This window comes from Tateyamaria sp. (assembly GCF_039945315.1).
GTDB lineage: Bacteria > Pseudomonadota > Alphaproteobacteria > Rhodobacterales > Rhodobacteraceae > Tateyamaria.
Genome location: NZ_JBDUXB010000026.1, coordinates 1 through 57,671, shown reverse-complemented (window position 1 = coordinate 57,671; position 57,671 = coordinate 1). Strand labels below are relative to the sequence as shown.

Below are 57,671 nucleotides of genomic sequence, written 5' to 3'. Positions count from 1 at the left end.
CCCATTCTGGATCTTCTGCCTGTCTTTACCGATGAGGCTGCCGCTGATGCAAGCCGCGGCGCGATCGAGGAAATGGGATATGAATGGATGGGAGCCTTTGGCCTCGACGGGCGGCGCTATTGCCGTCGCATTGATCCGGCCACTGGCGAGCGGCGGGTTCATGCCCATGCTTACGTGCAGGGGCACGCAGATATCCGCCGTCACCTGGCCTTTCGTGATGCGCTGCGCGCCAACGCCTCCTTGCGCGCGGCCTATGCCTCTGTCAAAGGCGCCTGTGCGGCGCGCCACCCGGACGGCGGTGCGGAATATGGAACATGTAAATCCACGTGGATCGCCAAGACCGAAGCCCGCGCATTGGAGCGTTATTTATGAGTGCCGCCCTCACCCTCGCCAACCCTGATCACTTTGATCGCCTGTTGCCACTGGTGGCGGCCTTCCACGACGAGGCGGGAATAGAAACATCAGAACAACAGCGCGCCGATGGCATTACGCCCTTGTTGGAAGGTAGCCCACATGGTGCCGCCTATCTTATCGGGCCACCCCGCGCGCCGATTGGCTATATCGTTGTGTCCTTTGGCTGGTCGCTTGAATTTGGCGGCATGGACGGGTTTGTCGACGAACTGTTTATCCGTCCGGGCGTGCGCGGGCGCGGTGTCGCCAGCGAAGTTCTAATCGCCCTGCCCCGCGCACTGGCTGACGTGGGCCTCAAGGCGCTGCATCTGGAGGTCGGCGAAGAGAACGCCGGTGCACAGCGTTTGTATACCCGCGCCGGGTTCGGTCTGCGGACCGGGTATCACCTGATGACACGCACCTTCTAGGCAAGGCTGGCGATCCGCCCTATGTGAAGAGGCATGAGCCTGCATATCCCCTTTGATAATTCTTACGCCGCCCTGCCGGATGCCTTTTACACCCGGCTGGACCCAACGCCTGTGTCCAAACCTCAGATGTTGGCTTGGAATGACGCCCTTGCAAGCGATCTCGGGATCGCCGGTTCGGATGCAGCAGTCTTTGCTGGAAACACTGTGCCCAAGGGTGCGGCACCGCTGGCTCAGCTTTATGCGGGGCACCAGTTTGGCAATTACAATCCGCAACTCGGGGATGGACGTGCAATTCTGTTGGGTGAGGTGATCGACCAAGCTGGCACCCGCCGGGACATCCAACTGAAAGGCTCCGGGCCGACGCCTTATTCGCGTATGGGTGACGGGCGCGCATGGCTCGGCCCAGTCCTGCGCGAATATGTGGTGAGCGAGGCAATGCATGCCATGGGCATCCCCACCAGCCGCGCATTGGCTGCCGTCGCCACAGGCGATCCGGTCTACCGCGAACAAGGCGCTTTGCCGGGCGCGGTGTTGACCCGTGTCGCCGCAAGCCACCTGCGTGTCGGCACATTTCAGATCTTTGCCCATCGCGGTCACATCGACGAATTGCGCACCCTCGCGGACTACGCCATTGCGCGCCACTGGCCGGACGCCGACGGTCCCATGGGCTTGCTGTCAGCAGTCTGCGCGGCGCAAGCCGAACTGATTGCGGCATGGATGTCTGTTGGTTTTATCCACGGGGTGATGAACACCGACAATTGCACCATCTCAGGTGAAACCATCGACTATGGCCCCTGCGCCTTTATGGACGCCTACACCGAGGGGCGCGTGTTCTCTTCTATCGACCAGATGGGCCGCTACGCTTATGGCAACCAACCGCGCATAGCGGTGTGGAACATGGCGCAACTGGCCACGGCCCTCATTCAACTGTTTGAGGACAAGGATCAGGCGGTCGAGGACGCCACGGCCATCGTGCACGCCATGCCCAATCAGTGGCAGGCCGCCTGGCTGCGCCGATTTGGGGCAAAGATTGGGTTAAATAACCCCACTGCCGACGACCAACCCTTGATCGAAGAATTACTTGCTTTGATGCAGACTGATGGCGCGGACTTTACAAATACTTTCGCCGCGCTTGGCACGGACAGCGCGCGGGATCAATTCAGCGATCGCGACGCCTTTGATACGTGGGCGCTCCGCTGGCAGGCGACGAACCCGGACATTGATCTAATGGCACGCACCAACCCGCAGGTCATTCCGCGCAATCACCGGATCGAGGCGATGATCGAGGCCGCCGTGGCTGGGGATATGGGTCCGTTCGAACGGTTGACCAAAGCACTCGCAACTCCGTTCCGAGCCACAGACCCAGACCTGCACCGCCCGCCAAACACAGACGAAATCGTACCGGCGACGTTCTGCGGCACTTAACGACGGTTGATCAGCACAAGTCCTGCAGCGACCAATCCGAGGGCCGCCCAGATGTTCAGCCCGATCTGTTCACCTAGGATCAACCATCCCAACAACACCGAAAAAACCGGTGAGAGAAAGCTGAACGACGCCACGCCAGAGGCTGGATATATCTTGAGCAGCCAGAACCAGAACAAAAACCCAAAGCTCGCGATTGCGATGATTTGATAGACAAGACCAGCCACATGCAGAGGCTGCAAATCGCGCACCAAGTCACCGAAAAACAGTGAAGCCACTAGCAAAAGGGGCGCCGAGATCAACAACTGCCATAGCAGTTGCTGAGCGGCGGGCACCGTACTCAGCGGCGTAATGCGCACGCACAACGCAATACCTGCCCAACACATGCCCGCACCAATCGCGAGCAAATCCCCTGTCAGGCTGGCCTGCCCGCCACCACGGTCAGACATGGCCAAAATAACTCCACCCATGGCAAGCGCCATGCCAAGGATACGCAGCGCTGACAACCGCTCGCCGGGTAACAATACGTGACTGGCCAGCGCCAGCCAGATCGGCATTGCGTAAAACAAGATCGAAGTGCGCGATACAGTTGTGAGGTCCAGCGCATTGAAAAGGAACGTAAATTCGATTGCGAACAAACAGCCTGCAATGACTGCGCCCATATGGGCAGGCTTTGGCAGGCTTAACGGAATCCCGCGCGCCCGCATCCAAATCACCAGCACCACCCCTGCCCCAGCTGATCGCAGCGCAGCCATGAACACAGGCTGAAATCCACCATTGGATACCTTTATCACCACCTGATTGAGCGCAAGATTGAGCGCAAAGGCGGTCAGGGCCACGGCACCTATCAGATCAATGTGGGACTTGCGGTTCATAGCGCGCACTTGGCCCGGTCTTTGTCAGCGATGTCAATTGCCCCAAAACATTCCCCGCTGACGAGGCGCGATTTTGTGCAAAGGTTTGTCAGGACGATTCTTTGCATTGATTAAAGGGAGAAAACCAAATGAGCTTGATGAAGACACTGGCCAAAGTGGCCATTGGTGTGGCGGTCGCTAAAGGCGCCAGTTCGATGATGAAAAGCCGAAGCGGTGCTCAGACAGCTGGGGCTGATGCTGGCCTTGGTGGCTTGCTGGGCGGCCTAGCAGGCGGAGCCCCGGGCGGCGGCGCAGGTTTGCAAGACATGCTCGGCGGCCTGATGGGCGGTACACAGGGAGGCGCCGGGGCTGCCGGATTACAAGACATGCTCGGAGGCCTCATGGGGGGCGCACAAGGCGGTAAAGGTGGACTTGGCGGCTTGCTGGAAAACCTCGGCGGCGCGGGTGGTTCCGGCGGAGGTTTGCAAGACATGCTGGGTGGTCTTGCCGGCAGCGCTGGTGCTGGAGGCTTGTTTGGCGCGCTGAGTGGCGCCGTCGCGCAACGCCCGGCAAGTAACAACGCCAGCTTTGGCGAGGTCCTGAACTCAGCCTTTGATCAGACACCACAGGAAGAAATCGAACCCTCCGCAGATCAGGAGGCCGCTGCCGCCCTGATGTTACGTGCAATGATCCAAGCCGCGAAATCCGACGGCAAGCTGGATGACGGCGAGCAGGAAAAACTGATGGGCCAACTAGGTGGGGATGTAGACGCTGAAGAAGCCGCATTTCTACGCGCCGAGATGCAGCGCCCGGTGGACGTCGATGCTCTGACCGCCGAGGTGCCAAAAGGAATGGGCCCGCAGGTCTATGCGATGTCACTGTTGGCCATCGATCTGGATAGTCAGGCCGAAGCGCAATACCTGCATTCACTGGCTCAAGGACTGGGCATGGATGCAGGCACGGTGAACGATGTGCATGCGCAACTTGGGGTGCCGTCGCTTTATACCTGACGATCGCAGGGTCGTCCGCGAACACTGAGTGATTGGGGGCGGGCCAAGCACCGCCCCTTGTCTTTGTAGTAACGTGACCGTGCGCCCGGTGCCAGTTTTGTAGGGCAGTGGTTGAGACCTCGAAGAGTCGGATCACGCAACGCTTGCTGCCCGTGGAGTGACGTTTTTGCGATTCGAGGGGTTAATGCCATAAAAGACGGGGCTTTGGGCCATGCAAACCCTGTGCACTTTTTGCCAAAATGGCGTGGCTAACGCGGCGTGCGATTCTGTTTGTTCAGAAAGGGTGAATGGCGGCTTGGAGGACAGAACCGCCGTTCACTTCTGCGCTAGCGACAGCTGCTTCCGGCCAAGAGCGCCCGCGAAGCCGTCTCAGTCATCGAATTCAGCTAAGAAGGAATCCAAAAAAATTTCCGCTAAAAACCCGATCCCACTCAATTCGCTCACCGGTACGCTTTCCATCAGGCAAAGCGGAACAGGTCGACGTCACATGGCCCTCTCGCTTCGCAACTTCCTATCCGGATATTGTGGCTTTGGTCATCGGCGTTTTTGAGAGCGGGCTGGCCACGCTGGGAGCGCACTTCTCAGAATAAATCGCCATTGTTCAAGGCCGACCTATTGCCTACCAGTTGGCAGACTAAAATCCGTTTACGAATGCCACGCCTCTGCAAGGAGAACGCATGTACACCAGCTACAAAAACCGCATCTTCGGCGTGGTGTGCGCGTGCTTGACGGCCACAAGCGCACCAGCGCTTACCTGCACACACAATGACGGTCACCGGTCCGCGCTTTTCTCCTTTGATGAGACAAGCGCATCATTGGAAATCCTTCTTGGCGACGCCGTGGTCGCAACTGCAGCGTTTCAATGTGGCTCGGCCGCCTGCACCTATTCCCAAGACCTGGGTGCGCGGGGTGGACCGCTGCACCATGCCTTGCGATACTTCGAGGCGCGTTCAGAGGTGATCTACGCTGTTAGCCACGAAGACTTCCCTGCCCGCAGCGCTATTCAGATTTATCCGGTGGTTTGCAAGGCGCCCTGACCAGATGCTAGCGCGCCTTAAAGGCCCAGCGTTGTGCGCGACGTCGTAAAAGTGCAAAGCCGCCCAAGCGGGCCCTTTTCTCACCACGCCAACACTTCGCATGCGCACCGGGCATAACGACGCACCTAGCTGCCCCATTCGTGAGAGTTGGGTGTCAAACAATTTGCCAAACAGGCACAATTAAATCCAGCACCTGCGTTTGGCCAGAAATCCAAGGCAATTGACCGAAGAACAAATGCGGCCGCGAATTCTATGTCCCAACTTATTGAGCGAGATACCCAACAGCCAATCATTATAGGAATAGACATGTTAGACCTTTTCAATCGCAGACCGTCCGACAAAGTCCAAGCCTTAGGTTCCTTGTTCGGCTCAGAACAAATACTGGAAGACGAGGCGCGACAGCAGGAGTGGGCGACTTCTGGTATGTCTGAAAGCCAGAAGAAAATAGTTCAAAACTTGGTAGTCACTAGCGAAATAAGTGTTACGAGGGCGGCAAAACTGGTTCGAAATAACCCTGGCAAAAACCTTGGCCAACTCATCGACATCGCGTGGGGTTGGTGAACTGGGTCATATGCCAAAGGTGTCGGCCGCCATTCGAAACGTGGATAACGCTGTTGAGTAGGTTGGACTCTGAGCATTTGTTCGCTGCGATTTGCATGAACGCCTTCAAAGGGCTCATACCCGCCCTTCGGGGACAGAACCGAACCGGCTCTTACGTCTTTGGTTTGGGTTTGCGCCGCCGCCGGTTGCCCGGTTTCGCGCCCCCCGGTGCGCCACCAGGGCGTCCACCACCGCCTGAACGACCGCGACCACGACCCCGGCCACCTGATGGCTTTTTGGCAGCCGGATCATCCATCGGTTCCCATGGGCGGCCAGAGGCGATCGGAATGGCGGTTTTCAAAACCTTCTGGATGTCCTTCAGTTGGTCCATCTCGTCCGGTGCGCAAAACGCAATCGCCGCCCCGTCCTTGCCCGCACGGGCGGTGCGTCCGATCCGATGCACATAAGCTTCGGGTACATTGGGCAGGTCAAAGTTGTAGACGTGTTTCACATCAGGGATATCAAGGCCCCGTGCAGCCACATCTGTGGCCACCAGCACTTTGACCTCGCTGGCCTTGAACGCAGCCAGTGCGCGGTCGCGCTGCCCCTGACGTTTGTCGCCATGAATGGCCGCTACAGCAAAGCCCTTCTTTTCCAACGCGCGCGCCAGCCTGTCGGCCCCGTGCTTGGTGCGGGTAAAGACCAGTGCGCGTTCTTCTTTGTGTTCGGACATCAGTTCGACCAGCAGCGCGGTCTTTTCGGCCTTGGCAATAAAGTGGATGGCCTGTGTCACCTTGTCGGCAGCCTTGCCAGGAGGAGAAACTTCGACCCGGATCGGACTGCGCAGGTAGGATCCCGCGATTTCTGCCATCTGTTTTGGCATCGTGGCCGAGAATAGCATGGTCTGGCGGTCTTCGCCCATCATCGACGCGATTTTGCGAAGATCGTGGACAAAGCCCAGATCAAGCATCTGGTCGGCCTCGTCCAGCACCAGAAATCCGGTCTGGTCCAACCGAACGGCGCGGCGATCCACCAGATCGAGCAAGCGTCCGGGGGTTGCGACCAGAATGTCGACACCTTTGGACAAGCGTTGGATCTGCGGGTTGATAGATACTCCACCCACGACAATCTGCACTTTCATGTCCGTCAGGTTGCGCAACACGGTCGCGATCTGCCCCGCTAACTCGCGCGTCGGCGCAAGGATCAGGCCACGCGCCGTTTTCGGGGCGGCACGCGCACCTTCTTCCATCAACCGCGCAATTAGCGGGATGCCAAATGCGGCGGTTTTACCGGTGCCGGTCTGGGCTAGCCCCATCACATCTCGCCCATTCATCGCATGCGGGATCGCCTGGGCCTGAATGGGGGTCGGGTCCGTCAGACCCATCTCTGCGACACGGGCGCGCAATACGTCCGGCAGGTTCATCATGTCAAAATCGCTCATGGCCCCCCTTGGACCCATCCCCGGATGGCGTCAACCGCAATCGGGGATAGCGAATTGTGCAAGCGGCAATCCTTCGCTACACCAAGGCTCATGAGCGCCAAACGTCCCACCATAACCCAACGTAGCGAAGCCAATGGTCTGCGCATGACCCACCCGCGCCGGGTGATTGCCGAAGTGTTGGAATCCTCTGACGACCATCCGGACGTCGAAGAGCTTTATAATCGCGCCAGCGCCGTGGATTCCGGCATCTCGATCGCCACGGTCTATCGTACGGTCAAGCTGTTTGAAGAGGCGGGTATTCTGGACAAGCTGGAATTTGGCGACGGGCGCGCGCGCTACGAAGATGCTGAGCGTGAGCACCACGATCACCTGATCGACATGAACTCGGGTGAAGTGATCGAGTTTGTGGATGCCGAGATCGAAGCTCTGCAAGAAAACATCGCCCAGAAACTGGGATATGAACTGCGCGGCCACCGCCTTGAGCTTTATGGCGTGCCGAAAAAGCGCTGAGTGCGCCCGACCGAAGGAAAACCTGTGAGCGACCGAAACCGCCCTCTGCTGGCTGTATTGATTGATGCCGACAATGTGCCTGCCAAGTTCGCTGACGCGATCCTGCGCGAAGTGACATCAATTGGCGAACCTGCCCTGCGCCGCGTGTATGGTGACTGGACCTCGGGACGACTGAACGCTTGGTCAGCCCGCATTCTGGAACTAGGGCTGGTCGCCCATCAGGATACGTCTAACACCACGGGCAAGAATGCCAGCGACATTGGCCTCGTGATCGACGCCATGGACATCCTGCACGGGCGGCGCTTTGACGGATTTGTCATCGTCTCGTCAGACAGTGATTTCACGGCCCTTGCCAACCGCCTGCGAGAAGACGGGCTGACCGTGATCGGCATCGGTGAGGCCAAGGCGCCCGAAGCGCTGCGCAATGTCTGCAACCGTTTTATCCTCATTGAAAACCTTCTTGACGAACCTCAGGCGACAACCAGTCGCGAAGCCCCCAAGTCCGCCCTGCCCCTGATAGAGGCCGCCATGGACAAGATCGACCAGGACGATGATTGGTATGCGTTGGGTCAGATTGGTCAAGCCATTCAGAACGCGCATCCCGATTTTGATACGCGCACTTATGGACATCGAAAACTGTCAGCTCTTGTGGACTCGCTCAAAGGGGTAGAGACGCGCAAGCAGGGCAATCAGTTGATGCTCCGGTTGGCGCAGTAAAGGCAGAACATGGACAATTTGCGCGGCGCAGCGATCATGGTGCTGGCCATGCTTGGTTTTGCGATAGAAGACGCTTTGATCAAGCTGCTGTCCGACGCTTTGCCTGTTGGTCAAATCATCGGCTTGCTTGGGATCGGCGGGGCCACTGTCTTTGCTGTTCTGTGTCGTGTGCAGCGCCAGTCTCTTTGGCAGGCGAACTTTTTGGCGCGCCCCGTGCTTTTGCGAAATCTGGCCGAATTGCTGGGCACTTTGGGCTTTGTCACCGCCCTTGCGCTGATCCCTTTGTCGACTGCCTCGGCCATTTTACAAGCCGCCCCCTTGCTCGTAACGCTTGGGGCCGCTGTGTTTTTTCGTGAACCAGTGGGCTGGCGGCGCTGGGGCGCGATCCTGGTCGGGTTTGGTGGTGTGTTGATGATCATTCGGCCTGGCACTGAAGGGTTTGACTGGCTGTCGCTTTTTGCCGTGCTTGGTGTGCTGGGACTGGCGGTTCGGGATCTCGCTACGCGACGAGTGACCTTTGCAATCAGTTCGATGCAATTGAGCTTTCTCGCGTTTCTGACGCTCATCCCTGCCTCAGTCATCCTGCTCACCTTTGGTGGGGTCGCTCCGGTCATGCCAAATGGGCTGCAATCCGGACTTCTTGGTGCCGCCGTCCTGATTGGGGCCATCAGCTATTTTGCGATCACTTACGCCATGCGAATTGGCGACATTGGGTTCGTCACGCCCTTTCGCTATTCACGTATGGTCTTTGCATTGATCATCGCCATGGCGCTGTTTGGTGAGAACCCGGACGCGCTGACCCTGATTGGGGCGGCGATTATCGTTGCTTCCGGCCTGTATACCCTATGGCGCGAACAGGTGTTAAAATCACAGGCCAGCGCCTGACCCCCCTTTTGCTAGCGCTCACATCGCGCTAGACGCTAATCAAATTTACGCCAACCCTCCCGGAGACGTCATCCATGAGCACCATCATCGACATTTACGCCCGCGAAATCCTCGACAGCCGGGGCAACCCCACTGTCGAAGTCGACGTTACCCTCGAAGACGGCACAATGGGCCGCGCAGCTGTCCCGTCGGGTGCCTCTACCGGTGCGCATGAAGCGGTGGAAAAGCGCGACGGCGACAAAAGCCGCTACATGGGCAAAGGCGTGCTTGAGGCGGTCGCTGCCGTAAACGGCGAGATCGCAGAGGCACTGGTGGGGATTGACGCCACCGAACAGGTCGAGATCGACCACGTCATGATCGAATTGGACGGCACACCGAACAAGGCGCGACTGGGCGCAAACGCCATTCTTGGCGTCTCGCTGGCCGTGGCCAAGGCCGCTGCGGACTACACACAGCAGCCGCTGTTCCGCTATGTTGGCGGCACATCCGCCCGCGTTTTGCCCGTGCCGATGATGAACATCATCAACGGCGGCGAACACGCTGATAACCCCATCGACATTCAGGAATTCATGATCATGCCGGTGGCTGCGGACAATATCCGCGAGGCCATTCGCATGGGATCAGAAGTATTCCACACACTGAAAAAAGAACTGACTGCGGCCGGATATGCGACCGGCATCGGAGATGAAGGTGGCTTTGCTCCAGCAATCAACTCCACCCGCGACGCGCTTGATTTCATTATGAAATCAATTAAAAAGGCCGGGTATACACCGGGTGAGGAAATCTACCTCGCGCTCGATTGCGCTGCCACTGAATACTACAAAGACGGCGCCTACGTCATGGCCGGCGAAGGAAAGACACTGACCTCGGCAGAAAACGCGGCCTACCTTGCAGCACTGGCGGACGACTACCCAATCATCTCGATTGAGGATGGTATGGGCGAAGACGACTGGGATGGTTGGAAGCTGTTGACGGACACCATCGGTGATCGCGTGCAGTTGGTCGGGGATGATCTTTTTGTCACCAATCCAGAGCGTCTGGCGACAGGCATCGAAAAAGGTTCTGCCAACTCCATGTTGGTAAAAGTCAACCAGATCGGTACGTTGACCGAAACTCTTAAAGCAGTCGACATGGCGCACCGCGCCCGGTTTACCAATGTAATGAGCCACCGTTCCGGTGAAACGGAAGATGCGACCATCGCCGATCTCGCCGTCGCAACCAACTGTGGGCAAATCAAAACTGGATCGCTGTCGCGTTCGGACCGTTTGGCCAAGTACAATCAGTTGATCCGGATCGAAGAGACGCTGGGCGAAAGCGCGGAATATGCAGGCCGCTCGATCCTGAAGTAACGCCCGGTCGGTGACTGATCTTACCATAAGCAGCGCGACATTAGCGGATAATGCTGATGTCGCGCGATTGTGCTGGGCCTATCGGGATCTGTTGCTTGAGCGGTCGCATGCCTTTCCTCACGTCCTCGCTTCATATCTTGATCAACCCACTTACCGTGACTTGATCCAAGACCTACCGCGCATCCATGCACGCCCCACTGGCGACATCCTGTTGGCGTCTGTTGGAAACGAAGTCGTCGGGTGCGCGATGTATTACCCTCTTGCCACACCCGGCGTGACGGAAATCAAACGCGTTTACGTTGATACGAAAATCCGTGGCAGTGGCGCCGGGCGCACGCTTGTGGAGGCGACCATCGCGGCGGCGCGCAAAGATGGATATTCACGCATGGTGTTGGACACCATAACGCCGCTGACCCAAGCAATCGCGCTCTATGTTCGGATGGGGTTCGCCCCTTGTGAGCCGTTCTACGAGGTTGATCCGACCCATGCCCGATATCTTAGGTTTTACGACTACCCGCTTTGAAATCGGTCCGGGGCAAATGGCGCAGCCAATGCGCTCTGTGCATTACTCAGCGTCGCATTCATGACTTGTGGGGCCAACAGTTCAGCAGTGATTGCCGCTAGCGTCACCCCCGAATGCATCACGGCCGCAAACAGACCCGCGGGCCCGCAGGCCCCTATGACCGGTAATCCGTCTTGCGGCACAGGACGCGCGGCCAACATCACGCGGTCCCTAACCAGCGGGTGATCGGGCAGCATGGATTGAAGCCGGACCAATGCCGCATCCGCGAGTAAGTCAGGACGCGTTGTAATTTCTTCGGTATTGTCGCTTTGGTGGTTGGCGGCAGTGGGTGCCCAGATATGGCCCTGCGCGTCCTGCCGCACTTCCTGCCCCGGCGTGACAAGGATGTGCTGCATCAGTGGGCGAACAGGCGCTGTGCGCAGCATCAGACCGGGACGCTCCAGCATCGGCAAGTTCACACCCACTGTGCTCAAAATCGACGGACTGCCAGTCCCGGCGGCCACGACGACCCGGTCGGCTGGGATCAGACCCTGAGCCGTTTCGACGCCAGTGACGGTATCCCCGGACGTTGCGATGCCTTTCACATGCACGCCAGTGATCCGACGTACACCCGACAACAACGCTTCGACCACTTGGGCGGGCGCGGCCACCCCTTCCTGCGCAAAACGCAATGCACGTTCGGGTGTTTGGATGTTTGGTTCGAGTGCAGCAAACCCTTGTGCGTCGACCTCCTCAACATCGTAACCCATCGTGGCAAGCCTATCCCGTTGGGCGTCAAAGGCGTCCCCCGTCTCTTCCCAGCAAAGACACCCTGACCACGTGACATGCCCGCCCAATCGCTTCCACGCATCAAGGCCAGCCGCGCGCAAGACAAAGTGGTCGTCGTTCAGATAGAAGCTGGCGTTGATCCACCCAAATGAGGCCGGCGTTGCCCCTGGTCCGCCCTCGATCACCGTAACGCGCGCCCCAGCTTGGCCCAATCGATGCGCAAGCGTTGCCCCGATGATGCCTCCGCCGATGATCACCACTTGCATGGCACTTGTCCTCCGTTTGCGCCCACCCTACCGTTGCCCCATGACGGCACAAGAGATCATCGACCACCTTGGCCTTTCGCCTCACCCGGAGGGCGGTCACTACCGCCAGACATGGGTAGGATCAGGCGAAGGGCGACCCTGCGGTACCTGCATCTACTTCCTGTTGGCCGAGGGCGAATCCAGCCACTGGCATAAGGTTGATGCAACCGAGATCTGGTTGTTCCATTCCGGCGCTCCTTTGGTTTTATCGCTCAGCGCTACCGATGAAGGCCCAGCGGTGGATCATATCCTGACCCCGGATCTGAGCGCGGGCGCACCGCAGATCATTGTGCCTGAAGGGCATTGGCAGGCGGCGCGCAGCACCGGGGCATATACTCTTGTCTCTTGCACAGTTTCGCCAGGTTTCCAGTTCGAAGGTTTCACGCTGGCTCCGCCCGGTTTCGATATACCGCAATGACCCATCAGACGGTCCTGTATGCCCTGACCTCTGAAACCAAGGCGGCGCTAACGGAAATGCGTGTGCTTTAGATCAACGCGTTCTTGGTCGTCGGCGCACCTCAATTTCCCACCCGAAGGCACAGCGCCATACGAAGTTTACCGCAGGCTTCGCACGCGGTTTGGAGCGCTGAGCGTGCCGCCACCTACAGCCGCACGCACGCCGGTTGTCCCGGGACAGGACGTTGGCATTCCGCGCGCCACGCGGACCGCCAGATAGGCAAAGGCTTGCGCTTCGAGCATATCCCCATCAAGGCCAACCGCCTCAACCGGTTTCACAGGGCAATCAAGCGACACCTCAAGCATCTTCATCAAAACCGGGTTTTGACGCCCGCCACCGGTCACCAGAACGGATGTGGGCGGATTGGGGCAATGCTGCATCGCTTCGGCGACCCCTGCGGCGCACATAGCCGTCAGGGTGGCAGCGGCATCAGGATCACTCAGTTCTCGCACGAGCCCAACCATCTCGGCAAAGTCATTTCGATCCAAAGACTTGGGCGGCATACGGGCAAAGAACGGTTCTGCCAAAAACAACTCAAGCGCGCCTGCTTCAACGGTGCCACTGGAAGCCAGTGCACCGTCCTTGTCATAGGGCTGACCCATGCGCGTCAGCATAAGATCGTTGAGCGGTGCGTTGGCAGGTCCCGTGTCAAAGGCGAGCAGAGCGCCCGCCTCTTCGGGCGCACCACATGTCGGATCTACCCACGTGATATTACCCACACCGCCTAGGTTCAAAAAGGCGATTGGCGCCTCGGCGCCCATCCATTTAGCGCAGGCAAAGTGAAAGAACGGAGCAAGGGGTGCGCCCTCGCCGCCCAGTTCCACGTCTGCCGTGCGAAAATCCCAAACAACCGGAGTTTGAAGCGCTTCCGCCAGTGCAGCTCCGTCTCCGAGCTGCAACGTGCCCTGAAGGCGCGGAGCATGCGCGACCGTCTGACCATGAAAGCCGACCAGATCGATATCTTCAAAGTCGGACAACAGCCCGACATGCGCGGACATCACGACCTCTCGCGCCGGCACCAATGTCGGCCCAGCCCATTGGCCCAACGCGGCGCGCAAAACGTCCTGTTCGACCGCGTCATAAGTGCGGTAGCCGCTGGGTCCAAAGCCAGAAATGCTAACGCCGTCCGTCTCAAGAACCGCCGCATCCACGCCGTCAAGCGACGTCCCTGACATTGCCCCCAAGGCACGGATAACCGTCCCTTTGTCTTTGACCCTTTCCATGGCCTTTTCCTTTGCTCTCCTGCCCCTTATAGACAGCGCCACGCCCGCTGACGTGCTTGCAGAGTGGGCCAGCACCGCCGCAAGGACAAGCTATGACATACACGCCCCGATCCGATTTCCTGCACGTGATGCAATCGCGTGGGTTTCTGGCCGACTGCACTGACCTGCAGGGCCTTGATGAAACTCTGCTGAAAGGATCACACCCGGCCTATATCGGCTTTGATGCGACGGCCAAGTCGTTGCACGTGGGATCATTGATTCAAATAATGATGCTGCGCTGGTTCCAGAAGACGGGGCACAAGCCGATCACCCTGATGGGCGGTGGGACGACCAAGGTGGGCGATCCGTCTTTCCGTGCCGACGAACGCCCGCTACTGGGCCCCGAGCAGATCGACGCCAACATCGCAGGCATCAAGCAGGTTTTCTCTGCCTATATTGATTATGATGCAGGCGCGCAGATGCTCAACAATGCAGAGTGGCTGGACGACCTGAACTACCTCGATTTCCTGCGCGACATTGGGCGGCATTTTTCGATCAACCGGATGCTGAGCTTTGAAAGCGTCAAGTCCCGGCTGGACCGCGAACAATCCCTGTCCTTCCTCGAATTCAACTACATGATCCTGCAAGCCTATGATTTCATGGAGCTTCACCGCCGGTACGGCTGCATCCTGCAAATGGGCGGCAGCGATCAATGGGGCAACATTGTCAACGGCATCGACCTGACCCGCCGCGTGATCGAAGGCGAAGTGTTTGGCCTGACTTCCCCGCTGCTGACTACGTCGGACGGAAAAAAGATGGGCAAATCGCAGTCGGGCGCTGTCTGGCTGAATGCAGACATGCTGTCGCCTTACGAATTCTGGCAATTCTGGCGCAACACTACGGATGCGGATGTAGGACGGTTTCTGAAACTCTACACCGAGTTGCCCCTGGACGAGTGTGAGAAACTGGGCGCGCTTGAGGGGTCAGAGATCAACGAGGCCAAGGTGCGGCTTGCGACCGAAGTCACCAGCCTTTTGCACGGAGAACAAGCGGCGCAGGCGGCGGCAGACACTGCGCGCGATGTGTTCGAAAAGGGTGGCGTCGGGGACGATCTTCCAACGCTCACATTGAACACGGCGGAGGTCGGCGATGGTATTTCCATTGTGCAACTCATCGTCAAATCAGGCCTCGCTGGGTCCGGCAAAGAGGCCAAGCGCCTGATCTCGGAAGGTGGCGCCCGGTTGAACGACGCACCACTGAGCAACGCAGGCTTGATGATCGACGCAGAGGCGCTGACCTCACCCATCAAACTTTCTGCAGGCAAGAAGCGGCACGCCTTGGTGCAACTGGGCTAGCATTTTTGCCCCGCTTGGGCCTGAACTTGCGGGGCATTCAATTATATAATGCGCCTAAAGTGCGTTTTACTGGATCACAGTCGGTTCAGAACTGCGCGCGCCGCACGCACCCCTGGATCCTCGCCGCCGCGTCCCAATAAATCCATGGTCTTTTCCATGGCCTCGGCTTGAACAGATGGATCTGCCAGCAGCCCTTCCATCGCGGTGCGCACGTTGTCAGCCGTAAAGTCAAAGCCAATCAATTCGGGCACAACGCGGCTGTCCGTTACAAGGTTAACCAGACAGGTCGTATCAGTGATGAGCATGCGTGGGATGATGATGCGGCTGAACCAGTTGAGATCGAACGCGCTGACCATCGGTGTCTCGGCAGCAGCCAGTTCAAGCGCGACGGTGCCGGATGTGGCAAGAGCCACGTCGGCTGCCGCAAAGGCCGCGCGTTTGGTGGCCTGAGCGATTTCACTGTCCATTCCGCGAATATCGATGATATGCGCCGGGACTGGCCAATCCTTGACCAACGCCTGCACTGCGTCGGCAACGGCTGGGGCGGCGGGCACGATCATGCGCATGTTTGGATTGCTTTTCGCCAGCGCACCCAGCACCTCGCCAAAAACAGGGCCCATGCGTGCCACTTCACCCCGTCTCGATCCCGGCAAAACCAGAACCAGAGGGTCCGCATCGGCAAGCCCATGTGCCGAGCGAAAAGCCGCGCATTCATCAGCAGTTGCGCGAAGCGCATTCGCCGCCGGATGCCCGACAAAATCACAGGCCATGCCTTCGGCTTCCATATAGGGCGGCTCGAACGGGAACAGTGCCAGCACATGGTCGATCATCCGTGCCATTTTCTTGGCCCGCCCCGGGCGCCAGGCCCAAACCGTCGGGGCCACGTAATGCACGGTGCGGATGTCACTGCCTGCTTTGACCAGCTTGGCCACTCGCAGGCAAAAATCGGGGCTGTCGATGGTGATTAAAACATCAGGCTTTTGCTCAATCACGGCGTCTGCTGTCTCAGCAATCCTGCGCTTGAGATGAAAGTACTTAGGTAAGACCTCGGCGATACCCATAAGGCTAAGTTCAGACATATCAAACTGGCTGGTCATCCCTTGCGCTTCCATCAGCGGACCGCCGATCCCTGCAAAGTCCACCTCCGGATGCAATTGCTTAAGCCCCGCCATCAAAGCAGCCCCAAGCGCGTCCCCAGACGGCTCGCCTGCGATCAGAAAGACCGTTAGTGCACCCATAGAAACATCCCCGCCTGATCGAGGGTTCTGCGGACTTCAATCGGGTTCAGCACCATGACACCGCCCGCTTGGATAACTATCCCGTCGAGCCCGGCGCGCGCTGCATGGCGTACTGTGTTCGGTCCTATTGTAGGCAGATCAACCCGGAGATCCTGCCCCGGCTTGGGCGCTTTGAACAAAAATCCACCTTTGCGATTGGGTGCGTCGGGGCCAGACAGCCAGTCGGCCGCACTATCCAACGCTTCTCCGGCCAAACCGAGCATGGCTCCGAAAGGGTCATCTCCCAGATCGGCAGAGCCAGCGAGATCAGACAGCATAGCGTCAGTCCCCCGCGCATCTTCACGCGCAATCAATCGGCCATTCCGCACCACGCAGGCCTGTCCCAAATCAGCAGCACCTTGTGCCCCAGAAACGGCCTGCGCAACGGGCAAAGCAGTGGCCACGTCTGCGCCCGGTTGAACGACGCTGTGTACACCAGGCATTGGTAACAGGTCCGGAGCAAGATCATGAGCGGCCCGCACTGCAAACCCTGCTTTTTCGAACAGTCCCAGTACTGCACGCAGTGCGCTGTCCTCCCCGCCGGCGACGGCAGCCGCCAGAACCGGAACCATCGGCGCGGTGGCAGCGTCAATCTGTGTCGGGTCAATATCAGGGCGGTTGATAGCCCCGCAAAAGCAAACCTCAGTCACACCACGAGTGCGCAACTGGTCCAGCATGCTTCCCAGATGCTCAATACGAAAATGGATGTCTACTGCCAGTTTTTCAGGGTCGTGCCCGCGTAGCGCGCAGACCAATGGCGCTTCAACCTGAGCCTCTGCGACAGCGCTAGGAAGCCCTCCCCGGCCTACTATCAGCGCAAGGCTCGTCTTGGGCATCAGCGGGGCGTCAAGAACGACCGGTCACTGTCGCCCATAACGAATGCCACTATCTCACGCACATATTCGCTGTCAGTTTCCTTGCCGAGCCGTTCAGCGCGGTCATGAAACGTCCCCTCGCCCTGTGCCAGCATCTGAAATGCCGCGCGCAATGCGGTGATGTCGCCTCGGGCAACGCCACGCCGTTTCAGGCCAACAAGGTTCAAGCCATCCAAATCACCCCGTGGCGCCTGCACGAGACCATAAGGGATCACATCGTTCGTCACCATGGTTACAGCACCGATAATGGCTCCGCGCCCAATGCGGACAAATTGGTGAATGCCGGACAACCCGCCGATGATCACATCATCTTCAAGAACGCAGTGCCCGGCCACGGCGGCTGAATTGACCACAATCACCCGGTCCCCAATATGGGCGTCATGGGCGACATGGCACCCAGCCATGAACAGCCCATCGTCCCCGATCCGGGTTACACCACCGCCGCCTTTGGTGCCGCCATTCATGGTGACATGTTCGCGAATGCGGTTGCGTTTGCCGATGACCAGCCTGCTGGCCTCGCCCTTGAACTTGAGGTCCTGAGGCACTTCACCGATCACCGCAAATGAAAACACAGTTGTGCCTTCGCCAATCTCGGTGTGTCCCGTCACCACGACATGGCTCCTAAGCACTACTTCCGCAGCAACCACCACATTCGGACCGATCACACAAAACGGACCGATCTCAGCACTTGCATCAATTTGCGCGCCGTCTTCAATCACAGCGGAGGGGTGGATGCCCGGCATGCTCATGCGGCGGGCAGGTCCATCATCGCTGTGAATTCTGCTTCGCAGGCCATATCGCCCTCCACTTCCGCCACACCAGAAAACTTCCAGACTTTGCCGCCAAGCTTGCCGCGCGTCGTGTTCAATTTCAACTCCAGCACATCGCCTGGTACCACCATGCGGCGGAATTTGCATTTGTCGATGGCCATAAAATACACGAGCATATTCTTGTCTGCCATATCAAGGGCCGTTCCCACCATCACGGCGGCGGTTTGCGCCATCGCCTCGATAATTGTGACACCCGGCATGATCGGTTTGTCGGGGAAATGGCCCTGAAAATGGGGTTCGTTCATGGTGACGTTCTTGATGCCGGTTGCTGATTGATACCCTTCAATATCAACAACCTTGTCCACCAGCAGGAAGGGATATCGATGTGGCAGAATGCGTTGTATCAGTGCAATATCTGCGGTCTTTAACTCGATCGACATTTGGCAAGCGCCTTGTTCTGAGAACTGTTATGCATCCGTGCCTATCAAGGGCGACGAAAGGGGGCAAGCGCACCTAGTCGTCTGCACTTTCAGTGCCGTCCCCAAGCGCGGCATTGACACGCGAAATAGCTCTGTCGGTGATGTCGATTGCATTGGCGCTGATGAAGACGCTGCGCTGTTCAAGTACAATACCCGCCCCAGCCTCGAGCATGATTGCCTCAAGAATCGGCAGTGCGACTGTCAGGAACCTGTCCCGGTTGCTTTCGAGCTCAGAAGCAATGTCGCCATTCTTGGCCTCCCGCTCGCGCCGAATAGCCTGCACACGGGCATCGAAGGCGTCGGCCAGCGCGCGAAACTCTGCGGCCTCCATTTCAGAGCGTTGCTTTGTCAGCTCTGCTTCTTCCTGTTCCAGCTTTTCCTCAATTGTGCGGTTTTCTTCGGCCAGTCTGGCCGAATGCGCTTCGATCTCTTGAAGAACGCGTTGACCAAAAACGCTGTCACGATAGAGCCGTTCACTGTCAATGGTCAGGATCGGACTGCGCATACTCTGCGCAAATGAACTGTCCGCACCTGCAAGGGCGATCACCACACACAACCACCTTAGCCACTGTCCCATCCGTCAGAACGTGGTTGAAATGGTCAGGTCGAACGTCTGTTCTTCGTCGAAGTCTTCTTTCTTGAGCGCGTTAGAGAAATTCAGGCGCAACGGTCCAATCGCTGTGTCCCAAAAGATCGAGAATCCGATAACATGGCGGAACGAGCCGCTTTCACCAACGACGTTACCGCCAGTGAGATCCACGTCACTCAGGTCCCACAGGTTTCCTACATCGTAAAATAGGCCCCCACGGATACCCAATTCTTCAGGAAGACCAAGTGGGAATTCGACTTCTAAACTAGCAACAACAAACAGGTTGCCACCCAATGGGTCAGGATCTTCCGGGGCGCTCAAATCGCGTGGCCCAATGCCGCCCGGTTCAAAACCACGGAAAATCCGCGGGCCAACAGAAAACCGATCTACCGTGCGGTTGGTGCCTTCTTTCCATGACAATACCCCACCCTCAAGCGTGGCCCGCAAAATCACGTCTTTGTTGAACGCAAAGCGTTGGCCAATGATCTTAGCAGTGGTGCGTATGTATTCGGCATCACCTCCAAGTCCTGCAAAGTCCTGGCCAAATTCAAAGAGCCAACCCGCATCAGGGTCCAAACCGCCTTCTCGAGAATCAAAAACATAAGAATAGCCAATGGATGAGGCGACTTGAGTTCCTGCATCGATTTCCCTTTGAACAATCGGACCGTTTGTCACCGGGTTACGAACAAGCATTTCGTCTCTATCATATGTGTACCGCAGACTTAGACGGCCGCGTTCACTGACAGGAAAGGTTAGGCTCGGACGGAACAGAAGGTTTTCAGCGTCATAATTGGCAAAGCTCGAGTCGCTTGCGGAGTATCTAAGATTGAGGCCAAAGGCGACGTCACGGCCCAAAAAGGAAGGCTCGATGAATGTGAACCCGTATTGTTCGGATTCCTGCGCGGTCGAAAAGTTAAAGCCAAATGTCTGGCCGCGGCCTAGGAAGTTTCGTTCGGTAAAGGCCAGAACCAATCCAAATCCATCGTCGGCACCATACGAACCACCAAAATTCAACGATCCAGTAGGTTGTTCTTCAACGTCAACATCAATGACAACTTGATCAGGCCTTGAACCTTCGCGCGCATCGACGTTTGAGGCGGCAAAGAAATCCAACGCGCGAATACGTTCGGCTGAGTCTCTGATTTCGCGCGGATTGAAGGGGTCCCCTTCCGCAATCTTGAATTGGCGCCGGATCACACGGTCCAGCGTGGTTGTGTTGCCTTCAATATCGATCCGCTCGACAAACACCCGTGGCCCTCGCGTCAGGATCAATTCCACATCGAGCGTGAGGTCGCGATCATTTCGGGTGACACGCGGTTCCACGCGCAGGAAATCGACCCCGTCTCGCTGCCCCTGACGTTCTAAGCGCGAAATCTCGTCGTCCACTAACGTCGGCGAATAGGTCACGCCATGCTTGGCTTTCACCAAGGACTGATATTTTGCTACGTCGACCTCCGGCAGATCGCTGGAAACTATGACGTTTCCGAAGCTGAATTGCTGTCCCTCTTGAATGTTGAACACAAGAAAGAATCCGTCACGCTCTTCGGTCAACTGTGCGTTTGTTCCAAGAGTGCGGAAATCAACATAACCACGGGAAAAGTAGAAATCCCGCAGAACTTGTTTATCAAACTCGACCCGGTCCTCGACCAACGTGTCTGATTGAATCAGGGCGCGAAAGATACCCGCCTGCTTTGATTCAACGACTCGGCGCAGGCGGCGATCCGAATAAACTCGATTGCCGACAAAGCTGATCCGTTCAATCTCGACCACATCGCCTTCAAAAATTTCGAACACAAGATCGACGCGGTTGTCCTGACGTCTGATGATCCGGGGGGTGACCCGTGCCGCGATACGGCCCGCAACTGTATAAGCCTCGGCGATCGCGCTTGCGTCCCGTTCAACCTGCGCCGGATTCAGAACGCGTCTTTCCTGGCTTTGGATGACGGCACCCAAGGCGTCATCACCCACACGTCGGTTTCCTTCCAACGAAATTCGGTTGATCGTGGGCAATTCTACGACGGTGATACGCAGGGTTGAGCCCTGTGGAACAACACTGACGGTCTCGAACAAACCACTGGTCTGCAGGTTCTGTAGAGCATCATTGACCTGTCCCGCCGTGACTGTCTGGCCAGGGGCGATTCCTGCCTGTGTCAGAATGGCAGCGTCCCCAATCCGGGTATTGCCCTCAACAACCACTTGGTTAAATTTAAAATTCTGCGCCGAAGCTGGCGCCGAAAACCCGGTCCAACCCACTGAAACCAGTGCAATAATCAAAAGCGCTCGAAAGACGCGTCTCAGGCTGCTTTCAGCCGTTGTTTTCACGCCGCTCATCCCCAGTCCCATGGTGTTCCCCACGTGTTCAGACATTCAGTGAGAATGTGAGTAACGGCAATGCGTTGGGTTGTCAAAACCACAAAACCCGCGACATTGCGCGGGCTGGCCTACTACATCTGTGGATAAGTCAATGAATTCAGAGACTGCCGAGCCAAGCGCCAGCAGCCAATGCAGTGGCCAATGTGGCGACATAAAGTACGCGATCCCAGTTCAGCGTCATGATCAGGCTCAGGCCGCGATATCCACTTTGAATAGTTTGCATGGGTCCATCCTTTTCTTAGATAGACACCTACCAGTCGATTGCGGCGCGAAATTGGACCAAATGTGGCAGAATGTGGGCGGCTGGCCAAATCCGCGCGTTATGGACAGAACAGGTCGTTACCAAGCGCAAACACCATGAGCGACAACACCAGCGCCAGCCCGACTGCCATCAGCACACGCAATGCACCATCGCTGGGCGGTTTTCCGGTCACAGCCTCATAGGCGTAAAAAACGAGGTGTCCCCCATCGAGTGCCGGGATCGGGAAAAGGTTCAGAAGACCAACGGCGGTTGAGAGTACTGCAATAAACCAGATAAAGCTTTCGAGCCCCTGACTGGCCATGGTGCCAGACACTTGTGCAATGCCAATTGGGCCTGACAGATTGCAAGTGCTGATCGCACCCGTAATCATATAACCAAGTCCGGAAACCGAACCTGAGATGATCCGCCATGTTTGTGCAACACCACCGGTGATTGCCTCGCCCACACCGGGGGCTTCGGTGGCAGGTTCAAAAGCGTTGCCACTTGCGATTCCGATGCGCCATTGAGTGGCAAACCCGCCCTGGGGCTGAGGTTCATCCACGCGCTTTGGCGTCAGTACTTTTTCACTGAGTGTTCCATCGCGCCAAACGGTCAGATTGAGGCTGCGGCCCTCTGACCCTTCGACCGCCTCTTTGATCTGTCCAAACGCAAAGATGGGGTTTCCGTCAACAGCCGTTATCACGTCTCCACGTTCAAGATCAGCAGCCACTGCCGCGCTCTGAGGGCTGACACTGCTGACCAATGGGGGGCGAAGATATGGACCAGTAACCACGCGCTCGGATCCCTCCCGCTCAATCGTGTATTCCAGTTGGGGTTTTTGCGGCAGGTCGCTCATAAAGTCGCCGTAAGCTGCGTCGTTGATGCTGGGCACGGTCGTACCTTCGATGGCCAAAACCACATCGCCGGATTGCAATTCCTGCACTTCGGCCGGTAGCGGTTGCAATTCGCCGACCGTCAGCGGATCGCGGATCACGCCGTTGGAATAGCCAACGATGGCGAACACCATAATGGAGAGGGCAAAGTTGAAAACGGGGCCCGCAGCGACCGTTGCTGCCCGTGCCCACAACGGGGCACCATGCATTGTGCGGCGCAAGGCGACCGGATTAGCCTGAGCCTCTTCCATCGCGGCCTCATCTTTGCCCGACGCTGCGTTGGCGTCCCCTGCAAACTTGACGTAGCCACCAAAAGGAAGGGCTGCAATCTGCCAGCGGGTGCCGCGTTTATCCATCCGACTCCAAAGCACTGGCCCAAATCCGATGGAAAACACATCCGCCTGAATGCCGGACCATCGTCCAACGATGTAATGGCCGTATTCATGGATCGCGACGATCACGCTGAGTGCGAGCACGAAAAAGAAAAGAGTCCATGCCGTGCCACCAAAGGCGGAAAAAAGGGCCGAAATATCCAAGGTGTTATCCTGCTTTTTGCTCGATGATGTTTTTCGCGGCTTGTCTGGCCATGTGGTCCGCCGCCAGCACGTTATCAAGGGTCATTTGGGCATCAATATGGCTTGGGTCAGACGCGTTCAGTACTTCGTCGACGATCTCAGCCATGTGCGTAAAGCCTAAGTTGCCATCGATGAAACCGTCCAGTGCCATTTCTTTTGCTGCGTTGAACACTGCGCCCGCCAACCCGCCCCGCTCCATCACTTCGCGTGCCAATCGCAGCGCTGGCCAGCGTATCTCATCCGGGGCACGGAAAGTAAGCGCACCAATGGCCGCCAGATCAAGCCGTTCGACCGGCAAAGTGCGCCGCGTGGGCCAATTGAGGGCATAACCGATAGCATGGCGCATATCAGGCGGCCCAACATGTGCCATGAGTGCACCGTCATTGAACCCCACCATCGCGTGTATCATGGATTCAGGGTGTACAAGGACCTCAATTTTCTTTGGCGAAACCTCAAAATACTCACGTGTTTCAATGAGTTCCAAAGCTTTATTAAACATAGACGCCGAATCGATGGTAATCCGCTGCCCCATATCCCAGTTTGGATGACTAGAGGCTTGTGCCAGTGTCGCCTGTGCCAGTTCTTCCAGCGGCCAGTCACGAAAGGCGCCCCCGCTTGCCGTGATAATGATCCGCTCAACCGCGTCCATATCCTCGCCCGCTAAGGCCTGAAAAACGGCTGAGTGCTCGCTGTCAACAGGCAACAATCGTGCGCCATGCTGTTTGGCCATAGACAGCATCAAAGACCCCGCGCAAACAAGGGACTCTTTGTTGGCAAGCGCGAGAGTGGCCCCCTGTTCCAACGCGCAAATGCCTGGTTGGAGGCCAGCCGCACCGACAATAGCCGACATCACCCAATCGGTTGGCCGTTGTGCAGCCTCTATCAAGGCATCTTGTCCCGCAGCGGCCTCAACCCCGGATCCGGACAAGGCAGCACGTAATTCATCCAACCTCATTGGATCGGCCGTTACGGCCAAATCTGCCTTCAGCTGTTTTGCATCCCATGCCAGTTGGTAGATATTGGATGATCCTGTCAGCGCAACCACGTCATAGACGTCACGATCGCGCGCGATCAGATCAATCGTGTTTTGCCCAATCGAGCCCGTAGCTCCGAAAATCGACACCCGCCGTGTCACTGCACCACCCAGGGGAAGCCAAAGACCAGTTCGATCAAAAGGAATCCAACCGAGGCCCCCAGCATCCCATCAAAACGGTCAAGCACGCCGCCATGGCCCGGGATCAATGCTGAACTGTCCTTAACCCCCATTTTGCGCTTTATCGCGCTTTCGGCGATGTCGCCCATTTGGCTGGCAAAGGACAACAGTATGGAGGCCAGAAAGACCGCACTCCACATGCCTGAGTTTAAGCCAAAAATCGCGCCAACTGCGCCGGCCCCAATCCATCCTGCTGCGGTGCCGGACCATGTCTTCTTGGGACTTACACGAGGCCAGAATTTGGGTCCTCCCAGCATACGACCCGCGAAGTACCCAGCGACATCGGTTACAACCACAATCAGAACCAGCCAGACAAGCCAGGTAAAGCCCAAATCATCACGCACGTGCACCATTCCAAAGCTCGCGGCGAGAACCATCACGGTGAAACAGCCAAAGAGTACGCGATATCGCTGCAACTGCGAGGCACCGACAAAAGCCGGAGCGATCAACAATGGCGCGGCGAATGCCAGCGGCAGGTACATGGCCAGCAGCACAGCAAGACCGGCCACCCCGCCTAGCTGGATCGCAAGGCCCGGGGTCTCGGGTGCCAGCATCCGTGTCAATTCCCAGACCATCAAACCGCAAACGAGACCAACGACAATATGAAAGACATCGCCTCCCATCCAGATCGCCCAGATCCCAACCACAACCATGAGCGCGCCCGACCCAAGGCGCACGGCAAGGTCGGACCAACGTTCGCTCACGTGCCCACACCACCAAAACGGCGCGCACGTCCGCCATAGCTGGCACAAAGCGCCGTAAACTCTTCGCGCCCGAAATCGGGCCAGAGTGTGTCGATGAATTCGTATTCTGAATAAGCGGACTGCCAGAGTAGAAAGTTCGAAATCCGTGCTTCTCCGCTGGTGCGTATCACCAGATCAGGATCCGGCAAAACATAAGTATCTAAATACTTTGGCAGAGTTTCCTCGTCTACATTTTTGGGTAGCAACTTGCCATCAGCTACGTCCTGGGCGAGCCGTTTGGTGGCACGTGCCACTTCATCACGCCCACCGTAGTTGAGCGCAATGGTAAGGTTCACGACCGTGTTGCCCGCCGTCAATTCTTCAAGTTCGTTCATCAACTCGATCAGCTTGTCGTCCAAACGAACGCGATCGCCGATAAATCGAACGCGAACTCCAAAATGGGTCAGAGATTTGGCCTCTTTGATGATGTAGCGGCGGAACAGGTTCATGAGGCCTGCAACCTCAACCTGAGTTCGCTTCCAGTTCTCTGTCGAGAAGGCGAAGATTGTCAGGTATTTCACGCCGATGTCGGGGCAGGTTTCGACCACTTCACGCACGCGCCGCGCACCCGCGTGGTGCCCGAACAAACGAGGCCGTCCGCGCTGTGTCGCCCAGCGGCCGTTGCCGTCCATAATGATGGCCACGTGACGCGGGCCTTTATGCGGGGTGTGTTTAATGTCTGAATCCTGATCGTTCGGAATTGAAACGTCGCGCTAATATCATCCGGCAATGCCCTTCTTGCTAATATTCCGAGGCGTCTATTCGAAGCTGCGCTCTTTTTTGGGGCCGGAATGGCTCAAACGACCAATTCCGACGCTGCCCAATTAAACTTGCATGATCTCAGCTTGCTTGGTTTCAAGAGCTTCGTCCACGTTCTTGATGTACTTGTCTGTCATGTCCTGCACTTCGGATTCCCAAAGTTTTTGATCATCTTCGGACATCCCGTCGGCTTTGCCCTTCTTGATCTGATCCATTCCGTCACGACGCACGTTGCGCACCGACACACGGGCGTTTTCGGCGTAAGAACCGGCCACCTTGCTCAATTCGCGGCGCCGTTCCTCGTTCAGTTCGGGAATGGGCAGCATGATGATGGTACCATTAAGCTGCGGGTTAATGCCAAGACCGCTTTCGCGAATTGCCTTTTCGACTTTTCCAACAAGGCCCTTGTCCCAGACATTGATGGTGACCATCCGAGGCTCGGGAACGTTGACTGTGCCGACTTGGTTGATCGGTGTCATCGACCCGTAGGCGTCCACCATAACCGGTTCCAGCATTGAGGATGACGCACGACCTGTGCGCAACGAGGCAAATTCGGTTTTGAGATTGGCCATGGCACCGTCCATACGGCGTTCAAGGTCATCGGTGTCCAGCATAAAGTCGTCTGACATGGGTCTCATCCTGTGGTCTTGCTGTGGTCTGTGCCACCTTCGATGGCATTGGTATAGATCAAGGATGCGCCAAAAGGCCAGCGGGCTTTCATCTCAGATCATTGTATTACCAGAACGCTCATAAGGTCTCTTGATCCCGCGGCTGTGTCAGTCCCTGACCACTGTATAGGTACCCTCGCCAGCAAGAATGCTTTTGAACCCCCCGGGTGTATCGAGAGGAAAGACAAACAAGGGCAAGTTGTTGTCGCGGGCAAGAGCAATGGCGCTGGCATCCATCACGCCAAGGCGCTTTTGCAAGACCTCGTCATAGGAAACGGTGTCATAACGTACTGCATCCGAATGAGTTCTGGGGTCTTTGTCATAGACACCATCCACACCGTTCTTGCCCATAAATATAGCCTCGCACGACATTTCGTTGGCCCGCAAGGTCGCGGCGGTGTCGGTGGTAAAGTATGGGTTCCCAGTTCCCGCGGCAAAGATACAGACCCGTTTTTTCTCCAAGTGGCGCACGGCACGGCGACGGATATAGGGTTCAGCCACTTCGTTCATTGTGATGGCTGAAATGACCCGCGTGAAAACACCAATCCCTTCGAGTGCGGATTGCATAGCAAGCGCATTCATGACCGTGGCGAGCATGCCCATGTAGTCGGCCGTTGTACGCTCCATCCCTTGTGCGGACCCTTGCAGGCCTCGGAATACGTTGCCGCCCCCGATCACCATGCAGATTTCCACGCCCATGTCGTGGACAGCCTTTACTTCTTTTGCGACCCGTTCGACTGTGGGTGGGTGCAAACCAAAGCCCTGATCCCCCATCAGCGCCTCGCCTGAGATTTTCAACATTACTCGTTTGAATGTGGCTTTGGTGTCGGTGTCGGTCATGGCGCGCCCCTGCTCTTTCAATTGCAGGGCAACCTGTCCTAAAACAGGCGCGGTTTCAATGGATGACACAGCATGATCCGCGACCTCATTTCGACCCTGCCCGCCCATTTGCCGGTTTTGATCGCGGGACCGACGGCGTCAGGCAAATCTGCGTTGGCGCTTGCCATTGCTGAGGCACAGGGCGGTGTGATCGTAAATGCCGATGCCAGTCAGGTATACGACTGTTGGCGGGTGATCTCGGCCCGCCCGTCACTGGAAGAAGAGGCGCGCGCACCCCATGCCCTTTACGGGCACTTACCTTATGATGCGCCCTACTCTGCCGGTCACTGGCTGCGCGAGGTTTTGCCGATCTTGCAGGACCAGCGCCCGATCATCGTCGGGGGAACGGGTTTGTATTTCACCGCACTCACCGAAGGTTTGGCCCCTATACCAGAAACTCCTCGACAGATTCGGTGGGAAGCGGATGGAATGGACCTTGCCGCTATGGTCGCTGGGCTAGACGACGAAACAGTGCGGCGCATCGACATGGCCAACCGCGCACGGGTCCAGCGCGCGTGGGAAGTCCAGCAAGCGACAGGCCGTTCTCTAGCAGACTGGCAAGACGATACCGCACCTCCGGTTTTGGCGCAGGATGCGTTTTCCGGGATCGTGCTCGACAGCCCGAAAGAATGGTTGAACCCACGCATTGAAACCCGATTTGACCAAATGCTGCACGGTGGCGCGTTGGACGAGGCGCGCGCCATGCAAGACCGGTTCGATCCCGTCTTGCCTTCGTGTCGCGCCATCGGTGTGAACGAAGCCTTGGGCGTTCTGAACGGATCGTTTAACCATGAACAGGCGGTCACCTCTGCCACAATCGCCACCCGACAATACGCCAAACGTCAGCGCACATGGTTTCGCGCTCGGATGAACGACTGGCAGTGGGTTGTGGCACCCAGTCTTACACGCGCTTGACAATAATCGTCCTTAATGGACAGGTCATACACAACATCGCCTGTTTGGGCTTCTTTTTTCGAACATAGAGGCAGGTATGTCCCTTCCGCCCATCCGGGTCCTTACACTATCGAAACTGACTGGCACCAAAGATTGGCGGCTGTCACTCGCCCATGACCGTGATGTGCACTTGCTGATCTGGGTCACGCGGGGACAGGGGCGTATGTTGCTGAATGGGACGCGGCGCGGTGTGGGAACGCATAATGCAATTCTGGTGCCTGCCGGCACGCTCTTTTCGCTTGAACTGGGACGACAGGGCATGGGGCTTGCCGCCCAAATCCCTGCCGGCACCCAAGTGCGGTTGCCCGAGGGGCCGCGCCAATTGCGCGTGCGCGACGCCCCATCAATTGGCGAACTCACCAGCCTGTTTGAGACCGCACAAAGAGAAGACTCAAGCGGTCGGGAGTTGTCGCAAGACGCTCTGGACGCCCATATTGCACTTATGTCCGTCTGGCTACGCCGCCAGATTGCGCGACCCGAACACTTGCCCACACCGATGAACGCGGCCGCACGGCTGAGTGCACGGTTTTGCCAGCGTGTCACACAATTTCATGCGACAGGGATCAGCATGGCCGAGCATGCCGAGGCACTGAACGTAACCCCGACGCATCTGACCCGCGCCTGCAAAGCAGCGACGGGACGCACAGCGGCTGATCTTTTGACCGAGCGCGTGCTTTACGCCGCGCGCATCGCACTCAGTGAAACCGATGTCGCCATTCAGGACATCGCGCGGCATCTGGGATTCGGATCGGCTGCATACTTCACCCGGTTCATACAGGCGCACACCTCAAAAACGCCCACCGTGTTGCGCAAATCCGCGTCCCGTTGAAATACCCCAACCATGTCCGATTTGCGCGCCTCAGTTGAGTGATGTCGCAAACGGAATGGTTTTATGTCGCAAAAGTTCACTAATTCCTCGACGCGCCCCGTTGACGTAGGCCCGGTTCTGTTGCCTCATGCGTGCAGGGAACACAAAAAACGCACCCGCCGTACAGGGGATCGATCCGCAGAGCGCAACTAAACAGGCCGCGGCTCGCAGAAAAACCATCGGACGGGTGCAGGGGAAAAATCGACGAAAATACCTCACGCAAAATGCACTGAGCCTAGCAAGGCCGCCAACTGCGAGACGCTTTGAATGTCGTCCGCACTTAAGCCACCGGCAGCAAATAACTGCCTTTAGCCACCAACAGGGGCGATTTTATGGGACTATTCATCCTCAGAAGACTGGGCGTCATGTTGCTGACCGCACTATGCTTGACGTTTCTGGTCTTCTTTTTGACCAACCTCTACCCGAACCTTGAAAAACTCGCCAAGACCCAAGGTAACTTCCGCATGTCGGATGAAGCGGTGTCCAGTTGGCTGGGCAACAGGGGCTATCTGGACAACACCTTTATCAAATATGGGCGTTGGCTGGGGGTCGCGCCGGGCTGGGTGACCGAATCCGCCGAAGGCGTCGTGACGGGGCAGTGTTTTGCTGAAGACGCTCCCGAAGCCGAGCGTCCCACATTCTGCGGCATCTTGCAGGGCGACTGGGGCTATTCATTGGTCTTTAAGGATGAGGTCAGCAGCATTGTTGCGGTCCGGCTTGCCGCGACGGGCAAGCTGATGGGCTTTGTGCTGTTGGTTATGGTGCCGATGGCGCTTTTGGTGGGCGTTTTGGCCGGGATGCGAGAGGGGTCAGGATTGGACCGATCCCTTTCTACATTCTCCATCACGACCACGGCGACGCCTGAATATGTCTCGGGGGTTATCTTTATAGCGGTCTTCGCCTCTTCCGCCTTTGGGCTCAAATGGTTCAAAGGATCGGCCACGCAGGCCATCGAGAATGCAACTTTCGAGAACTTCACCCTGCCCGTGATCACCATTGCGCTTTACGGCATGGGCTATATCGCGCGGATGACGCGGGCGAGCATGACCGAAGTCATGACGGCGCAGTACATTCGAACGGCGCGCCTGAAAGGCGTCAGCTTTGGCAATATCGTCATGAAACACGCGCTGCGCAACGCACTGATTGCACCGTTCACGGTGATCATGCTGCAAATCCCTTGGCTGTTGAACGGTGTAGTGATTGTAGAGACGTTGTTCAACTACAAAGGCTTTGGCTGGTTGCTGGTGCAGGCCGCATCGAACAATGACATCGAACTTCTTCTGGCCGTCTCGGTCGTCTCTGTGGTCGTGGTTCTGATCACGCAGCTGATATCGGATATCGGCTACGTGTTCCTCAATCCACGCATCCGCATTTCTTAAGGGAGGGCCAGACACATGGAACCTTTGACGTGGACAGGGTCGCTCGGCACCATTCTGGACCCGGTGTTGTACGCAGTTGCCGCGATCTTTGTGATCGCACTGGTGGTGCAGATCGTTCTGGGCATTGCATCAGGCGGGGCTCGGGTTGTGACCAACCCTGATGGTACGCTCAGCTCGGCAGGAGGCCCCTACGGGATGTCGACTGCCGCAACAAAGTGGATCGGACTGGCGTTGGTTGTGTTGGTTCTAACCTACATCGTAATGGGCGCAATCACTGGCCCCGGAATGGTCGGGATCGTCGGCGGGATGAGCCAACAGCTGATCCCAGTCTGGATCGCGCTGATCGTCACCTTTGTCGTGTCAATCAAGTTCAAGCGCAAACTGGGCCTTTACGGAAAGTTGTTTGACAGCACTGTCGGCATGATCGGTTTTGCGCTGGTTATGTTCTGGATCTTTGCCGGTGTCATGGCCGGAGTGTTCGACATGATCGTCACACATGACAGCCTTTCACAGGTGTCAGGTATGAAGAACAAGTTGCCGGGTACGCCCCTTAACGGAGCAGAAGAAGGTGAATACGCTTGGTATTTGCTGGGCGGCGACAATCTGGCTCGCGACGTCTTTAGCCGTCTGTTCAAGGGAGCTTGGGTGGTGGTGCAGATCGCACCACTGGCGACGCTCTTTGCCTTCATGGTTGGCATCACGCTTGGCCTGCCTGCTGGGTACTACGGGGGTCGTCTGGACACCATCTTGTCCTTCATGGCCAACCTTATCCTCGCCTTCCCAGTCATCCTGCTGTTCTACCTGCTAGTGACGCCGGAAATCGTGGCAACGGGTATCCCAAACTACATGGCAACAGTCTTGTTTATCTTCCCGTTGGTGTTCCTTGGAGTTCTGCTGAATTCGCGGTTTTACACGCAGCCATCTGTGCGCACGCCGCTGCTGATTGTGGTGCTGGGTATAACTGGTTGGATCTACTTGTCGCTGATTTCGACGGACGGCTCGATTGTATCGACACCGACATATGCCATCCCCGGACTGCCAAACGCCATTGACCTCTTCAACATCGAAGCAGGCATTTTGGTGGTGTTTGTGTCTGTGGTATTTGTGAACGCACCTACCGTGTTTCGGATCGTGCGGGGCCTCGCGCTCGACATCAAGACCCGGGACTATGTGGCTGCCGCACAGACTCGTGGCGAGGGTCCTTGGTACATCATGCTGTGGGAGATCCTGCCTAACGCCCGCGGACCGCTGATCGTCGATTTCTGTCTGCGGATTGGTTACACCACGATCCTTTTGGGTACTTTGGGCTTCTTTGGATTGGGCCTCGAAAGCGAGAGCCCGGATTGGGGCACAACGATCAATGCAGGCCGTCGTCTGCTGTCGATCTATCCCCATGCGGCCATCGCCCCTGCCTTGTCTTTGCTGACATTGGTGCTGGGTTTGAACCTGCTTGCTGATGGCTTGCGCGAAGAAAGTCTGAAGGACTGAGTTTAACCGGCCGGTCCGGGGGGCAGTCCCCGGACCCCCGCGGTATTTTTGGCCAGAAGAAGTCCAAACGGACTCAAGACTGGCAGGGAGAATGTAGAATGGCGAAACTGGACTATGACGGACCAATCCTTGAGATCGACAAGCTGTCGATTTCATTCTTCACGCGCTTGCGCGAAATCCCGGCGGTCATGGACTTTTCGGTCACTGTGCAACCCGGTGAAGCCGTGGGGCTGGTTGGCGAATCCGGATGCGGGAAGTCTACTGTGGCTCTGGGCGTCATGCAGGACCTTGGAAAGAACGGACGCATCGTTGGCGGGTCGATCAAGTTCAAGGGCCGCGATCTGCAGGAAATGAGTGCCGACGAGTTGCGCGACATTCGCGGATCAGAGATCGCTATGATCTATCAGGAGCCCATGGCCTCCCTGAACCCGGCGATGAAGATCGGAAAGCAGCTGATGGAAGTGCCCATGATCCACGCGGGCATGAACGAAAAAGATGCCTATGATCGTGCCCTGCAAGTGGTCACGGACGTCAAGCTGCCTGATCCCAAGCGTATCCTGAATTCGTTTCCACACCAGCTGTCAGGCGGTCAACAGCAGCGGATCGTCATCGCGATGGCGCTGATGTCTGAACCGTCCCTGTTGATCCTTGATGAGCCCACCACCGCATTGGACGTGACCGTCGAGGCCGCTGTGGTCGAACTGGTAAAGGATCTGGGCAAAAAGTACGGCACTTCGATGCTATTCATTTCTCACAACCTTGGTCTGGTTCTGGAAACCTGCGACCGCATTTGCGTGATGTATTCGGGTGAGGCGGTCGAACGCGGCTCTATTGAGCAGGTGTTTGACGATATGCAACACCCTTACACCCAAGCGCTGTTCCGCTCGATCCCGTTGCCGGGCGCGGACAAAAACGCCCGCCCGCTGGTCGCCATTCCCGGCAACTTTCCCCTGCCCCACGAACGCCCCCCGGGCTGTAACTTTGGTCCGCGTTGCGACTACTTTCAAGATGGGCTGTGCAACGAAGACAAGGCCATATCGATGTATCCGGCCAATGACGACGGCAGCCACGAATCCCGTTGTCTTAAGTTCAAGGAAATCGACTGGCAGGCGCCACTGGAACTGGCCGACGTTAAAACCAAAGGCGAGGTCGGTGATGTTGTCATCAAGATGGACAACCTCAAGAAGTACTATGAGGTGGCAGCATCGGCCTTGTTCTCTTCCGGAGAAAAGAAGGTGGTCAAAGCCAACGAAACCTTGAGTTTTGAGGCCCGCGAGTCAGAGACCCTCGCCATCGTCGGCGAGTCTGGCTGCGGCAAGTCCACATTTGCCAAGGTGTTGATGGGGCTTGAGACAGCGACCGAAGGCACGATCACCCTGGGCAACAAACAAATTCAGGACATCCCGATCGAGGATCGCGATACGCAGACCGTGGCGGACGTGCAGATGGTGTTCCAGAACCCGTTCGATACGCTGAACCCGTCCATGACAGTGGGCCGCCAGATCGTGCGCGCCCTGGAGATCTTCAAGGTAGGCAAGAACGAGGCCGAGCGCTGGCAGCGCATGCTGGAACTGCTTGATCTAGTGAAATTGCCCCGCGCCTTTGCCACGCGCATGCCGCGTCAGTTGTCAGGTGGTCAGAAGCAACGTGTGGGGATTGCGCGTGCCTTTGCCGGCGATGCCAAGATTGTTGTGGCCGACGAGCCTGTGTCAGCATTGGACGTTTCTGTACAGGCGGCTGTGACTGATCTGCTGATGGAGATTCAGCGCGAGCACAAAACAACCCTGCTGTTTATCTCTCACGACTTGTCGATTGTCCGCTATCTCAGCGACCGGGTCATGGTGATGTATCTGGGCCATGTGGTTGAATTGGGCACCACCGATCAGGTGTTCTCGCCCCCTTATCATCCATATACCGAAGCGCTCTTGTCGGCCGTGCCAATTGCGGACACCAAGGTTGAAAAGCAACACATCGTGCTTGAAGGCGACATCCCATCGGCGATGAATCCGCCCCCCGGATGTCCGTTCCAAACGCGCTGTCGTTGGAAATCAGAGGTGCCTGGAGGTTTGTGCGAGCAAGAGGTGCCGCCGGTGCGTCAACTGGCTGAAGGCCATCAGGTTAAATGCCATCTGGCAGACGACATCCTTGCGCGCATGGAGCCTGTGATCAAAATTGCGGCTGAGTAGCGGCCGCCTCGTTCACCACATCGCTCGCGGCAGTATAGGCGCCAACATATTCCCAGAAACCGGGTATGATGATGAATTCGATCACATACCGGACCTCGACGTGGTTGGCGGCGAGAACCCCAACTGTGTAGAATATCCAGAACTGCAACAGGCGCTTCGCTGTGCGGCTGAAGATCAGAGACATGAGGAAACCGACCGGCCCAATCGCGCATGCGCCGGCATAAGCTGCGAGCTGATAATCGGACATGAAAAGCCCCTGAAGGGTCAACCAATCCAGCGACAGAATATAAAGAAGACCAAGGTTCTGCGCAAATAACGCCCCGGCGACGCCGCCCGCCAGACCACCGATGACGATCATATCAAGGTGAATCCGTCGTTTTTTCCCAGACCTGTTCACGAGCCCACGCTTTTGGACAATAACGTCGCTCGCGTTCTTGACCTTGCCAGAGTTGATGCGCGCGACGCGCTCGTCAAATGTGGATTGTCCGGGTTTCATTGCTCTGCTCGCTGTCTGTTTGGTTTGTCGTTTAACCAAACGCCGTGGCGACACTGAGGCGAAACCTGCGCTTTTTAGAGAGCAAAGCCGGGCCATCATCAAAAATGCGCAATGCCAAAAACCCGGTGAACACAACGCAACTTGAATGGAAAACCCTGAACGGCGCAGAGGCCTAGCCGCCCCAGATCACCCGTACATAGTTGCGAGTTTCTTGGTAAGGCGGCACGCCATTGTGCTTTTTTACGGCACCCGGTCCAGCATTGTAGGCCGCAAGAGCCAACCGCCAACTTCCAAAGGTCTGGTATTGCTGCCTGAGGTATCTCGCGCCGCCGTCGAGGTTTTCGTGCGGGTCTTTGCGATCCACTCCCAGTCCACGGGCAGTGGAGGGCATCAATTGGGCCAAACCATAGGCCCCTTTGAGTGATCGTGCCTTGGGGTTCCAACCAGATTCCTGTTGTACCAGTCGCAGGAACAGATCAACCGGAACGCCGTGGCGTTTTGCGGCATCCTTGGCCACCGCCAGATAAGGCCCCTTATATGAACCCCGGAATTTCGGGCTTTCCCCATCCCATTTGGTTGGGGTGACAACCTTGGGCGGCTTCAATCTGACAGAGTTATTATATTGTTCAGATGCGCGGGAATCGAGGATTCTGGTTTGCGAGCTAAACAGCTTGCTGCGGTTCTTGGTCGACAACGTCTGTGCCGCAGCACTTTGCACAACCAGAGCCACCAAAATGGCTACTGCCCAAACAGCCTGCATCGTTAATCCACACCCCGGTTGACAAGCTTAACGCCTTTGTCCGGACTATATACTCATTTTTGGCCCTTAATCCAGCCTGATGCGGTTTAAGCTTCCATTAACCATGTGTAGTCTAGCCAGAACCGTGCAGCTGTCCGGAATCAGCAGCGCACAAGCCACGAAGGGGAAGAACATGGCAGGGTCCGTCAACAAGGTCATTTTGATCGGCAATCTGGGGCGTGACCCCGAAGTGCGCACGTTTCAGAACGGTGGCAAAGTGTGCAACCTGCGCATTGCAACGTCCGAAACGTGGAAAGACCGCAACACGGGTGAGCGCAAAGAGCGGACCGAATGGCACTCCGTTGCCATCTTTTCAGAGCCACTGGCGCGCGTAGCAGAACAGTACCTGCGCAAAGGTTCCAAGGTCTACATCGAGGGTCAGCTTGAGACCCGCAAGTGGCAGGATCAATCGGGTCAGGATAAGTATTCGACGGAAGTGGTGCTGCGCCCTTATCGTTCTGAACTGACTATGCTGGATGGTCGTGACGGCGGCGGTGGCGGTGGTGGCGGCAACTTTGGTGGCGGCGGCGGCGCGGATCAGATGGGCTATGATAATCGTGGTGGCGGTGGTTCGCCTAGCCCGGTCCCTTCACGTGATCTGGATGACGAAATCCCGTTCTAAGCGTACCGGATTTGACAAATTATTAGGGCTGGGAACCGAAATGGTTTCCAGCCCTTTTTCTTGCAAGCTTGTGGTTTATGAACCGTTTCCTGCCGAAAAAAACGTGGCACCCGTGTTTAGTTGCCTCTCAGCGCATCCTGTAGAACGCCTAAAACAACATCGCGCGGAACATCCGACGTCACAAAGGCGTCTCCAATCCCACGGGCGAGCACAAAATTGAGTGTGCCTGCGACCACCTTCTTGTCCTGCCCCATAAGGTTCAGCAACGCCTCTGCCCCCGGCAAGTCGCCGGGGATGTCCGCTAGGTCTGTCTTCATACCCATGGCCTTCAAATGCGCACGCACCCGGCTTGGGCTTTCCTGGCTGCAAAAACCGAGGCGTGCAGACAGCTCATAAGCCAGCCCACACCCGATCGCGACGCCCTCACCATGAAGCAGCCGGTCCGAATAGCCCGTAGCCGCTTCAAGCGCATGACAAAACGTATGACCAAGGTTCAGGAGCGCGCGCTCGCCTTGCTCTGTCTCGTCCCGCGTAACGATCTCGGCCTTCATCTCGACGGATCTTTTAACAGCCGCCACGCGCAGGCTCATGTCGCCTGCGGCCATAGCAGGTGCGTGTTCCTCAAGCCATTCAAAGAACACGGAATCGCCAAGCAGCCCGTATTTCATCACCTCGCCGTAACCTGCAAGAAAATCTCGAGGCGCAAGAGTCGACAACGTATCTGTGTCCGCCAGAACCAGACTGGGCTGATGAAACGCCCCAGCGAGGTTTTTACCCTGTGACGTATTGATCCCAGTCTTGCCCCCGACAGAGCTGTCAACCTGCGCGAGCAATGACGTAGGCACCTGAACAAACCGCACGCCGCGACGCAGAATGGCACAGGCAAAGCCGACCAGATCGCCAATCACACCGCCTCCAAGAGCCACAACCACGTCGCGCCGCTCAATCTTTTGATCGAGCAGCCATTCAGTAACTTGTTCCAGATGTGCCCAGCCTTTTGTCGCCTCGCCCGGGGGCAGTTCCAAAACCACAGAATCAATGCCGACAGCACTCAACCCGGCCCGAAGCGCTTCCAGATGAAGCGCCGCAACACGGGTCTCGGTGACCACAGCCACGCGCAGACGGGGCAAAAGCGGCTGAATAAGTGCGCCGGCCTCGGCCATCAATCCAGGCCCGATCAGAACATCATAGGCCCGCGCACCCAAGGGGACATGTACAGTCTCACGCATCATGGGCCTCCAATACGTCAGGTCTGTCGGCCACAAGCTTTGCAATCACCCGATTCACCATTTCTTCAATGCTCAGATTGGGCAATGACACCACCGTCACATCCGCCATCGCGTAAAGTGGCACCCGTGCGGCGTATATCTCCGCAAGAGTAGCCCGGGGTTTAGGCGTGCGCAGCAGCGGGCGTGTGTCCTTGTGACGAACGCGCTGCCACAGCAGATCAAGATCGGCGTTGAGCCAGACCGACACGCCACTTTCCGAGATGTTTTCGCGGTTTTCCTGTGCCAGAAATGCGCCGCCGCCTGTCGAAAGCACACACCGTTTCGTGTCCAGAAGTCGCGAAATCACCTGCGTCTCCTTGCTGCGAAAAAACGGCTCTCCGTCTCTCTCGAATATCTCGGGCACTGTGCGGCTGGCAGCAGCCTCGATCTCGGCATCGCTGTCCAGAAATGGAACACCAATGCGCTGCGCAAGGGCGCGCCCCACGGCCGTTTTGCCGGCCCCCATCATCCCCACCATCACAATGGTCTTTTTCAAATGATAGGGAGTGTCCAGCGTTGGGTGTGACTGATTTTGCTGTTTTTCGCTCATTATCGTGTCAATGACGTGATTTTCAGAAAAAGGCCATATATGCTTTGCAGCAAAACAAGAATTCGCTCAAACGACATCGAGGCAGTAAAATCCATGGGCCGACTTATCAAGCTGTTGATCTATCTGGTGATCATTGGGTTTATTGGCCTTGTGGGCTATGCCTATGTCGGCGAATACTTTGGCGCCAATTTTTCGCCGCCTCAGGACGAGGTACGCGTGCCTGTGACCCTTGATGCCGACTAGAATACGACATTTGGTATCTGCGTTGGCCGCGATGGCCGCCACATCAGGGTTCGCGCAAGAACAGCCGGAAGCAGCACCATTGAGTGTTATCGACTGGCTGGAGGGGCAAGCTATCCTGCCTACGGCGTTGCCTCTTGACGAACCGAATATCGCCGCATCGGGTACTATTCCCGACGTCACAGTGCGCCCGTTAGGTACATCGGCCCCCAAACGAGTCGGTCTGGCCCCACCCAACATCACCGGTCTGCCAGATACGCTGTGGTCTGGCAGTAACGGCGATGCCTGGGCGCAAGTAATAGCGCAGATGCCGGTTGCCAAGCTGCCCGCGCTCCAGTCGTTGTTGTTCACTTTGCTTCTGGCCGAAGCGGCACCGCCACCCACCAAGATGGATGCCTTTGATCTGGCACGCGTGGATGCGCTTTTTGCGCTTGGCGCACTCGACCCGGCACTGGCGCTGCTGGATCAGGCGGGCCCAGAAGCTTCACCCGCCCATTTCGCCCGTTTCATGGACATGTCGCTGCTGGCAGGCACGTCTGCAATGGCGTGTGCAATCCTGCGCGCCCGCATCGATCTGTCACCGGGCAAGGCCTATGAAGTCTTTTGTGCGGCTCGCGCAGGGGACTGGAGCACCGCCGCCCTGCAACTTGTCACTGGGCGGGTTCTTGGGTTGATCGACGCCTCCACAGTTGCGGCGCTCGAACGGTTCCTTGATCCTGACCTGTTTGAAGGCGAACCACCCCTGCCCGTTCCCACGTCTCGCAATCCGTTGATGTTCCGCCTGTTCGAGGCGAACGGAACACCGATCCCGACGCGGACCTGGCCGTTGCCTTATGCGAATGCTGATCTGTCTGACACGGTTGGCTGGAAGTCACAGATTGAGGCGGCTGAACGCCTTGCCCGTACCGGTGCACTGCCGGACAACCGCCTGCTGGGCCTTTACACACAACGGCGCCCCGCAGCTTCGGGCGGTGTCTGGAACCGTGTCGAAGCGTTACAACAGTTCGAAACGGCTCTACGCACAGGCAGCCCGGCGGCGGTGTCCAAGACGTTGCCTCAGGCGTGGCAAGCCATGCGCGACGCCCATCTTGCCGTCCCGTTCGCAACGCTGTTTGCCGAGGAGTTGAGCAAGATGACCCTGAGCGGGCGTGCCGCCGATGTCGCGTTTGAGGTATTGCTGCTGTCGCCGGACTACGAACGTGCGGCCCAAATCTTCCCCGCTCGCGCACTGCGCCATCCGGCGCTGGCCGCTGTTGCGGCCGGTGGTGGGACAGTGAATACGGAAGTCGATGGCATTGCTGCTGCCGTCCTGGCCGCCTTTGGCGAAGCCCCGTCTGATCCCCAGATTGTTAGTCGCGCGCAAGGGGGCGCTTTGGGTGCTGCCTTGTTGGAAACTCTCGCACTCACCCTTGAGGGCGCCCAAGGCGATGTTGCACGCCTGACTACGGGGCTGGCCACCCTGCGCGCACTCGGGCTTGAGGATGCGGCGCGCCGCACCGCCTTACAGGTCATGTTGCTCGAGGACACCCCATGAGCGACACTTGGATCCCCACTTTTCTTGAGGCGCAAGCCGCCGAACTGGGAGCGGCGCGCAACACACTGCTGGCTTATGGGCGCGACCTGATCGACGCACAAAGCTGGCTTGCTGGTCGAAACCTTAGTTTTGCTGACGCTACACAGTCCGACATCGAAGGCTATCTGATCCATTGCGACGCGCAAGGACTCGCCAAATCCACCCGCGCCCGGCGCCTGTCCGCGATCAAGCAATTGTTCCGCTTTGCGTTTGAAGAAGGCTGGCGTACTGAAAACCCGGCCATTCAGATCGCTAGCCCCGGGCAGGACAAGCGCCTGCCCAAAACGCTGGACGAGGCCGAAGTGGATCGACTGTTGGAGGCTGCCCGCGAATTCGGACGCAACGCTCATGACAAGGCGCGGGACACCTGTCTGATGCAATTGCTCTATGCCACAGGCATGCGGGTGACTGAGCTTGTCAGCTTGCCCGTCAGTTCGGCGAGGGGTGATCCGCAGATGCTATTGATCCTTGGCAAAGGCGGCAAAGAACGCATGGTGCCCTTATCGCCCCCTGCGCGTGCCGCTTTGGCCACGTGGATTACCGTGCGTGATGAGGTTCAACAACTGGCGCAAGACAAAGGCGCGACCCCTTCCCGCTTTCTATTTCCGTCGCGCGGCGTAACCGGGCACCTGACCCGACACTGGTTTTATGCCCGCATTAAGGCGCTTGCCACCCACGGATCTGTAGCTTCGGACAAGGTAACGCCGCACACGTTGCGCCATGCCTTTGCCACCCATTTGCTGGCGGGTGGAGCTGATCTGCGCGCCATCCAGACAATGCTGGGGCATGCAGATGTGGCGACAACCGAAATCTATACTCATGTGGTCGATGAGCGGCTGACCCAACTGGTAATGGATCACCATCCCCTGACCAAGACAGACACACGCGAAGAAGCGGACTGACGCGGCTCAAGCTCCGCGCAAACATGTCACCCAATTTCGATACATGCATACACAATGCGCCAGCGCAGCCCTGATCCCTTGATTGCGGAGCGCCCCGCCCCCATAACCCTGTCCTGATCAAAGGAAAACGACGACACATGGACGACCCGAGTTCTATTTTCGATGCCGCCTTCTGGACCACCGCCGGGGTGATCCTATTTCTGTTGGTGCTGTCGGGGTTCTTTTCCGGTTCTGAAACCGCTCTAACGGCAGCCTCGCGGGGCAAGTTGCGCACTCAAGCGGACAAAGGATCCAAGGGCGCGCAACGCGCTCTCGACATTACCGAAGACAACGAACGGCTGATTGGCTCTGTCCTGCTGGGCAACAACCTCGTGAACATTCTGGCCGCATCTTTAGCCACAAGCCTCTTCACCCGCGCCTTTGGGGAGAGCGGCGTGGCACTGGCTACGCTGGTGATGACTTTGCTTGTGCTCATCTTTGCCGAAGTCCTGCCGAAAACCTACGCGATCACCAATTCCGAAAGTGCGGCCTCCATGGTGTCGCGCCCGATTTCACTGGTGGTCACCATCTTTTCGCCCATCGTCGCTGCCGTACGGTTGCTGGTCCGTGGACTACTCCGCCTGTTTGGGCTGCAAATTGACCCCGACAGCCACATCATGGCCGTGCGGGAAGAGATCGCAGGCGCGCTCCAACTGGGCCATTCCGAGGGGGTGGTAGAGAAAGAAGACCGTGACAGGATCCTCGGCGCCCTCGATTTGGGGGACCGAACTGTCGAAGAGATCATGCTGCATCGCTCTGGCATTGAGATGATCAATGCCGATGACGACCCGCAGGTCATTCTTGAACAGTGCCTGAAGTCGAGCCACACCCGCCTACCCGTCTATCGCGAGGAACAGGAAAACATAACTGGCGTGATCCATGCCAAGGATCTGCTGCGCGCGATGTACGGCGTCGTGGGTGGCCCGGATGGGGATGCCACGGCGTTGCGCTCCTTTGACATCACAGCAGTCGCGATGCCGCCGTACTTTGTGCCGGAAACCACAACGCTGGACGAACAGATGCGTCAATTCCTTCGCATCCGCAGCCACTTTGCGCTGGTTGTGGATGAGTATGGGACCTTGCAGGGCCTCATTACGCTCGAAGACATTCTGGAAGAGATCGTGGGCGAAATCACAGACGAGTTTGACCCCGATGGCGATCAGCCCGTGATTCAAAGCGAAGACGGCCACTATTTCGTGGATGGTTCGACCACCATTCGCGACCTGAACAGGGCGACGGACTGGAACCTGCCAGATGAAGAAGCAAACACAGTTGCAGGCCTTGTTATTCATGAGGCGCAAATGATCCCGACTGTGGGTCAGGTGTTCAGCTTCCACGGCTTTCGGTTTGAAGTACGCGAGCGGGAAGGCAATCGGATTACTATGTTGCGGATTACGGCGCTGGAATAGTCGTCAGGCCGCAGTAGCGGTAGCGTTCCTTGCCTCGATCCACGCGCGGACTTCGTCCAACCGCCCGCGCGCGACCGGTATCTTGGATCCACAGATCAGACGCAACTTTCGCCCGCTCAAAGTTTCCACATAGCGCCGGGAGACCCAATGGGATCGGTGTGTCTGAATGCCATCTTCTGGGGTGACCTGCTCCAGAAAGGTCGACATCCGTTCGCGGATCACTTCGCTGCCGGTCTCGTTGTGAATTTCCAGAAAGTGCTCTGCCGCCTTGACCCTAGCGATGTCTGACAACAGAAAACGGTGCCCAGCCAGTGTGACCCATCTCTGGTGCTGGCTTTTTCGTGTGCGTTCGCGCTGGGCCGGGATCAGCCATAACAAGGCCACAGTTTCGAAAACGTGGGCAACCAGAACGTTTCTCACGTTCATTTGCCACGTCATCACACTGAACAGGTCGCGATGCGGTTCAAACAACTTGGTCAGGATTGCACACGATGCATATGTACTCGCAAGCACCAACGGACTGGACAGCAAGACGAGCGGGATCGCCTTGCCGAACATGCGGTGCCACATCTTGCCTGTCAGCTTCGAATACAGATCCGATGTCATTATGTAGATGAAAAGCGCGATAACCCAGAACGCCATGCGGACGCCAAAGCTATCGAACTGCGGCAAGGTTACCGGATGTCCTGTGGACATGACCAAAAAGGCGACCAAGAGCAAAAGCCACATCTGCCAGGAGCGGTAAAGCTCGTGCATTTCGCGCAACGTAAAATGCGTGATCATGCCATTCGAGACATAAACGTGCACTTTATGATCAGGAGCCTTCGAAAATATTCTTAACGCTACCATACTAGTCGAAACGGAGTAAACGTAGCGCGACGGCCTGATCGGGGTGCGGCGCGGCGACATTTTCGGTATCAGTTACAGGCCTGAAACCATTAACTCATTTCGCTGCGCTGCATCCCGCCCGCACTATCCGCGAAGCCGTTTTCCGTCTGCATCAAAGGGCGGAGTGTCAAGTATAGTGGCCTTATGGGGCCGTCCCAGAACCATCACGTCCACCCGATCGCCAGGCCCAACACCTTTGACATAGGCCAGTGCAAGGCTCATCCCCACGGTGTACCCATAGGCACCGGACGTCACACGCCCCACGCCATTGTTACCAGAGAATACCGGCTCTCCCCCTGTTGCATCCGCGCCAGACGCGTCTGTATCCGTTTCATCCAGATGCAAAAGAACCAATGATTCCCGCGCGGTTTGGGTCAATACCTCGGCGACGGCGTCCTTGTTCAAGAACTCCTTGTCCATCTTGATCAGACGGTCAAGTCCAACCTCCTGAGGCCAATATTCCGGGCTGTATTCCCGGCTCCAGGACCCGTACCCTTTTTCGATACGCAGGCTCATCAGCGCCCGACTACCAACCGGTCCGATGCCCAAATCATGCCCTGCCTCAATGAGGGCCTTATACAGCTGCATCTGATCTTTAGTGGCACAGTGCAACTCCCAACCCAGATCACCCGTAAAGGACACGCGCAAGGCAAGGACCTCGACACCTGCCAGTTCGATGCGAGCTGAACGCATGAAAGGGAAGTCCTCGTTCGCAAGCGACGCATTGGTCATTCGCTGCAACATTGCGCGCGATTGCGGTCCGGCCACGTTGAATCCGCACACCGCTTCAGTGTGGCTTTCGAACGTCGTTCCTACAGGCAACGGCACCTGTTTGAAGAAACGGGCGTGATAGCGTTCGGCCATGCCCGATCCGATGATCCAGAATTCATCGTCGCCCAGTCGGGTGACCGTAAAGTCCCCGGCAATTCCGCCCCGTTTGCTAATCATTGGTGTCAGGCACGACCGGCCCACAAGGTGCGGCATGCGGTTGGCAAAGACTGTGTTCAACCACTCTTCTGCACCCGGACCCTTGCAGACGTATTTGGCAAAGTTGGAGATGTCGATGATGCCGCCTTTGTCCCGCAACATCCGGCATTCTGCACCCACTGGCTCCCACCAGTTCTGGCGCGTGAAACCATCGGTGTCTTCGACTTCAGGTTCATCTGCAAACCAAAGAGGATGCTCCCAGCCATAGTTCAATCCCATAACGGCACCCATGTCGCGCTGCATGCTGTATGCCGGGCGTGCACGCACGGGGCGGCCTGCGGCGCGTTCTTCGTTGGGAAAGTGGATTTTAAACCGATTGGCATATTGGTCGCCCACCCGCGCTTTGGTGAAAGCTTTGCCGGCCCATGCGCCAAACCGCGCCATGTCCCACGCGAACATGTCGTACTTTGTCTCGCCTTCGATGATCCACTGTGCCGCCAGCAAGCCCATACCGCCGGATTGGGAAAACCCGGGGATAATCCCGTTGCAACAGAAATAGCCCGTGAGTTCAGGCACCGGCCCAAACAGCACATTGGAATCTGGTGACCAGATCATCGGCCCGTTGATCACCCGCTTGATTCCGGCGGTGCCAACGACGGGCACCCGACCAATGGCGCGCATCATGTTGTCTTCGATCCGTTCCAAGTCATCTGCAAACAACTCGTGCCCAAAACCCTGCGGCGTGCCTTCTTCAGCCCAGAACCGGTAGTCTTTCTCGTAGGCGCCCACCAAAAGGCCCTTTCCTTCCTGACGCAGGTAGTACTCGCCGTCCCGATCAGCGACAGAGGGCAACCGGCGGTCCATGGCGTCGATCTCGGCGATCGTTTCCGTGACAAAGTACTGGTGTTCGGTGGGCTGAAGGGGCAGTTCGACGCCGGCGAGTGCCGCCACTTCGCGCCCCCAAAGCCCGGCGGCGTTCACCACCCAGGGGGTTGCGATGTCGCCCTTTTCCGTGCGCACGATCCATGTGCCGTCTGCTTGCTGTTCTGTCCCTGTAACGGGGCAAAACCGGATGATTTCAGCACCATTCTGACGCGCACCTGCGGCATAGGCATTGGTTACACCGGAAGGATCCACATTGCCGCCTTCGGGTTCCCACATGATGCAGCGGATGCCATCGAAATCGACGAGTGGATGCAATCGTTCCGCCTCGGTTCGGTCCACCTCGAAAAAGTTCATGTCATAAAGCTTGGCCTTGGCGGCCTGCAGCTTGAGTTGGTGTTCGCGCGCCTCGGTCTGCGCGAGGTAGAGGCTGCCGGGTTGGAAAACGCCGCAACCCTGCCCGGTCTCCTGCTCCAATTCTTTGTACAGGCCCATGGTGTAGTGCTGAATGCGGCTGATATTGGTGCTGTCGTGCAGGCCGTGAATGTTGGCCGCCGCGTGCCATGTGGACCCTGACGTCAACTCGTCTCGTTCCAGCAGAACAACGTCGCTCCACCCGAGTTTCGTGAGGTGATAAAGGATTGAACAACCGATGACGCCGCCACCGATGACGACAGCCTGTGCGTGGGTGCGCATGTCTTAAGTCCGCCTCTGCGTTATGTGCTGCAACGCAAGGTGCGCTCTGACGTTCCCGCACGATAGCCCGCCTGCGACATGTGGCGTCGTTTAACCACTATCGCGCGGGATTAGTTCTTGTGGGTTTCAGCAATTTTGACGCGACCAGATCGGCATTCGCGACACCATGTGTCGCTTTGTGTCGTTCCGCCCATGGGAATTGAGAAATACACTGATCCTCAGCATATGAAATGACCAATCCAATGTCTCGAGGTTCCCCATGAAAACCACCACCCGAGTGGCTGTCATCGGCGGCGGCGTTGTCGGCGCGTCTGTCCTTTACCACCTGACCAAGCTTGGTTGGTCCGATGTGATTCTTGTTGAGCGATCTGAACTGACGTCGGGCTCAACTTGGCATGCAGCCGGCGGGTTTCACACGCTTAACGGTGATACCAACATGGCGGCACTTCAGGGCTATACCATCAAGCTTTACAAGGAGTTGGAAGAGATCACCGGCATGTCTTGCGGATTGCACCATGTCGGCGGCGTCACATTGGCCGAGGATCAGGACCGGTTCGACATGCTCGTTGCCGAACGGGCCAAGCATCGCTTTATGGGGCTTGAGACTGAAATCGTAACGCCGGAAGAGATCAAAAAGATCGCACCCGTCACCAATGTCGATGGCATCGTCGGCGGGCTTTATGATCCACTAGATGGCCACCTTGATCCGTCCGGCACCACCCACGCCTATGCTCGCGCAGCGCGGATGGGGGGCGCGACGATTGAAACCCATACGATGGTGCAGGAAACCAACCAGCGCGCAGACGGCACGTGGGATGTGGTGACTGACAAGGGCACGATCCACGCCGAACATGTCGTCAATGCAGGAGGCCTTTGGGCGCGTGAAGTGGGCGCAATGGCCGGCATCTATTTTCCTCTTCACCCCATGGAACACCAATACTTGGTGACTGAAGAGGTGCCTCTGATCGCCGAAATGATGAAAGACGGGAATGAACACCCCCACGTGATGGACCCTGCCGGTGAATCTTACCTCCGTCAGGAGGGCAAAGGGCTATGCATTGGGTTCTACGAACAAAAATGCCGCCCTTGGGCTGTGGATGGCACTTCGTGGAGTTTTGGGCAGGACTTGTTGCAGGACGACTTTGACAAGATCGAAGATTCCATTGCCTTCGCCTACAACCGTTTTCCGGATCTGGAACGCGCAGGGGTCAAAAACGTGATCCATGGTCCGTTCACTTTTGCCCCCGATGGTAACCCGCTGGTTGGCCCTGTGCCGGGTGTGCGCAACTATTGGTCGGCGTGCGGCGTCATGGCGGGTTTTTCCCAAGGCGGCGGCGTCGGCCTGATGCTGGCCCAATGGATGGTCGAGGGCGAGACCGAGCGGGACACGTTCGCGATGGACGTTGCCCGCTTCGGAGACTGGATTTCGCCGGGCTACACCCTGCCCAAGGTGATCGAGAACTATCAGAAACGCTTTTCAGTCGCCTACCCGAACGAAGAACTGCCCGCGGCTCGGCCCAATCGCACGACGCCAATGTACGACATCTTTTCTGAGATGGGTGCGGTGTGGGGACAGCAATATGGGTTGGAGGTGCCAAACTACTTTGCCCAAGGTGGTGAACCCACGTATGAAACGCCCTCATTCCGTCGCTCAAATGCGTTTGAGGCTACCGCGCGCGAAGTACATGCCGTTCGCGGAGGAGTCGGCATCAATGAGGTGCACAATTTTGGCAAGTACCGGGTCTCTGGACCCCGTGCGCGGGCGTGGCTTGATCGTGTTATGGCGGGACGCGTACCACAGCAGGGTCGCATCTCGCTCACGCCGATGCTCAGCCCCAAGGGTAAGCTAATTGGCGACTTCACTATGTCCTGCCTCAGCGAAGAAGAGTTCCAGCTGACCGCCTCTTACGGCGCTCAAGCCTTTCACATGCGCCATTTCCTCAACGAAGTTGAAGACGGCGTGCGGATCGAGAATATCACCGACCAGCGCAACGGCTTCCAGATCGCCGGACCGAAAGCGCGCGAAGTGCTACAGGCTTGCACCCGCAGAGACATATCGGAAATGAAGTTCCTGGACGTCTGGCCCATCACTGTAGGCATGACAGACTGCATCGCGCAGCGTGTCAGCTATACCGGCGATCTGGGGTTCGAGATTTATTGTGATCCCATGGCGCAACGACAGCTTTGGGCCACGCTGTGGGCCGCTGGTCAGCCGCACGGTATGACTCCATTCGGAATGCGCGCAATGATGTCGCTGCGATTGGACAAGTTCTTTGGTGGTTGGCTATTGGAATTTGGGCCGGATTACACGGCCGCCGAGACTGGACTTGATCGCTTTATCTCATGGAAGAAAAACACGGCGTTTGTCGGGCGCGATGCGGCCGAGACGGAACGGACTAAGGGCCCCGATCGCAAGCTATGCGCCTTTATCGTCGAGGCTACGGACGCTGACGTACAGGCCTACGAACCGATCTGGCTGGACGGCGAAGTGGTTGGCTTTTGTACGTCGGGCGGCTATTCCCACCACGCGCAGCTTTCGGTTGCCCAAGGGTTCTTGCCTGTGGATCGGATAGCTGCGGGACGGGAGGTTGAGATCGAAATTCTTGGCCAGATGTGCAAGGCACGGTTGGTTGACGAACCGCTGTTTGATGCAGATGGCGCGCGGATGCGTGGATGCGTGGATGCGTGGATGATATGATAGGGCCATGATGCCTATCTTAATCCTTGCGGCCGGAGCGTCTTCGCGAATGCGCGGCGCTGACAAACTATTGCTGGATGTTGACGGCGTACCGTTGCTGCGCCGTCAGGCGCGCATGGCCATGGAGGTCAGCACAGATGTTCGCATCGCCCTGCCCCCACGACCGCACCCACGCTACGACTTGGTTCGGGATCTGGACGTCCAGACGATTGAAGTCGCAGATGCATCCCAGGGCATGAGCGCGAGCCTGCGCACTTTGTTTGCGACACTGGAACCGGAGCAGTCCCATGCAATGGTGCTACTGGGGGATTTACCAGACCTGAGCGACGATGATCTGCGTGCAGTTATGAGTGCAACGACCCAATACCCGGATGCCCTGATCTGGCGCGGGGCAACGCAGACTGGAAAAGGTGGGCATCCAATGGTCGTGGCCCACCCACTTTTCGATGAATTCCAGACACTTGAGGGCGACAGTGGAGGCCATTCCATCATCGCAAACCACAAAGGCGCCGTGCACCTTGTGCCATTGAAAGGGAACCGGGCGCGCCAAGATCTCGACACGCCCGAAGACTGGGCCGCGTGGCGTGCGGGCCGCTCTACCTCAGGCGCTCCACGATAACCTCTGCTTCGTAACGTTTTAGCGGTAGTCGGGCTGGGCCGTACTCTTCCAGACCCGCTTCCGTTTCCAGTTCCGGGAACAGTGCTACGACTTCGTCCCGCTGATCTGAACCGATACCGCGCAGGGAATGATCCCCGGGCTGAAAGCTTTCCGACCATGCGCCATCAGCAAGCACGACCTCGTGTTGATCGAACATCAGGTGCATGTAACTGACCGCCCCTGTTTGGACCTGATCAACGCCGTCAAGGCCAGTCAGGTGCTTGGCGGCCACCAAAACCTCCCTTTCCGCAAACATTACAGCGGCCACTTCAGAATTGATCAACATCCGGTGTTGTGGAGAGACCAGCATATCGCGCTCGGGGGATCCGTTACCAAGGGCGCCTTTGCGAACGAGAACCGGTTGGAAAAGTGCATTGGTCAGCAGGTCCCGAGGTCCGAGATCGCGACGGCCCACCCAACGCAGACTTTGTAAACCGTTGTCGCGGGTGATGACCCTGTCACCAGCTCTTAAATGCTCAACCAAAACCTCGCCCTTTTGGGTCGCCATGCGAGCGCCGGGCGTGAAACAGATGATTTGTTCAATTTCGGAATACTCAACACGGCGCGCAATATTGCCATTGCTGTCCAGCAATTCAATCGTACCGGTTTCAGGGCCGGTCTGAATGACGTTGGCATCCACTCCACTCAGGTCGATGACGTCAATGTCGAGGCCATCCGCATCCTCACCGCCGATGATGGTATGATTGCCCAATCCACCAATGGTGAAAACGTCGGACCCGAACCCGCCTTCGGCCCTGTCATTGTCCGGGCCCAGGGCGATCGAGTCTTGGCCGTCACCACCCAACAGGATGTCATCGCCTGAGCCGCCTGATAGCACGTCGTCGCCCAACCCGCCTTCTAGCGTATCCTGACCCTGTCCGCCCTCCAGCGTGTCGCTGCCTTCGCCGCCGTCGATAGCGTCATCGCCAAATCCGCCCAACAGGCTGTCGTCTCCGCCCTGTCCAAAAATCAGATCCTGCCCGAACCCGCCCTCGATCGTGTCGTCGCCTGCCTCAATTGGTGTGACAACCGCATCGTCGATCAGATCGCCAGAGAAAGAGAACCCAGAGTTGGTTGAGCGGGACTCCAGAGTGAACTCAATGAACTCACGGTTTTCGAAAGACGCCGAGAACCAGGCGTCCTGATCGGATGGGCTGTTTTGTTCCGTACCTGCTGCGGTGATTGTACCGGTGCCAGTAGAGACCGCGATTGAGCTATCACTGCTGGTGGCAAATTCGGTGAAGCCTGCGGTATTGAACGTCACGGATTCCTGATTGCCGACGCTGTTTCGGTCCAGATCATTGACAGTCGCGGTCGTATTCAGCGCCACGGGCGTTCCAGTGGTGGCATTCGGGCTGTCGGGAACGAAGAACTCCATGCGGAAGTCCGCGGTGTCGCCGGTGCCCGCACCGTTCATCAGGATTTCAGCGCCAATGCCGCCCGAAAGATCAACGGTCAGGTTCGGATCAGATTTGGACACCAGTACAATGCGAGCGGATACAACCGTGCCATCTTCCAGTTGTGCGACGTTTCTGTAGACGGCCAAGTCGCCCGGATCATTGTCAGAACTGTTCAGTGTGACCCGGTTGGAGTTCGAAATGATCAAAGGTGAGCCATCATTGCCCGGAGCCGTCCCTTCGCCCACATCACCAAAGAGCGTATCGTTACCACCTCCGCCCAAAATACTGTCGTCGCCGCCTTCACCAGACACCAGATCAGCGCCGTTAAACGCATTGATCGTGTCTTCTTCATTGGTGCCCTGAAGGGTGTCGTTGTTATTCGTCCCGTTGATCACTGGCATGACAGGCGCCTTTACATAAACAAACTACAGGGCCGCATCACGCCCCCCTCGGCGGATCAACACCGCTGACCTCTATTTATTCAAATTGTGTACAAATTCAGGGGGAATTATCGGAGATTGGTAAACCCAACGTCCGTACCAGCAGTTTGAAGCCGCCTTTCAGCGCCAATTCGCGAGAAATTGCTGCAAGAAACGGGCGTAACGCCCTCTCATTAAGCACAAAAAACGGGTGCAGCCCCCTGCCCCGTTTTTTGCGTTCCGCACGAGTCACACGCGGAATGCTGCATATCTCGATGTGCCTTTGAGGCGTGAAGCGTTATTGGGTCCGTGGCTTGGCCTCATGCTTTTTCAAACTGCGGCGCGCTGCTGTGTATGCCCTGATCCCTTTTTCTGTTTCCAGTTCCGGGAACAGTTCGAGGATTTCGGCACGCACAGTGTCGTCCATCGCATTCAGGGTCTGATCACCCGGCTGGAAGCTTTCGGTCCATGTGCCATCGGACAGGATCACCTCATGCTGGTCGAACATCACGTGGATGTAGGTCGTGTGCGACACGTCCACTACGTCGATCCCGTCCATGCCCGTCAGGTGTTTTGCAGGAACCAACACTTCGGATTCTTCAAAGTACAGAGCCGTCTTGTCACTGGACATCAACACACGGTGTTGCGGCAAAACGAGCATATCTCGCTCTGGCAGACCTTTGCCCAGAGCACCCTGACGGATGAGAACCGGACGCAGATGCGCAGCGCGCGCGAGATCACCACCGCTCATGTCGCGATGTCCCACCCAGCGGATTTCCTGAATGCCATTGTCACGGGTGATAACCCGATCGCCAACTTTCAGATCTTGAACAAGGCATTCGCCACTTGCAGTTGCGATCATCGTACCGGGCGTAAAGCAGGGAATGACATTCTCGATTTCGGCGAATTTCAGTGTGCCGGTGACATTACCATCGTCATCAAGGAAATCGACCGTGCCGCTTTCGCTGTTGGGATCACCCCCATCAAAGTTGATGACCAGCGGGCCAGAGCCAGTCAGATTGAGGGTGTCATCGTCATTGCCGCCTTCGCCACCAATAATTGTATCGCCAGCGCCACCACCAAATATTTGGTCGGCATCATCTCCGGCAAAGACAATGTCAGCCGCACCATCATCAACCTGATCAGTGTTCCCGACAAAGATCAGATCATCGCCATCACCACCAACAATAAAGTCAGAATCGTCTCCACCCACCACAAGGTCGCCTTCGTCTCCACCTATGATGAAGTCATTGCCGGCCCCGCCTTCCAACACGTTCGTGCCGTCGCCACCTTCCAGAATGTCGTTGCCTTCACCCCCGAACAGTTGGTCATCACCGTCGTCCCCAGCCAGTTGGTCGTGGCCAATACCGCCGCGGATGGTGTCATCGCCGTCTTCACCCCGCAGGACATCGTTGCCCTCACCGCCAAGCACACGATCATCACCGTCGCCAGCCAACACTTCGTCGTCACCAAGTCCTGCATCCACGGTGTCGTTGCCATCAAAGGCAAGGATCGTGTCATCCAGACCGTCAGGGCCGTCTACTTCGTCACCGTCGGCATCGACATAGCCGGGGCCGATGGAATCTGGACCGTCCGTTCCTTCGACGACACCAGGTCCGGGCACTGGGACACTCGGAATTGAGATCGAGGTTGGAACGACCGGCACGACGTCAAACTCGTCGTCCTCACTGTCCGGTGCATCCGATGGCGGAGCGGGGTTCGGGTTGTCCTCAACAAAGATGACGTTTTCGATTTGCGAGAAAGTCGCCGTGCCCGTCGTCGTGATGCTGCCAAAGTCATAGAACGTGACGACACCAGCTTCTGGATCATTCGGGTCGAATTCCACAACGGACGTGCTGGACACCACAATTGTGTCAAAGTCATCACCCCCTTCACCGCCAAAAATCGTGTCACCGGGACCGATTTCGATGAACGTGTCGCGATCATCACCACCACTTTGGAAATCCGCGCCCGCGCCGCCGTCAATCGTGTCGTTACCCGACCCGCCTATCAGGCTGTCATCACCTTCACCCGCAAACAGGAAATCAGCAGCACCGTCAGTCGTATTGCCTTCGCCAACCGTGCCGTCTCCGTACAGGGTGTCATTGCCGATGCCTCCTACGACAACGTCCTGATCGTCACCGCCAATCAGACTGTCGTCACCCGCTTCACCAATGACGAGGTCTATGCCAGCACCACCGTCAACAGTGTCGTCACCAGCCTCTCCGTCGAGGATATCAATGCCTACACCGCCAACGATGACGTCATCACCCTCACCGCCAAGGATCAGGTCCGTGTCCGCGCCGCCATCAAGGTCGTCATCGCCTTTGCCACCAACAATGATGTCGACGCCGTCACCACCAACGACAGTGTCGTCGCCCTCGCCACCGCCCAAAAGGTCATTGCCTGCGCCGCCGTCGATTTCATCATCGCCAATTTGGCCAAGAATGAGATCATTGCCATCTTCACCGAAGATCGTGTCGTCGCCGTCGCCGCCGTTGAGCGTGTCATCACCCGGGATTCCCGCATCAACAACAGGCGCATCAAAGTAGACGTCTGTGACGTTGATGCCGGAGTTGTTGTTACCGTTCTGGTCATGCTCGATCACAATCCGGGACACTGGGCCCGGTATACTGACAAGCAGAGAATATTCAGATGAGGTATCAGGGAGATAACCGCCATTGCTATCTGCAGTGTCGTTTCCGGGAACCCCGTCCGTGTCCTTGAGCGTCAGACGCTCACCGCCTTCAAGGTTGGCAACAATTGGGTTCCCATCGGCGTCAAAGGCCATGACGCTGACAACACCGTCGCCGTCAATGTCATTGATACGAAAAGATACATCTTCGACAGGAACAGAGAAGGCGAGCGCGTAATCGGCGTCGTTTCCTTTTCCATTCAGAATGCTTTCGAGTGAGCTCCTGCGATCTGGGTCCGTTCCGTCATCATCAATGTTTTGGACATTCTGCTTGTCGTCAGAAAACTCGCTATCTGCATGGCCGGTTTCGCGGATAATCGAAAAGGTGACATCGACACTGCCAGTGTTCTGAGTGAAACCGGAGATATCCTGGCCACCAGCAAAGCAGGCGTCGACCCACTCGAAGCTCTCGCGTACACTGCCTGAGCCTGGGCCAGCATAGTTGCTGTCCCCGAAAATCATATCGTCGCCTTCACCGCCATCGACACTGTCATTTCCGGACCCGGCGTAAACCTCGTCGTTCGCGGCTCCGGATTTGATCGTATCGTCGCCACCCAATGCATCGACGATATCATCATCGGGACCTTCGCCGGGCAACTGCGCATCGCCTGCATCGATGCAATCACCATCAGGGTCTTCGGCATAGGCAGCGTCGATCAGGTTAGCATCATTGTCGCCTTCAACCACTCCGTCCAGACCTGAGTCGTCGAACACGAGGTTATCGATTGCGCCCGACCCATTCAGCGTCACGTCCATCCGCGCTACGCCATCGACGTCGAAATCCTGAATCAGCTGTCCGTTATTGTCAGTTTTATCGATGTGCACAGTCTTGATCAGATACCCATTGGCATCAAAAAACTTGACCGAAGCACCTTCTTCAACGTCAAGAAATGTCAGCCGGTTGATATAGGCCAACTCATGGAAGTCGAACGTAATCGTCCCACCTCTGGCGTTGTCATCCGGATCATTGCTGTCACCATCTTCTGAAATGATCAGAACGTTGCCCAGGTTAGTCGTTTCAAGATCGTGATCACCGCCGGTTGGGTGTGCGGAGTCAAAAATCATTGTCTTGCATGAACCGCTCACAGCCGAAATGGTCACGCCTTCAGACTGATATTCGTTGTCTACAACGGTGCCGGTCGCAAGGTTGTTGAAATCAATAAACTTTGTCATGCTTCGAAAATCCTAAGCCGCCGCACAAACAACGGGCAGTGTGGCGAGAAACCACAATTTGATCGGAGCTGTCAGGGCGTGCTTAGACAGTAGCGCATCTTGCGCATGTCCAGCCACATGCATCGGCGTAAATCGCTTCACAGTTCTTACCTCGTCACACACTCACTAGCCGCTCAGGAGCGATGCGGAGGACACTGGGCGATCCACACATCACGCCCATTGAAAGGAAAAGAGAGAGAAGCCTTAAAGGGGCTTTGCGACACCACCCTAGTGATATCCCATGCGTACCATACCGTCGCGACGCGACTTAACGAACGCACATCTCCCGTACCTAAAACAGTACGCGCAGTGCGGTCGCCCCCGTGACCAAACAATCATCGCCCCCCAGATGGGCTGACCTGTCTTACGAAGTGGTTTGAGGCAAAAAAAGTAAAAAATGTTCGAAAAATCGCGGTATTGCCTCACAGTACGGTGTTGTTCACCTGAGGGGCGCCAGACAATACGCAACCTTGGGTAGTGGCCTTTTACCAGCGCCAATAAAGATACATGGCAAAAACAAGCGCAAACCTAGTTACTGCTGGGGTTTGGAGCAAATAGCGAGAAACACGACATTCAACGTACGGTTTGAATGGCTGAACACAGAAAAATCTTCTCGTAATGTGGCAAGGGCGGCAATTTAAAAACCTCTATGCGTTCCCGTATGCAGATCAATCCGACCAAACTTGCAGAATTGGTGCCAATTCACGCGGTTATCCACAGCGGTTTTCGAATCATTTCGTCGAAAATGTGGCGGTAATGTGAAGCCCCTAACGCCTTGATCAGTCGCGCCGAGATTCATCCGCAAAATGATCGCGAACACTACTTTGAGAGGCTGGTACCCAAGGCCGGACTCGAACCGGCACGTCCGTTAGGACGGGGGATTTTGAATCCCCTGCGTCTACCATTCCGCCACTTGGGCCTCATTGAAAACATTAGACTTTCTCCGTCTACTGCTTCCCTTGTCTTGCTTTATTGAGGCAATCTCGTCTACTTAATGTCTACTGCTGGACACAGGGGACTATTATTATGCAACTCAAGATTACTCAAAGGGCCATTGCCTCACTCGAACCAACTGGTAGCGTCCAGTTCTTGCGTGATTCTGACCTTCAGGGATTTGGTATCAAGGTGACTGCCAAAGGAAAAGCCTCCTATTTCGTTGAAGGCAGGATCAAAGGTGGTCGCACTGTCCGCAAGGCTATCGGCTCAGTCGATCATATCGCATTGGACCAAGCCAAGACAGACGCCAAGGGGATGCTGTACCGCCTCTCAAAAGGCATCGACATATCCAAGGAACGCAGTACCCCTGCCCCATTATCTGTTGAACCTGACACGCTTCAGGATGCCTTGGACAAATATCTGCTTACCCGTGTCTCCCTCAGAGAAACGACCATCAACGATTACAAGAAGGTGTTCGCCAATTGCCTCCCCGAACTGCTCCACATCCCAATTGAGGACATCAGCAAGGAGACAGTAGCGGTCAAGCACAGGGAATTGACCAAGCAAGGCAAGTCTACCGCTTACGTGAACAAGGCCATGCGGACCCTGAAGGCTGTCTTCAATTCAACAGACCTCACCCGCAATCCCGTCACTCAGTTTTACGAGTCCTCCGGCGTCACCACCAAACCGACAGCACGGCACAGATACCTGTCAGCCCATGAAATTTCTGAAATTGTCCACCTCACCAGACGGGACAAGGATGCTATTCCCTACCCCAATGTGAACAGAGACTTTGCTGACCTGCTGATGTTCTACCTCCTGACAGGCTGTCGATTGAATGAGGCTCTTGGGCTGAAGAAGTCAGATTACAATCATCGTGAGGACACACTGACCTTCAGGGACACCAAATCAGGACGGGACCACACCATTCCCTGCACTGGTTGGATCAAACGGATTGTCTCACAGTTCGCCACCACAGAAGATGACAGCCCCTTATTCCCATTCACGTACAGCACCTATCGTCACCAGTTCGACATCCACCGCAGGATACTTGGGTTCCATGACGCTTGGACAACGCACGACCTCAGGAGGACATTTGCTGAGCATTGCCAGTTAATCGGAGTTGATTTGCACGTGATTTCTGCTTGCCTCAACCATGCCCCTGTCGGTGTCACCAGAACGTCTTACCTTGGAGGTGGTCTGGCCAAGAAGCATATGCTGTCGGAAGTTTACGGCCAGCTACAGCGTCAATATTCGGCTTACGTCAAAGGCCTACCAGAGGGAAAGTACGCTCCTGAGGATGATTTGCAGACTTTGGTAGATCAGATGTACTCCCCAGAGTGATTCGCTCATATCCGAATTCACATCTTGTCGTATCTGTCAATATCTTTCCATCCCACCCCTTGAAAAACAGGGTTGGAATGATTATATTGATAAGATGGAAAGTTTTACTTTTTCCACCCAGTAACTTGACCAAGGGTTACCAATAACAGAGCGATCTCCAACTTAATGGAGGCGAGACATAGCTGAGGACTGCCTTTGAAGTAGTCTGGCATAGGATGTGAGTACCGCGAGGTCAGAGCATCAGCGTCGGACGTAGCTACTCCGAACTTCACCTAAAAATTAAACCAAAGAAGAAGGACGCTATAGCTATGCCCTTTGATGCTACGATAAACGTAATCCAAGAAACTCATGATGCTGTCTTTGATAAGATCGAATACCGAACTTACGACAAAGGGGCATTACAGTTCTTCACGGCTGAAACTGGCCTAGGTAAAACCACAGGTCAGCAACGTGCCATGAAACGACTTTGGGACGAGTGAGGTGCCCCTAGATTTGTAGACGCTTTGCTTGGTAATTTTGGAACCAAGGAGAGACGGATATGAACAAGGGCATACGGTTTACGGATGAGTTTAAGCAGGACGCCGTGGCGCAGGTTGTTGAGCGTGGATATGCGGTC

General features: G+C 56.9%; 52 protein-coding genes and 1 tRNA gene (1 of these 53 running past the window's edge). 27 read left to right on the top strand and 26 right to left on the bottom strand.

The window, feature by feature from the left end:
* The 3 genes in view from ABJD00_RS06975 to ABJD00_RS06965 are tightly spaced (at most 33 nt apart) and all read left to right on the top strand, a layout consistent with a single transcriptional unit that may run on beyond the window.
* On the top strand, positions 1-372 hold the 3' portion of the coding sequence (locus ABJD00_RS06975) for a GrpB family protein (RefSeq protein ID WP_413831384.1). Its footprint begins 138 nt before the window's first position; only the last 372 of its 510 coding nucleotides appear in the window; the start codon falls outside the window, past its left edge; it ends in the stop codon at positions 370-372.
* Positions 369-818, top strand: coding sequence for a GNAT family N-acetyltransferase (locus ABJD00_RS06970; protein ID WP_413831382.1), 450 nt, complete (start codon positions 369-371; stop codon positions 816-818). Before ABJD00_RS06975 ends, ABJD00_RS06970 begins: the two co-directional genes overlap by 4 nt.
* Positions 819-851: 33 nt before the next feature.
* Positions 852-2,243, top strand: coding sequence for a protein adenylyltransferase SelO (locus ABJD00_RS06965; protein WP_413831380.1), 1,392 nt, complete (start codon positions 852-854; stop codon positions 2,241-2,243).
* Here the strand turns inward: ABJD00_RS06965 and ABJD00_RS06960 are convergent.
* Positions 2,240-3,115: a DMT family transporter gene (locus ABJD00_RS06960; protein ID WP_413831378.1), complete on the bottom strand. Its 876-nt coding sequence runs from the start codon at positions 3,113-3,115 to the stop codon at positions 2,240-2,242. The genes ABJD00_RS06965 and ABJD00_RS06960 overlap by 4 nt on opposite strands.
* Before the next feature lie 128 nt (positions 3,116-3,243).
* Here ABJD00_RS06960 and ABJD00_RS06955 point away from each other — a divergent pair, with 128 nt between their 5' ends.
* The 3 genes from ABJD00_RS06955 to ABJD00_RS06945 all read left to right on the top strand — a co-directional run bounded on the left by ABJD00_RS06955 (position 3,244) and on the right by ABJD00_RS06945 (position 5,702).
* A complete protein-coding gene (locus ABJD00_RS06955; RefSeq protein WP_413831376.1) occupies positions 3,244-4,104 on the top strand; it encodes a DUF533 domain-containing protein in 861 nt (286 codons plus the stop codon).
* Positions 4,105-4,781: 677 nt separating this feature from the next.
* Positions 4,782-5,141: a hypothetical protein gene (locus tag ABJD00_RS06950; RefSeq protein WP_413831374.1), complete on the top strand. Its 360-nt coding sequence runs from the start codon at positions 4,782-4,784 to the stop codon at positions 5,139-5,141.
* A gap of 306 nt (positions 5,142-5,447) precedes the next feature.
* Positions 5,448-5,702, top strand: a complete 255-nt coding sequence (locus ABJD00_RS06945; protein WP_413831372.1) for a hypothetical protein — start codon at positions 5,448-5,450, stop codon at positions 5,700-5,702.
* Between the two features lie 151 nt (positions 5,703-5,853).
* Here the strand turns inward: ABJD00_RS06945 and ABJD00_RS06940 are convergent, their stop codons facing one another.
* On the bottom strand, positions 5,854-7,122 hold the full coding sequence (locus ABJD00_RS06940) for a DEAD/DEAH box helicase (RefSeq protein ID WP_413831370.1): 1,269 nt from the start codon (positions 7,120-7,122) through the stop codon (positions 5,854-5,856).
* Positions 7,123-7,212: 90 nt separating this feature from the next.
* Between ABJD00_RS06940 and ABJD00_RS06935 the strand changes: the two genes are divergently transcribed.
* From ABJD00_RS06935 to ABJD00_RS06915, 5 genes are all read left to right on the top strand, one after another.
* The gene (locus tag ABJD00_RS06935; RefSeq protein WP_413831368.1) at positions 7,213-7,632 is read left to right on the top strand and encodes a Fur family transcriptional regulator; all 420 of its coding nucleotides are present in this window, start codon (positions 7,213-7,215) and stop codon (positions 7,630-7,632) included.
* Positions 7,633-7,656: 24 nt separating this feature from the next.
* Positions 7,657-8,349 (top strand): NYN domain-containing protein, encoded by a 693-nt coding sequence (locus ABJD00_RS06930; protein ID WP_234423487.1) that lies wholly within the window; start codon positions 7,657-7,659, stop codon positions 8,347-8,349.
* 9 nt (positions 8,350-8,358) lie between these two features.
* A complete protein-coding gene (locus ABJD00_RS06925; protein WP_413831366.1) occupies positions 8,359-9,234 on the top strand; it encodes a DMT family transporter in 876 nt (291 codons plus the stop codon).
* A 74-nt stretch (positions 9,235-9,308) separates the two neighbouring features.
* Positions 9,309-10,583 (top strand): phosphopyruvate hydratase, encoded by a 1,275-nt coding sequence (gene eno / locus ABJD00_RS06920; RefSeq protein WP_413831364.1) that lies wholly within the window; start codon positions 9,309-9,311, stop codon positions 10,581-10,583.
* Between the two features lie 10 nt (positions 10,584-10,593).
* Positions 10,594-11,106 carry a GNAT family N-acetyltransferase gene (locus tag ABJD00_RS06915; RefSeq protein WP_413831362.1) on the top strand — a complete coding sequence of 171 codons (513 nt, stop codon included), beginning with the start codon at positions 10,594-10,596 and terminating at the stop codon, positions 11,104-11,106.
* On the opposite strand, the gene ABJD00_RS06910 is transcribed toward ABJD00_RS06915, so the two are convergent.
* Entirely contained in the window at positions 11,094-12,140 is a 1,047-nt protein-coding gene (locus ABJD00_RS06910) for an NAD(P)/FAD-dependent oxidoreductase (protein ID WP_413831360.1), read from the bottom strand. The genes ABJD00_RS06915 and ABJD00_RS06910 overlap by 13 nt on opposite strands.
* A gap of 40 nt (positions 12,141-12,180) precedes the next feature.
* Here ABJD00_RS06910 and ABJD00_RS06905 point away from each other — a divergent pair, with 40 nt between their 5' ends.
* Positions 12,181-12,597, top strand: coding sequence for a cupin domain-containing protein (locus ABJD00_RS06905; protein WP_413831579.1), 417 nt, complete (start codon positions 12,181-12,183; stop codon positions 12,595-12,597).
* A 137-nt stretch (positions 12,598-12,734) separates the two neighbouring features.
* Here ABJD00_RS06905 and ABJD00_RS06900 read toward each other — a convergent pair whose 3' ends face one another.
* Positions 12,735-13,859, bottom strand: coding sequence for an anhydro-N-acetylmuramic acid kinase (locus tag ABJD00_RS06900; protein WP_413831358.1), 1,125 nt, complete (start codon positions 13,857-13,859; stop codon positions 12,735-12,737).
* 92 nt (positions 13,860-13,951) lie between these two features.
* Between ABJD00_RS06900 and tyrS the strand changes: the two genes are divergently transcribed.
* Complete coding sequence (gene tyrS, locus ABJD00_RS06895) at positions 13,952-15,193, top strand: tyrosine--tRNA ligase (protein ID WP_413831356.1); 1,242 nt, start codon at positions 13,952-13,954, stop codon at positions 15,191-15,193.
* A gap of 74 nt (positions 15,194-15,267) precedes the next feature.
* On the opposite strand, the gene lpxB is transcribed toward tyrS, so the two are convergent.
* From lpxB to pyrH, 13 genes are all read right to left on the bottom strand, one after another.
* Positions 15,268-16,431, bottom strand: coding sequence for a lipid-A-disaccharide synthase (lpxB, locus tag ABJD00_RS06890; protein WP_413831354.1), 1,164 nt, complete (start codon positions 16,429-16,431; stop codon positions 15,268-15,270).
* Positions 16,419-17,306 (bottom strand): LpxI family protein, encoded by an 888-nt coding sequence (locus ABJD00_RS06885; RefSeq protein WP_413831352.1) that lies wholly within the window; start codon positions 17,304-17,306, stop codon positions 16,419-16,421. Before ABJD00_RS06885 ends, lpxB begins: the two co-directional genes overlap by 13 nt.
* Complete coding sequence (lpxA, locus tag ABJD00_RS06880; protein WP_413831577.1) at positions 17,306-18,088, bottom strand: acyl-ACP--UDP-N-acetylglucosamine O-acyltransferase; 783 nt, start codon at positions 18,086-18,088, stop codon at positions 17,306-17,308. Before lpxA ends, ABJD00_RS06885 begins: the two co-directional genes overlap by 1 nt.
* 2 nt (positions 18,089-18,090) lie before the next feature.
* Positions 18,091-18,555: a 3-hydroxyacyl-ACP dehydratase FabZ gene (gene fabZ, locus ABJD00_RS06875; protein WP_413831350.1), complete on the bottom strand. Its 465-nt coding sequence runs from the start codon at positions 18,553-18,555 to the stop codon at positions 18,091-18,093.
* Positions 18,556-18,628: 73 nt separating this feature from the next.
* Positions 18,629-19,144 carry an OmpH family outer membrane protein gene (locus ABJD00_RS06870; RefSeq protein ID WP_413831348.1) on the bottom strand — a complete coding sequence of 172 codons (516 nt, stop codon included), beginning with the start codon at positions 19,142-19,144 and terminating at the stop codon, positions 18,629-18,631.
* Between the two features lie 30 nt (positions 19,145-19,174).
* Positions 19,175-21,514: an outer membrane protein assembly factor BamA gene (gene bamA, locus ABJD00_RS06865; protein ID WP_413831346.1), complete on the bottom strand. Its 2,340-nt coding sequence runs from the start codon at positions 21,512-21,514 to the stop codon at positions 19,175-19,177.
* A gap of 139 nt (positions 21,515-21,653) precedes the next feature.
* A complete protein-coding gene (locus ABJD00_RS06860; protein ID WP_413831344.1) occupies positions 21,654-21,779 on the bottom strand; it encodes a hypothetical protein in 126 nt (41 codons plus the stop codon).
* Between the two features lie 97 nt (positions 21,780-21,876).
* A complete protein-coding gene (gene rseP, locus ABJD00_RS06855) occupies positions 21,877-23,226 on the bottom strand; it encodes an RIP metalloprotease RseP (protein WP_413831342.1) in 1,350 nt (449 codons plus the stop codon).
* A gap of 4 nt (positions 23,227-23,230) precedes the next feature.
* Positions 23,231-24,412, bottom strand: a complete 1,182-nt coding sequence (dxr, locus tag ABJD00_RS06850; RefSeq protein ID WP_413831575.1) for a 1-deoxy-D-xylulose-5-phosphate reductoisomerase — start codon at positions 24,410-24,412, stop codon at positions 23,231-23,233.
* Positions 24,397-25,182 carry a phosphatidate cytidylyltransferase gene (locus ABJD00_RS06845; protein ID WP_413831340.1) on the bottom strand — a complete coding sequence of 262 codons (786 nt, stop codon included), beginning with the start codon at positions 25,180-25,182 and terminating at the stop codon, positions 24,397-24,399. Before ABJD00_RS06845 ends, dxr begins: the two co-directional genes overlap by 16 nt.
* Positions 25,179-25,865: a polyprenyl diphosphate synthase gene (uppS, locus tag ABJD00_RS06840; protein ID WP_413831338.1), complete on the bottom strand. Its 687-nt coding sequence runs from the start codon at positions 25,863-25,865 to the stop codon at positions 25,179-25,181. Before uppS ends, ABJD00_RS06845 begins: the two co-directional genes overlap by 4 nt.
* 180 nt (positions 25,866-26,045) lie before the next feature.
* Positions 26,046-26,609: a ribosome recycling factor gene (frr, locus tag ABJD00_RS06835; RefSeq protein ID WP_413831336.1), complete on the bottom strand. Its 564-nt coding sequence runs from the start codon at positions 26,607-26,609 to the stop codon at positions 26,046-26,048.
* A gap of 147 nt (positions 26,610-26,756) precedes the next feature.
* Entirely contained in the window at positions 26,757-27,488 is a 732-nt protein-coding gene (pyrH, locus tag ABJD00_RS06830; protein WP_413831334.1) for a UMP kinase, read from the bottom strand.
* 72 nt (positions 27,489-27,560) lie between these two features.
* Between pyrH and miaA the strand changes: the two genes are divergently transcribed.
* The 5 genes from miaA (at position 27,561) to ABJD00_RS06805 (ending at position 34,402) form a co-directional block, all read left to right on the top strand.
* On the top strand, positions 27,561-28,442 hold the full coding sequence (gene miaA / locus ABJD00_RS06825) for a tRNA (adenosine(37)-N6)-dimethylallyltransferase MiaA (RefSeq protein ID WP_413831332.1): 882 nt from the start codon (positions 27,561-27,563) through the stop codon (positions 28,440-28,442).
* A 76-nt stretch (positions 28,443-28,518) separates the two neighbouring features.
* Positions 28,519-29,310 (top strand): AraC family transcriptional regulator, encoded by a 792-nt coding sequence (locus ABJD00_RS06820; protein ID WP_413831330.1) that lies wholly within the window; start codon positions 28,519-28,521, stop codon positions 29,308-29,310.
* Between the two features lie 371 nt (positions 29,311-29,681).
* On the top strand, positions 29,682-30,728 hold the full coding sequence (locus ABJD00_RS06815; RefSeq protein WP_413831328.1) for an ABC transporter permease: 1,047 nt from the start codon (positions 29,682-29,684) through the stop codon (positions 30,726-30,728).
* A 15-nt stretch (positions 30,729-30,743) separates the two neighbouring features.
* Positions 30,744-32,216 carry an ABC transporter permease gene (locus ABJD00_RS06810; protein ID WP_413831326.1) on the top strand — a complete coding sequence of 491 codons (1,473 nt, stop codon included), beginning with the start codon at positions 30,744-30,746 and terminating at the stop codon, positions 32,214-32,216.
* A 98-nt stretch (positions 32,217-32,314) separates the two neighbouring features.
* Positions 32,315-34,402: a dipeptide ABC transporter ATP-binding protein gene (locus tag ABJD00_RS06805; RefSeq protein ID WP_413831324.1), complete on the top strand. Its 2,088-nt coding sequence runs from the start codon at positions 32,315-32,317 to the stop codon at positions 34,400-34,402.
* On the opposite strand, the gene ABJD00_RS06800 is transcribed toward ABJD00_RS06805, so the two are convergent.
* Positions 34,383-34,898 (bottom strand): hypothetical protein, encoded by a 516-nt coding sequence (locus ABJD00_RS06800; RefSeq protein WP_413831322.1) that lies wholly within the window; start codon positions 34,896-34,898, stop codon positions 34,383-34,385. The two genes, ABJD00_RS06805 and ABJD00_RS06800, sit on opposite strands and share 20 nt — an antisense overlap.
* Before the next feature lie 172 nt (positions 34,899-35,070).
* Positions 35,071-35,658, bottom strand: a complete 588-nt coding sequence (locus tag ABJD00_RS06795) for a lytic transglycosylase domain-containing protein (protein WP_413831320.1) — start codon at positions 35,656-35,658, stop codon at positions 35,071-35,073.
* Between the two features lie 172 nt (positions 35,659-35,830).
* Here ABJD00_RS06795 and ssb point away from each other — a divergent pair, with 172 nt between their 5' ends.
* A complete protein-coding gene (gene ssb / locus ABJD00_RS06790; protein ID WP_413831318.1) occupies positions 35,831-36,319 on the top strand; it encodes a single-stranded DNA-binding protein in 489 nt (162 codons plus the stop codon).
* A gap of 116 nt (positions 36,320-36,435) precedes the next feature.
* On the opposite strand, the gene aroB is transcribed toward ssb, so the two are convergent.
* Both aroB and ABJD00_RS06780 read right to left on the bottom strand, forming a co-directional pair.
* Complete coding sequence (gene aroB, locus ABJD00_RS06785; RefSeq protein ID WP_413831573.1) at positions 36,436-37,548, bottom strand: 3-dehydroquinate synthase; 1,113 nt, start codon at positions 37,546-37,548, stop codon at positions 36,436-36,438.
* The gene (locus ABJD00_RS06780) at positions 37,541-38,137 is read right to left on the bottom strand and encodes a shikimate kinase (RefSeq protein ID WP_413831316.1); all 597 of its coding nucleotides are present in this window, start codon (positions 38,135-38,137) and stop codon (positions 37,541-37,543) included. The genes aroB and ABJD00_RS06780 overlap by 8 nt, the downstream gene beginning before the upstream one ends.
* A 93-nt stretch (positions 38,138-38,230) precedes the next feature.
* On the opposite strand from ABJD00_RS06780, the gene ABJD00_RS06775 reads away from it, so the two are divergent.
* From ABJD00_RS06775 to ABJD00_RS06760, 4 genes are all read left to right on the top strand, one after another.
* Positions 38,231-38,380 (top strand): hypothetical protein, encoded by a 150-nt coding sequence (locus tag ABJD00_RS06775; protein WP_413831314.1) that lies wholly within the window; start codon positions 38,231-38,233, stop codon positions 38,378-38,380.
* 10 nt (positions 38,381-38,390) lie between these two features.
* Positions 38,391-39,911 carry a hypothetical protein gene (locus tag ABJD00_RS06770; protein ID WP_413855843.1) on the top strand — a complete coding sequence of 507 codons (1,521 nt, stop codon included), beginning with the start codon at positions 38,391-38,393 and terminating at the stop codon, positions 39,909-39,911.
* Entirely contained in the window at positions 39,908-40,852 is a 945-nt protein-coding gene (locus tag ABJD00_RS06765; protein WP_413831310.1) for a tyrosine recombinase, read from the top strand. The genes ABJD00_RS06770 and ABJD00_RS06765 overlap by 4 nt, the downstream gene beginning before the upstream one ends.
* Before the next feature lie 137 nt (positions 40,853-40,989).
* Positions 40,990-42,300, top strand: coding sequence for an HlyC/CorC family transporter (locus ABJD00_RS06760; RefSeq protein WP_413831308.1), 1,311 nt, complete (start codon positions 40,990-40,992; stop codon positions 42,298-42,300).
* Between the two features lie 3 nt (positions 42,301-42,303).
* On the opposite strand, the gene ABJD00_RS06755 is transcribed toward ABJD00_RS06760, so the two are convergent.
* Both ABJD00_RS06755 and ABJD00_RS06750 read right to left on the bottom strand, forming a co-directional pair.
* A complete protein-coding gene (locus ABJD00_RS06755; protein WP_413831306.1) occupies positions 42,304-43,083 on the bottom strand; it encodes a LytTR family DNA-binding domain-containing protein in 780 nt (259 codons plus the stop codon).
* Between the two features lie 189 nt (positions 43,084-43,272).
* Positions 43,273-45,693: a GcvT family protein gene (locus ABJD00_RS06750; RefSeq protein ID WP_413831304.1), complete on the bottom strand. Its 2,421-nt coding sequence runs from the start codon at positions 45,691-45,693 to the stop codon at positions 43,273-43,275.
* A gap of 259 nt (positions 45,694-45,952) precedes the next feature.
* Here ABJD00_RS06750 and ABJD00_RS06745 point away from each other — a divergent pair, with 259 nt between their 5' ends.
* Positions 45,953-48,391 carry a GcvT family protein gene (locus tag ABJD00_RS06745; protein WP_413831302.1) on the top strand — a complete coding sequence of 813 codons (2,439 nt, stop codon included), beginning with the start codon at positions 45,953-45,955 and terminating at the stop codon, positions 48,389-48,391.
* A gap of 7 nt (positions 48,392-48,398) precedes the next feature.
* Positions 48,399-49,010, top strand: a complete 612-nt coding sequence (locus tag ABJD00_RS06740) for a nucleotidyltransferase family protein (protein WP_413831300.1) — start codon at positions 48,399-48,401, stop codon at positions 49,008-49,010.
* Here the strand turns inward: ABJD00_RS06740 and ABJD00_RS06735 are convergent.
* The 3 genes from ABJD00_RS06735 to ABJD00_RS06725 all read right to left on the bottom strand — a co-directional run bounded on the left by ABJD00_RS06735 (position 48,988) and on the right by ABJD00_RS06725 (position 55,694).
* Positions 48,988-50,850 (bottom strand): Hint domain-containing protein, encoded by a 1,863-nt coding sequence (locus ABJD00_RS06735; RefSeq protein ID WP_413831298.1) that lies wholly within the window; start codon positions 50,848-50,850, stop codon positions 48,988-48,990. The two genes, ABJD00_RS06740 and ABJD00_RS06735, sit on opposite strands and share 23 nt — an antisense overlap.
* A 316-nt stretch (positions 50,851-51,166) precedes the next feature.
* Positions 51,167-54,736 (bottom strand): Hint domain-containing protein, encoded by a 3,570-nt coding sequence (locus ABJD00_RS06730; protein ID WP_413831296.1) that lies wholly within the window; start codon positions 54,734-54,736, stop codon positions 51,167-51,169.
* An 872-nt stretch (positions 54,737-55,608) separates the two neighbouring features.
* A tRNA-Leu gene (locus ABJD00_RS06725) sits at positions 55,609-55,694 on the bottom strand.
* Positions 55,695-55,801: 107 nt separating this feature from the next.
* Between ABJD00_RS06725 and ABJD00_RS06720 the strand changes: the two genes are divergently transcribed.
* Both ABJD00_RS06720 and ABJD00_RS06715 read left to right on the top strand, forming a co-directional pair.
* Positions 55,802-57,055: a tyrosine-type recombinase/integrase gene (locus tag ABJD00_RS06720; RefSeq protein WP_413831294.1), complete on the top strand. Its 1,254-nt coding sequence runs from the start codon at positions 55,802-55,804 to the stop codon at positions 57,053-57,055.
* Between the two features lie 308 nt (positions 57,056-57,363).
* Positions 57,364-57,534: a hypothetical protein gene (locus ABJD00_RS06715; RefSeq protein WP_413848962.1), complete on the top strand. Its 171-nt coding sequence runs from the start codon at positions 57,364-57,366 to the stop codon at positions 57,532-57,534.
* Positions 57,535-57,671 lie beyond the last annotated feature (137 nt).

Coding starts and splice junctions, on each gene's coding strand:
- ABJD00_RS06970 (WP_413831382.1), top strand. CDS start 369: ATGAGTGCCGCCCTCACCCTCGCCAACCCTGATCACTTTGATCGCCTG.
- ABJD00_RS06965 (WP_413831380.1), top strand. CDS start 852: ATGAGCCTGCATATCCCCTTTGATAATTCTTACGCCGCCCTGCCGGAT.
- ABJD00_RS06960 (WP_413831378.1), bottom strand. CDS start 3,115: ATGAACCGCAAGTCCCACATTGATCTGATAGGTGCCGTGGCCCTGACC.
- ABJD00_RS06955 (WP_413831376.1), top strand. CDS start 3,244: ATGAGCTTGATGAAGACACTGGCCAAAGTGGCCATTGGTGTGGCGGTC.
- ABJD00_RS06950 (WP_413831374.1), top strand. CDS start 4,782: ATGTACACCAGCTACAAAAACCGCATCTTCGGCGTGGTGTGCGCGTGC.
- ABJD00_RS06945 (WP_413831372.1), top strand. CDS start 5,448: ATGTTAGACCTTTTCAATCGCAGACCGTCCGACAAAGTCCAAGCCTTA.
- ABJD00_RS06940 (WP_413831370.1), bottom strand. CDS start 7,122: ATGAGCGATTTTGACATGATGAACCTGCCGGACGTATTGCGCGCCCGT.
- ABJD00_RS06935 (WP_413831368.1), top strand. CDS start 7,213: ATGAGCGCCAAACGTCCCACCATAACCCAACGTAGCGAAGCCAATGGT.
- ABJD00_RS06925 (WP_413831366.1), top strand. CDS start 8,359: ATGGACAATTTGCGCGGCGCAGCGATCATGGTGCTGGCCATGCTTGGT.
- eno (WP_413831364.1), top strand. CDS start 9,309: ATGAGCACCATCATCGACATTTACGCCCGCGAAATCCTCGACAGCCGG.
- ABJD00_RS06910 (WP_413831360.1), bottom strand. CDS start 12,140: ATGCAAGTGGTGATCATCGGCGGAGGCATCATCGGGGCAACGCTTGCG.
- ABJD00_RS06905 (WP_413831579.1), top strand. CDS start 12,181: ATGACGGCACAAGAGATCATCGACCACCTTGGCCTTTCGCCTCACCCG.
- ABJD00_RS06900 (WP_413831358.1), bottom strand. CDS start 13,859: ATGGAAAGGGTCAAAGACAAAGGGACGGTTATCCGTGCCTTGGGGGCA.
- tyrS (WP_413831356.1), top strand. CDS start 13,952: ATGACATACACGCCCCGATCCGATTTCCTGCACGTGATGCAATCGCGT.
- lpxB (WP_413831354.1), bottom strand. CDS start 16,431: ATGGGTGCACTAACGGTCTTTCTGATCGCAGGCGAGCCGTCTGGGGAC.
- ABJD00_RS06885 (WP_413831352.1), bottom strand. CDS start 17,306: ATGCCCAAGACGAGCCTTGCGCTGATAGTAGGCCGGGGAGGGCTTCCT.
- lpxA (WP_413831577.1), bottom strand. CDS start 18,088: ATGCCGGGCATCCACCCCTCCGCTGTGATTGAAGACGGCGCGCAAATT.
- fabZ (WP_413831350.1), bottom strand. CDS start 18,555: ATGTCGATCGAGTTAAAGACCGCAGATATTGCACTGATACAACGCATT.
- bamA (WP_413831346.1), bottom strand. CDS start 21,514: ATGAGCGGCGTGAAAACAACGGCTGAAAGCAGCCTGAGACGCGTCTTT.
- ABJD00_RS06860 (WP_413831344.1), bottom strand. CDS start 21,779: ATGCAAACTATTCAAAGTGGATATCGCGGCCTGAGCCTGATCATGACG.
- frr (WP_413831336.1), bottom strand. CDS start 26,609: ATGTCAGACGACTTTATGCTGGACACCGATGACCTTGAACGCCGTATG.
- pyrH (WP_413831334.1), bottom strand. CDS start 27,488: ATGACCGACACCGACACCAAAGCCACATTCAAACGAGTAATGTTGAAA.
- miaA (WP_413831332.1), top strand. CDS start 27,561: ATGATCCGCGACCTCATTTCGACCCTGCCCGCCCATTTGCCGGTTTTG.
- ABJD00_RS06820 (WP_413831330.1), top strand. CDS start 28,519: ATGTCCCTTCCGCCCATCCGGGTCCTTACACTATCGAAACTGACTGGC.
- ABJD00_RS06815 (WP_413831328.1), top strand. CDS start 29,682: ATGGGACTATTCATCCTCAGAAGACTGGGCGTCATGTTGCTGACCGCA.
- ABJD00_RS06810 (WP_413831326.1), top strand. CDS start 30,744: ATGGAACCTTTGACGTGGACAGGGTCGCTCGGCACCATTCTGGACCCG.
- ABJD00_RS06805 (WP_413831324.1), top strand. CDS start 32,315: ATGGCGAAACTGGACTATGACGGACCAATCCTTGAGATCGACAAGCTG.
- ABJD00_RS06800 (WP_413831322.1), bottom strand. CDS start 34,898: ATGAAACCCGGACAATCCACATTTGACGAGCGCGTCGCGCGCATCAAC.
- ABJD00_RS06795 (WP_413831320.1), bottom strand. CDS start 35,658: ATGCAGGCTGTTTGGGCAGTAGCCATTTTGGTGGCTCTGGTTGTGCAA.
- ssb (WP_413831318.1), top strand. CDS start 35,831: ATGGCAGGGTCCGTCAACAAGGTCATTTTGATCGGCAATCTGGGGCGT.
- aroB (WP_413831573.1), bottom strand. CDS start 37,548: ATGCGTGAGACTGTACATGTCCCCTTGGGTGCGCGGGCCTATGATGTT.
- ABJD00_RS06780 (WP_413831316.1), bottom strand. CDS start 38,137: ATGAGCGAAAAACAGCAAAATCAGTCACACCCAACGCTGGACACTCCC.
- ABJD00_RS06775 (WP_413831314.1), top strand. CDS start 38,231: ATGGGCCGACTTATCAAGCTGTTGATCTATCTGGTGATCATTGGGTTT.
- ABJD00_RS06765 (WP_413831310.1), top strand. CDS start 39,908: ATGAGCGACACTTGGATCCCCACTTTTCTTGAGGCGCAAGCCGCCGAA.
- ABJD00_RS06760 (WP_413831308.1), top strand. CDS start 40,990: ATGGACGACCCGAGTTCTATTTTCGATGCCGCCTTCTGGACCACCGCC.
- ABJD00_RS06755 (WP_413831306.1), bottom strand. CDS start 43,083: ATGATCACGCATTTTACGTTGCGCGAAATGCACGAGCTTTACCGCTCC.
- ABJD00_RS06750 (WP_413831304.1), bottom strand. CDS start 45,693: ATGCGCACCCACGCACAGGCTGTCGTCATCGGTGGCGGCGTCATCGGT.
- ABJD00_RS06745 (WP_413831302.1), top strand. CDS start 45,953: ATGAAAACCACCACCCGAGTGGCTGTCATCGGCGGCGGCGTTGTCGGC.
- ABJD00_RS06740 (WP_413831300.1), top strand. CDS start 48,399: ATGATGCCTATCTTAATCCTTGCGGCCGGAGCGTCTTCGCGAATGCGC.
- ABJD00_RS06735 (WP_413831298.1), bottom strand. CDS start 50,850: ATGCCAGTGATCAACGGGACGAATAACAACGACACCCTTCAGGGCACC.
- ABJD00_RS06730 (WP_413831296.1), bottom strand. CDS start 54,736: ATGACAAAGTTTATTGATTTCAACAACCTTGCGACCGGCACCGTTGTA.
- ABJD00_RS06720 (WP_413831294.1), top strand. CDS start 55,802: ATGCAACTCAAGATTACTCAAAGGGCCATTGCCTCACTCGAACCAACT.
- ABJD00_RS06715 (WP_413848962.1), top strand. CDS start 57,364: ATGCCCTTTGATGCTACGATAAACGTAATCCAAGAAACTCATGATGCT.